This window comes from Cryobacterium sp. Sr8 (assembly GCF_004403225.1).
GTDB classification, from domain to species: domain Bacteria; phylum Actinomycetota; class Actinomycetes; order Actinomycetales; family Microbacteriaceae; genus Cryobacterium; species Cryobacterium psychrotolerans.
The window spans coordinates 56,640-114,310 of sequence record NZ_SOHO01000070.1; the positions used below are offsets into that span (position 1 = coordinate 56,640).

Annotated in this window: 46 protein-coding genes (2 of these 46 cut by a window edge); 20 read left to right on the forward strand and 26 right to left on the reverse strand. The window is 70.4% G+C overall.

Features of this window, described 5'->3' with window-relative positions; translation table 11 throughout:
* From E3T54_RS14760 to E3T54_RS14770, 3 genes are all read left to right on the forward strand, one after another.
* A protein-coding gene (locus E3T54_RS14760; protein WP_241977249.1) for a glycosyltransferase crosses the window boundary here: on the forward strand, positions 1-683 show its 3' portion. 202 nt of this gene lie to the left of the window's left edge; the window shows 683 of its 885 coding nt (coding positions 203-885); the start codon falls outside the window, past its left edge; its stop codon occupies positions 681-683.
* A 148-nt stretch (positions 684-831) separates the two neighbouring features.
* A complete protein-coding gene (locus E3T54_RS14765; RefSeq protein WP_134476345.1) occupies positions 832-3,711 on the forward strand; it encodes a hypothetical protein in 2,880 nt (959 codons plus the stop codon).
* 31 nt (positions 3,712-3,742) lie between these two features.
* Positions 3,743-4,894, forward strand: coding sequence for a glycosyltransferase family 4 protein (locus E3T54_RS14770; RefSeq protein ID WP_166804935.1), 1,152 nt, complete (start codon positions 3,743-3,745; stop codon positions 4,892-4,894).
* Here E3T54_RS14770 and E3T54_RS14775 read toward each other — a convergent pair.
* From E3T54_RS14775 to E3T54_RS14840, 14 genes are all read right to left on the reverse strand, one after another.
* The gene (locus tag E3T54_RS14775) at positions 4,866-5,885 is read right to left on the reverse strand and encodes a hypothetical protein (protein WP_134476347.1); all 1,020 of its coding nucleotides are present in this window, start codon (positions 5,883-5,885) and stop codon (positions 4,866-4,868) included. The two genes, E3T54_RS14770 and E3T54_RS14775, sit on opposite strands and share 29 nt — an antisense overlap.
* A 2-nt stretch (positions 5,886-5,887) precedes the next feature.
* Positions 5,888-7,177, reverse strand: a complete 1,290-nt coding sequence (locus E3T54_RS14780; protein WP_134476348.1) for a nucleotide sugar dehydrogenase — start codon at positions 7,175-7,177, stop codon at positions 5,888-5,890.
* Between the two features lie 34 nt (positions 7,178-7,211).
* Positions 7,212-9,173 (reverse strand): DUF6541 family protein, encoded by a 1,962-nt coding sequence (locus E3T54_RS14785; protein WP_134476349.1) that lies wholly within the window; start codon positions 9,171-9,173, stop codon positions 7,212-7,214.
* 25 nt (positions 9,174-9,198) lie between these two features.
* A complete protein-coding gene (gene glf / locus E3T54_RS14790) occupies positions 9,199-10,392 on the reverse strand; it encodes a UDP-galactopyranose mutase (RefSeq protein ID WP_134476350.1) in 1,194 nt (397 codons plus the stop codon).
* A 66-nt stretch (positions 10,393-10,458) separates the two neighbouring features.
* On the reverse strand, positions 10,459-11,637 hold the full coding sequence (locus E3T54_RS14795; RefSeq protein WP_134476351.1) for a glycosyltransferase family 4 protein: 1,179 nt from the start codon (positions 11,635-11,637) through the stop codon (positions 10,459-10,461).
* A gap of 3 nt (positions 11,638-11,640) precedes the next feature.
* Positions 11,641-12,633: a Gfo/Idh/MocA family protein gene (locus tag E3T54_RS14800; RefSeq protein ID WP_134476352.1), complete on the reverse strand. Its 993-nt coding sequence runs from the start codon at positions 12,631-12,633 to the stop codon at positions 11,641-11,643.
* Positions 12,633-13,721: a DegT/DnrJ/EryC1/StrS aminotransferase family protein gene (locus E3T54_RS14805; RefSeq protein ID WP_134476353.1), complete on the reverse strand. Its 1,089-nt coding sequence runs from the start codon at positions 13,719-13,721 to the stop codon at positions 12,633-12,635. Before E3T54_RS14805 ends, E3T54_RS14800 begins: the two co-directional genes overlap by 1 nt.
* The gene (locus tag E3T54_RS14810) at positions 13,718-14,308 is read right to left on the reverse strand and encodes an acyltransferase (protein WP_134476354.1); all 591 of its coding nucleotides are present in this window, start codon (positions 14,306-14,308) and stop codon (positions 13,718-13,720) included. The genes E3T54_RS14805 and E3T54_RS14810 overlap by 4 nt, the downstream gene beginning before the upstream one ends.
* Positions 14,309-14,372: 64 nt before the next feature.
* Positions 14,373-14,759 carry a DUF2304 domain-containing protein gene (locus E3T54_RS14815; RefSeq protein ID WP_134476355.1) on the reverse strand — a complete coding sequence of 129 codons (387 nt, stop codon included), beginning with the start codon at positions 14,757-14,759 and terminating at the stop codon, positions 14,373-14,375.
* Positions 14,756-15,505, reverse strand: a complete 750-nt coding sequence (locus E3T54_RS14820) for a glycosyltransferase family 2 protein (protein ID WP_134476356.1) — start codon at positions 15,503-15,505, stop codon at positions 14,756-14,758. Before E3T54_RS14820 ends, E3T54_RS14815 begins: the two co-directional genes overlap by 4 nt.
* Positions 15,498-15,962, reverse strand: coding sequence for a hypothetical protein (locus tag E3T54_RS14825; protein ID WP_134476357.1), 465 nt, complete (start codon positions 15,960-15,962; stop codon positions 15,498-15,500). The genes E3T54_RS14820 and E3T54_RS14825 overlap by 8 nt, the downstream gene beginning before the upstream one ends.
* Positions 15,959-17,305, reverse strand: coding sequence for a glycosyl transferase (locus tag E3T54_RS14830; protein ID WP_134476358.1), 1,347 nt, complete (start codon positions 17,303-17,305; stop codon positions 15,959-15,961). The genes E3T54_RS14825 and E3T54_RS14830 overlap by 4 nt, the downstream gene beginning before the upstream one ends.
* 46 nt (positions 17,306-17,351) lie before the next feature.
* A complete protein-coding gene (locus E3T54_RS14835) occupies positions 17,352-18,320 on the reverse strand; it encodes a hypothetical protein (protein WP_134476359.1) in 969 nt (322 codons plus the stop codon).
* Positions 18,317-20,119, reverse strand: a complete 1,803-nt coding sequence (locus E3T54_RS14840) for an ABC transporter ATP-binding protein (RefSeq protein ID WP_134476360.1) — start codon at positions 20,117-20,119, stop codon at positions 18,317-18,319. Before E3T54_RS14840 ends, E3T54_RS14835 begins: the two co-directional genes overlap by 4 nt.
* Before the next feature lie 131 nt (positions 20,120-20,250).
* Here E3T54_RS14840 and E3T54_RS17445 point away from each other — a divergent pair, with 131 nt between their 5' ends.
* Positions 20,251-21,501, forward strand: a complete 1,251-nt coding sequence (locus E3T54_RS17445) for a glycosyltransferase (protein WP_092323106.1) — start codon at positions 20,251-20,253, stop codon at positions 21,499-21,501.
* Between the two features lie 37 nt (positions 21,502-21,538).
* On the forward strand, positions 21,539-22,600 hold the full coding sequence (gene wecB, locus E3T54_RS14850) for a non-hydrolyzing UDP-N-acetylglucosamine 2-epimerase (protein ID WP_134476361.1): 1,062 nt from the start codon (positions 21,539-21,541) through the stop codon (positions 22,598-22,600).
* 326 nt (positions 22,601-22,926) lie between these two features.
* On the opposite strand, the gene E3T54_RS14855 is transcribed toward wecB, so the two are convergent.
* The 4 genes from E3T54_RS14855 to E3T54_RS14870 form a co-directional block, all read right to left on the reverse strand.
* Positions 22,927-24,840 (reverse strand): glycosyltransferase, encoded by a 1,914-nt coding sequence (locus E3T54_RS14855; RefSeq protein WP_134476362.1) that lies wholly within the window; start codon positions 24,838-24,840, stop codon positions 22,927-22,929.
* A gap of 109 nt (positions 24,841-24,949) precedes the next feature.
* Entirely contained in the window at positions 24,950-26,167 is a 1,218-nt protein-coding gene (locus tag E3T54_RS14860) for a lipopolysaccharide biosynthesis protein (RefSeq protein WP_134476363.1), read from the reverse strand.
* A 1-nt stretch (position 26,168) separates the two neighbouring features.
* A complete protein-coding gene (locus tag E3T54_RS14865) occupies positions 26,169-27,470 on the reverse strand; it encodes an O-antigen ligase (RefSeq protein WP_134476364.1) in 1,302 nt (433 codons plus the stop codon).
* A 19-nt stretch (positions 27,471-27,489) separates the two neighbouring features.
* Positions 27,490-28,794 carry an O-antigen ligase gene (locus E3T54_RS14870; RefSeq protein WP_134476365.1) on the reverse strand — a complete coding sequence of 435 codons (1,305 nt, stop codon included), beginning with the start codon at positions 28,792-28,794 and terminating at the stop codon, positions 27,490-27,492.
* A gap of 93 nt (positions 28,795-28,887) precedes the next feature.
* On the opposite strand from E3T54_RS14870, the gene manA reads away from it, so the two are divergent.
* Positions 28,888-30,168: a mannose-6-phosphate isomerase, class I gene (gene manA, locus E3T54_RS14875; protein ID WP_134476366.1), complete on the forward strand. Its 1,281-nt coding sequence runs from the start codon at positions 28,888-28,890 to the stop codon at positions 30,166-30,168.
* Between the two features lie 108 nt (positions 30,169-30,276).
* Here manA and E3T54_RS14880 read toward each other — a convergent pair whose 3' ends face one another.
* Positions 30,277-31,206 carry a GlxA family transcriptional regulator gene (locus tag E3T54_RS14880; protein ID WP_134476367.1) on the reverse strand — a complete coding sequence of 310 codons (930 nt, stop codon included), beginning with the start codon at positions 31,204-31,206 and terminating at the stop codon, positions 30,277-30,279.
* A gap of 80 nt (positions 31,207-31,286) precedes the next feature.
* Here E3T54_RS14880 and galE point away from each other — a divergent pair, with 80 nt between their 5' ends.
* From galE to E3T54_RS14900, 4 genes are all read left to right on the forward strand, one after another.
* The gene (gene galE, locus E3T54_RS14885) at positions 31,287-32,261 is read left to right on the forward strand and encodes a UDP-glucose 4-epimerase GalE (RefSeq protein ID WP_134476368.1); all 975 of its coding nucleotides are present in this window, start codon (positions 31,287-31,289) and stop codon (positions 32,259-32,261) included.
* A gap of 145 nt (positions 32,262-32,406) precedes the next feature.
* On the forward strand, positions 32,407-32,724 hold the full coding sequence (locus E3T54_RS14890) for a WhiB family transcriptional regulator (RefSeq protein WP_134476553.1): 318 nt from the start codon (positions 32,407-32,409) through the stop codon (positions 32,722-32,724).
* A 98-nt stretch (positions 32,725-32,822) separates the two neighbouring features.
* A complete protein-coding gene (locus E3T54_RS14895; protein ID WP_134476369.1) occupies positions 32,823-35,912 on the forward strand; it encodes a glycosyltransferase family 2 protein in 3,090 nt (1,029 codons plus the stop codon).
* Complete coding sequence (locus E3T54_RS14900; RefSeq protein WP_134476370.1) at positions 35,902-37,347, forward strand: DUF5719 family protein; 1,446 nt, start codon at positions 35,902-35,904, stop codon at positions 37,345-37,347. Before E3T54_RS14895 ends, E3T54_RS14900 begins: the two co-directional genes overlap by 11 nt.
* Positions 37,348-37,371: 24 nt before the next feature.
* On the opposite strand, the gene E3T54_RS14905 is transcribed toward E3T54_RS14900, so the two are convergent.
* The gene (locus E3T54_RS14905; protein ID WP_092323087.1) at positions 37,372-37,821 is read right to left on the reverse strand and encodes a metallopeptidase family protein; all 450 of its coding nucleotides are present in this window, start codon (positions 37,819-37,821) and stop codon (positions 37,372-37,374) included.
* Between the two features lie 45 nt (positions 37,822-37,866).
* On the opposite strand from E3T54_RS14905, the gene E3T54_RS14910 reads away from it, so the two are divergent.
* A complete protein-coding gene (locus E3T54_RS14910) occupies positions 37,867-38,082 on the forward strand; it encodes a DUF3499 family protein (RefSeq protein WP_134476371.1) in 216 nt (71 codons plus the stop codon).
* A gap of 15 nt (positions 38,083-38,097) precedes the next feature.
* Positions 38,098-39,534, forward strand: coding sequence for a phosphomannomutase/phosphoglucomutase (locus E3T54_RS14915; protein WP_134476372.1), 1,437 nt, complete (start codon positions 38,098-38,100; stop codon positions 39,532-39,534).
* A 47-nt stretch (positions 39,535-39,581) separates the two neighbouring features.
* Here E3T54_RS14915 and E3T54_RS14920 read toward each other — a convergent pair whose 3' ends face one another.
* From E3T54_RS14920 to E3T54_RS14940, 5 genes are read right to left on the reverse strand one after another with little or no spacing between them, the layout of a single operon-like run.
* Complete coding sequence (locus E3T54_RS14920; protein WP_134476373.1) at positions 39,582-40,889, reverse strand: DUF58 domain-containing protein; 1,308 nt, start codon at positions 40,887-40,889, stop codon at positions 39,582-39,584.
* A gap of 8 nt (positions 40,890-40,897) precedes the next feature.
* The gene (locus E3T54_RS14925; protein WP_134476374.1) at positions 40,898-41,869 is read right to left on the reverse strand and encodes a MoxR family ATPase; all 972 of its coding nucleotides are present in this window, start codon (positions 41,867-41,869) and stop codon (positions 40,898-40,900) included.
* Positions 41,866-43,110 (reverse strand): DUF4350 domain-containing protein, encoded by a 1,245-nt coding sequence (locus tag E3T54_RS14930; RefSeq protein ID WP_134476375.1) that lies wholly within the window; start codon positions 43,108-43,110, stop codon positions 41,866-41,868. Before E3T54_RS14930 ends, E3T54_RS14925 begins: the two co-directional genes overlap by 4 nt.
* A complete protein-coding gene (locus E3T54_RS14935; RefSeq protein WP_134476376.1) occupies positions 43,107-43,742 on the reverse strand; it encodes a DUF4129 domain-containing protein in 636 nt (211 codons plus the stop codon). The genes E3T54_RS14930 and E3T54_RS14935 overlap by 4 nt, the downstream gene beginning before the upstream one ends.
* Positions 43,739-44,866: a hypothetical protein gene (locus E3T54_RS14940; protein ID WP_134476377.1), complete on the reverse strand. Its 1,128-nt coding sequence runs from the start codon at positions 44,864-44,866 to the stop codon at positions 43,739-43,741. Before E3T54_RS14940 ends, E3T54_RS14935 begins: the two co-directional genes overlap by 4 nt.
* Positions 44,867-44,997: 131 nt before the next feature.
* On the opposite strand from E3T54_RS14940, the gene mtrA reads away from it, so the two are divergent.
* The 6 genes from mtrA to secA all read left to right on the forward strand — a co-directional run bounded on the left by mtrA (position 44,998) and on the right by secA (position 53,663).
* Complete coding sequence (gene mtrA / locus E3T54_RS14945) at positions 44,998-45,678, forward strand: MtrAB system response regulator MtrA (protein WP_092323075.1); 681 nt, start codon at positions 44,998-45,000, stop codon at positions 45,676-45,678.
* Positions 45,679-45,685: 7 nt separating this feature from the next.
* Entirely contained in the window at positions 45,686-47,335 is a 1,650-nt protein-coding gene (mtrB, locus tag E3T54_RS14950) for an MtrAB system histidine kinase MtrB (RefSeq protein WP_241977251.1), read from the forward strand.
* The gene (locus E3T54_RS14955) at positions 47,328-49,034 is read left to right on the forward strand and encodes an LpqB family beta-propeller domain-containing protein (protein ID WP_166804936.1); all 1,707 of its coding nucleotides are present in this window, start codon (positions 47,328-47,330) and stop codon (positions 49,032-49,034) included. The genes mtrB and E3T54_RS14955 overlap by 8 nt, the downstream gene beginning before the upstream one ends.
* A 230-nt stretch (positions 49,035-49,264) precedes the next feature.
* Positions 49,265-49,966 carry a ComF family protein gene (locus E3T54_RS14960; protein ID WP_134476379.1) on the forward strand — a complete coding sequence of 234 codons (702 nt, stop codon included), beginning with the start codon at positions 49,265-49,267 and terminating at the stop codon, positions 49,964-49,966.
* Between the two features lie 96 nt (positions 49,967-50,062).
* Positions 50,063-50,746, forward strand: a complete 684-nt coding sequence (gene hpf / locus E3T54_RS14965; RefSeq protein WP_134476380.1) for a ribosome hibernation-promoting factor, HPF/YfiA family — start codon at positions 50,063-50,065, stop codon at positions 50,744-50,746.
* Positions 50,747-50,873: 127 nt separating this feature from the next.
* Positions 50,874-53,663 carry a preprotein translocase subunit SecA gene (secA, locus tag E3T54_RS14970; protein WP_134476381.1) on the forward strand — a complete coding sequence of 930 codons (2,790 nt, stop codon included), beginning with the start codon at positions 50,874-50,876 and terminating at the stop codon, positions 53,661-53,663.
* 73 nt (positions 53,664-53,736) lie between these two features.
* Here the strand turns inward: secA and E3T54_RS14975 are convergent, their stop codons facing one another.
* Entirely contained in the window at positions 53,737-54,885 is a 1,149-nt protein-coding gene (locus E3T54_RS14975) for a helix-turn-helix domain-containing protein (RefSeq protein WP_134476382.1), read from the reverse strand.
* Between the two features lie 152 nt (positions 54,886-55,037).
* On the opposite strand from E3T54_RS14975, the gene E3T54_RS17450 reads away from it, so the two are divergent.
* Together E3T54_RS17450 and E3T54_RS14985 are read left to right on the forward strand one after the other, a co-directional pair.
* Positions 55,038-55,844, forward strand: a complete 807-nt coding sequence (locus E3T54_RS17450; protein WP_166804937.1) for an SDR family oxidoreductase — start codon at positions 55,038-55,040, stop codon at positions 55,842-55,844.
* Positions 55,841-57,671 carry the 5' portion of an SDR family NAD(P)-dependent oxidoreductase gene (locus E3T54_RS14985; RefSeq protein ID WP_134476384.1) on the forward strand. 386 nt of this gene lie beyond the right edge of the window, so the window shows 1,831 of its 2,217 coding nt (coding positions 1-1,831); its start codon is at positions 55,841-55,843; its stop codon lies off the right edge, out of view. Before E3T54_RS17450 ends, E3T54_RS14985 begins: the two co-directional genes overlap by 4 nt.

Below are 57,671 nucleotides of genomic sequence, written 5' to 3' on the forward strand. Positions count from 1 at the left end.
AGGAGATCGACCGCGTCCTGGCGGCAAGCCCGGTGCCGGTCCTGCACCACGTGCTCGAGCGCAACGTCGGCCTGGCGAAGGCGCTCACCGAGGGCCTCGCGCTCTGCGCGCACGACATCGTCGCGCGGATGGACGCCGACGACATCTCCCTGCCCGGACGTTTCGCCGCGCAGGTTCCCCTCATCGACGGCGGGCTCGACCTGGTCGGCACCGGGATGCTGGAGTTCCTCGACGAGGCCGGCCGGATCGTCGGCCGCCGGGTGCCGAGGACCGGACAGGCCGAGATCGAGCGGTACGCGCGGTTCCACGATCCGTTCAGCCACCCCACCGTGGTCTACCGCCGCTCGGCGGTCTCGGCGGCGGGCGGCTACCAGAGCCTCGGCATGATGGAGGACTACTGGCTGTTCGCCCGGATGATCGCGGCCGGCGCCCTCGTCGACAACATCCCGGACCCGCTGGTGATGTACCGCGTGGGCGACGGGGCCTACGCCCGGCGCGGCGGCCGCGCCCAATGGGACAGCGAGCTCATGCTGCAGAAGGCGCTGCGGCGCATCCGTTTCACCACTCGCGGCCAGTATCTGCGCAACGTCGCCGTGCGCGGTCTCTACCGGTATGTGCCGGAGCCGGTACGCCGTTTCGCGTATCGCAGATTCATCGCCCGCGGCGGCGCTCTCAGCGACTAAACAGCGTTCTCCCCGAACTGGGGGTAGACCCTGACCCCCTCTATTTGGCCCCCGGGTGGGGCGATCCAGCCGATCTCTGTGATGCTTCATAGGATCAGTCATTGCGCGCAACCCTGCGGCAATCGACCTTCGGGGGGAATCGTCCATCATGCGAACCACACTGCGACGCGTCGCGGCCAAATCGATCGGCCTCGTTGTCGCGGTGTCATTGCTGGTCTCCATCGGCTTCGTGGCCACTCCCGCGCAGCCCGCTGAAGCGGCCAACGGCGCCGATTTCAACCCCGGCATGATCATCAGCGACGCGATCTTCTACAACGGCCGCACCATGACCGCGGCCCAGGTGCAGACCTTCCTGAACGGGAAGGTTCCCAGCTGCTGGAGCGGCTACACCTGCCTGAAGAGCTACCGCGAGTCAACGACAAGCCAGACGGCCAAGAGCGAAGGCTGCGCGGCGTACGCCGGCCAGCTGAACGAAACCGCAGCCTCCATCATCGCCAAGGTCGGCGTGGCCTGCGGCATCAACCCCAAGGCCCTCCTCGTGCTGCTCGAGAAGGAGCAGGGTCTGGTCACGGGCACACACCCCACCGCCAGCATCTACCGCAAGGCCACCGGTTTCGGCTGCCCCGACACGTCCGTCTGCGACTCGCAGTATTACGGCTTCTTCAACCAAGTGTACCAGGCCGCCTACATGTTCAAGAAGTACCAGGCCCGACCCGCGTCCCGCGGTTACGTCGCCGGCCGGTACAACACCATCCTTTGGCACCCCAACTCCGCCTGCGGCAGCTCCTCCGTGTACATCCAGAACCAGGCCACCGCCGGCCTCTACATCTACACCCCGTACCGCCCCAACGCCGCGGCGCTGGCGAACATGTACGGCACCGGAAACTCCTGCTCCGCCTACGGCAACCGCAACTTCTGGCGCCTGTTCACCGACTGGTTCGGCTCGACCACGGGCGGCTACCCAACCTCGACCTCGCTGGCCAGCCTTGACTCGACCACCATCGGCCTGCTGGGCATGGCCACGGATGAGCCGGTCACATACCCCGACGGCGGCATCGGCCAGGCCTTCCAGTACGGCTGGGCCTACTGGCATTCCACGACCGGGGCGTTCCGCACCACGGCCAACGTGGGCCGTTCCTACATCGCCCTGAAGGGCCCCAACGGCGTCCTGGGCTACCCGATCACCAACCCGAAGACCGAGCCGGGTTCCGGCGCGAGCCAGGCCTTCCAGAAGGGCTGGCTGTATTACTCGCCGACAACGAGCATCCACGTGGTCTCCGGCCCGGTCGGTCGGTCGTACGCCACCCTGGGCGGTCCGGCCGGTGTGCTCGGCTTCCCGATCGCAGCACCGAAGGTCGAGCCGGGCGGCGGCGCGAGCCAGAACTTCCAGAAGGGCGCCCTGTACTGGTCGCCGACCACGAGCATCCACCGGCTCTCGGGGGCCATCGCCACGGCGTACAGCGCCCTCGGCGGTCCGGCCGGCGTGCTCGGGTACCCCCTGGCGGCGGAGGTCGTCGATTCTTCCGGTACCAGCAGCCAGCTGTTCCAGAATGGAACCCTGTACTCCTCGCCGACGCTCGGCGTGAAGTATGTCCTCACTGCGCTGGGCGACGAATACGCCAAGCTGGGCGGTGCGGCCGGAACCTACGGCCCGCCGACCGAGAACACGACCACGTACCCTGATGGCGGACAGGGGCAGCGCTTCCAGAAGGGCTGGCTCTACCTGTCGACGCCGACCGGGCTCGACGCCGTGGTTGGCAAGCTCGGCTACTCCTACGCGGCGCTCGGCGGCCCCGGCGGTCGCCTGGGCTATCCGTTGGCGGCGCAGAAGGCGGAACCCGGTAATGGGCTCAGCCAGGCGTTCGAGAAGGGCACCCTGTACTGGTCGCCCACGCGCGGCATCCACTACGTGCTGAAGCCGATGTCCGACCAGTACCTCACGGTCGGCGGCGTCGGCGGCACGTTCGGTCACCCGATCAGCAGCACGACGGTCTACCCCGACGGCGGGAACGGCCAGCGCTTCGTGGGCGGCTGGCTCTACTATGGGGAGGCGACCGGGCTCGACGCCGTCGTCGGCAAGATCGGCTACTCCTACGCGGCGCTCGGCGGCCCCGGCGGGCGCCTCGGTTACCCGCTGGCGGCGCAGAAGGCGGAACCCGGCAGCGGGCTCAGCCAGGCGTTCGAGAAGGGCACGCTGTACTGGTCGCCCACGCGCGGCATCCACTATGTGCTGAAGCCGATGTCGGACCAGTACCTCACGGTCGGCGGCGTCGGCGGCAGGTGGGGTCACCCGACCAGCAGCACGACGGTCTACCCCGACGGCGGGAACGGCCAGGCCTTCGTGGGGGGCTGGCTCTACTACGGGGCGGCGACCGGGCTCGACGCCGTCGTCGGCAAGATCGGCTACTCCTACGCGGCGCTCGGCGGCCCCGGCGGTCGCCTCGGCTATCCGCTGGCGGCGCAGAAGGCGGAACCCGGAAACGGGCTCAGCCAGGCCTTCCAGAAGGGCACCCTGTACTGGTCGCCCACGCGGGGCATCCACTATGTGCTGAAGCCGATGGCGGACCAGTACCTCACGGTCGGCGGGGTCGGCGGCAAATTCGGTCACCCGATCAGCAGCACGACGGTCTACAACGACGGCGGGAACGGCCAGCGGTTCGTGGGCGGCTGGCTGTACTACGGGGCCGCGAGCGGGCTCGACGCCGTGACCGGCATTGTCGGCGCGTCGTACTCCGCCCTCGGCGGGCCGAGTGGTGTGCTCGGTTACCCAGCCGCGGCCGGCAAGGTCGACGCAAAGGGCGGGACGAGCCAGGAGTTCGGCAACGGCTGGCTGGTCTGGTCGTCCGCGACCAGCATCGACCGGGTCGCCCGCGAAATCGGCGAGTACTACTACTCCAACGGCGGGCCGGCCGGCAAGCTGGGCTATCCGCTCGAGAGCACCAGGGTCGTCTCGCCCGGGGTGCTCGAGCAGGCGTTCCAGGGCGGACGCGTCCGGTGGACGACGGCAGGAGGAGCGGTCACGTTCTGAGTTGATCGGACGGCGGCATAGGATGGGCGGGGTGTCCACTCCACCCCGCATCCTCTGCATTTCGTTCTCGAATTTCCTTGCCGACTCCCGCGTGCTTCGGCAGCTGGAGGTCCTGCGGAAATTCGGTTCGGTGACGACGATCGGGTACGGCGAGGCCCCGCCCGGCGTCGCCGAGCACATCCGGGTCGACTCCGCACTGCCGTCCCTGCCGCAGACCCCGCTGGGGGTGCTCAAGCTCGCCGTCAGGGCCTACCGCTCGGTCGTGCTGGACGCCCCGGCGATGCAGAGCGCTCTGAAGCTCCTGCACGGCCGCGAGTTCGACCTGATTGTCGCCAACGAGGCGCGGGCGCTTCCGCTGGCGCATCGGATCGCCCAGGGCGCACCGGTCTGGGGCGATATGCACGAATGGGCTCCGGAGGAACGCACCCACGTGCTGTCCTGGCGTCTCCTCGTGGCCCCGTTCATGACCTGGGTCTGCGCCCGGTACCTGCCGGGCACGACGGTCGTGTCGACGATCAACGGCTCGATCGCGAAGCTCTACGAGGAGCAATTCGGGGTGCAATCGCGCATCGTGAGGAACGCCATCGGGTTCCAGGACCTGTCGCCGTCCCCGATGCAGGAGGGGCGCATCCGCCTGGTGCACAGCGGCGGCGCCGTTCCAGGGCGGAGCATCGAAACCCTGATCGAGGCCACCAAACGCCTCGACGACCGCTTCACCCTCGACCTCTACCTGGTGAAGGCGCGCGGCAGCGACAGCTACTGGAACTCGCTCGTCGCCCTGGCCTCCGAGTCGGACCGCGTGCACGTGCACGACCCGGTGGCGCCCGCCGACCTGCCGCGCGTGCTCAACGCCTACGACGTGGGCGTCTTCGTGCTGCCGCCGCGCACCACCAACCACAGGCTCATGCTGCCGAACAAGTTCTTCGACTTCGTGCAGGCGCGGCTGGCCCTGGTCTTCAGCCCCGCGGTCGAGACGGATGTCCTGCTCCGCGAACACGACCTCGGCCGCCTGACGGCGGGCTTCAGCGTCGACGACCTCGTCGCCGTGCTGCGTGACCTGACCGAGCAGGACGTCGCCCGGTACAAGGCGAACGCGCACCGTGCGGCCGAAGTGCTCAACTCGCGCGAAGACGAGCGGGCCCAGGAGCAGATCCTTACCGAGCTGCTCGCCCCCGTGCACTGACGACGAGGGTCGGATAGAGCGCGGCCAGCCGCCGGTAGGCGAGCTCGGTCTCGTGGGTGCGGGCAATCCACGCGGGGCCCGCCTTCGTGTCCCGGATGCCCGCGGCGAGGTCCGAGACCAGCGCGGCGGCCACGGCCTCGGCGTGCTCGAACGCGTCGGCGCCTCCGCCGACGGGCGGGGCGTCCGGGTAGAGCCCGGGCCGGAGCGGAACATAGACCGGCACGCCGATGCCGAGGGCCTCGAGCTCGCTCGACCCGATCATGCCGGCGCTCTGGCCGACCACCGCCGCGGACGCGGCCATGAAGTCGAGGTACCGATCGTGCGGCATCCGCGGCACGAGGCTCACGCCGGCCGCGCGGGCCGCATCGGCGCCGGGCCCCCAGTCGAGGCCGGTGACCTCGTACCCCGGCGGGAGGCCGCGAACGAGCTCCCGAGCGACGGCGAGGGCATACTCGAGCCCCTTGACGTCTTCCCAGCGGGAGCAGAAGAAGACCCGGCGCTCGGGGGCCTCGGCCGGTGCGGGCAGCGCCGACAGGGTCACGGGCACCGGGAGGTAGATCGCGTCGGGGCGGTGCGGCAGGATGTGCTCGGCCAGGTCGGGCGTCGAGTAGACCACGGCCCGCGCCTTTCGCACCCCCCAGAGGATGGAATCGCGCCAGGCCGGGTCGTACTGCAGGGTGCGGATGTCGGTTCCGTGCAGGTGCAGCACGAACGGCTTGGGCACGAACCGGGTGTGCTTGAGCATCGCCCCCGAGTGCACGTGCAGCAGGTCCACCCGGGCCGCCGCCAGGGCGAGCCGGGCCACCCAGGCCGCCCCGCGCGCGGCGAAGCGGAGGCGGCCGATCGGGCCCGACCACCCCGGGTCGGCGACCGCCCTGGGGAAGAAACGCCAGGGCTGGCCGTCGCGCGCGGCGCGCTCGAGGATGCGCTGCCCCGTGAACGCGGCATCGTTCACGTAGAGCACGCGCACCTTCGGCTGGGCCGCGCCCACGGTTACGGCCGCCCGATGACCCGGTAGGTCACGCCGGCCCAGGCCTCGGCCGAGCTGACCCGCCGGCCGTCGATGAACGCGGTGATTCCGGGCAGGTCGGCGGCGCCGAGCGTGCGGTACTGGGCGTGGTCCGCCTGCACCACGGCGGCGTCGACGGGCTCGCCGAGGTGGTACGGGGTGAACCCGAGGGACACGAGCTCGGAGTCGTCGTAGAGGGGGTCGTGCACAAGCACCTCGGCGCCGCGGGACTCGAGGGCCTTCACGGTGTCGAACACACCGGAGAAGGCGGTCTCCTTCACGCCGCCGCGGTAGGCGGCTCCGAGCACGACCACGCGAGCGCCGCGCACGTCGCCGTAGGCGCCCTCGAGCAGGCCGATGGTGTACTCGGGCATGGCCAGGTTCGCCTCGCGGGCGGCCCGCACGACCGTGGCATCCGGGTCGTTCCAGAGGTAGAGGCGCGGGTACACGGGGATGCAGTGTCCGCCGACGGCGATGCCGGGCTGGTGGATGTGGCTGAACGGCTGCGAGTTGGAGGCTTCGATCACCTTGTAGATGTCGATCCCGGACTTCTGGGCGAAGCGGGCGAACTGGTTGGCCAGGCCGATGTTCACGTCGCGGTACGTGGTTTCGGCGAGCTTGGCCAGCTCGGATGCCTCGGCGGAGCCGAGGTCCCAGACACCGTTCGGGCGGGGGAGCTCGGGGCGCGGGTCGAAGTCGAGCACCGCTTCGTAGAACTCGATCGCCCTGGCCGTGCCGGCGTCGGACAGGCCGCCGATGAGCTTCGGGTACTTGCGGAGGTCCTCGAAGATCCGGCCGGTCAGCACGCGCTCCGGGGAGAACACGAGGTGGAAGTCGCTGCCCTCGGTGAGGCCGGAGATTTCCTCGAGCATGGGCTTCCAGCGGTTGCGGGTCGTGCCGACGGGGAGGGTGGTTTCGTAGGCGACCAGGGTTCCCGGCGTCAGGTGCTCGCTGAGCGAGCGGGTTGCGGCGTCCATCCAGCCGAAGTCGGGGCGCGCGTCGGCGTCCACGAAGAGGGGAACGACGAGCACGACGGCGTCGGCGCCGGTGACGGCATCCGCATAGTCGGTCGTGGCCCGGAGCTGGCCGGCGGGGACCAGCTCGGAGAGAAGCTCCTGGAGGTGCGCCTCGCCGGGGAACGGCTCCTGGGCGGCGTTGACGAGTTCGACGGTGCGGGGGTTGACGTCGACCCCGACCACCTCGTGGCCCTTGGACGCGAACTGGACGGCGAGGGGCAGGCCGATCTTGCCCAGCGCGATGACGGCGATCTTCACAGGAATTCTCTCTTCTTCTCTCACTGTCCCCGGGTTACGGGGCAGTGCATCCGGTTACTTCGTACAGTTTCAAGCCAGCGTCCTCGGCGACAACCGTGAGCACGCTGGAGTCTTCGACGGCGGTGATGCCACCGTACTGGTCGGCCCGCTCGTCTTCGGCGAAGACGTACCGGTCACCGAAGTCGAGCACGTAGTCGACGCCGAGGGCGGCGGCGGCGGCACAGGCGGCCGGGGTGCCCTGGGCCAGGCCTTCGGCGAGGGCGCGGTACGACTGGGGGTAGCTGCCGCCGACGTGCGGGAAGAGGGCGGCGCGGCCGGTGTACGCGTAGACCAGCGAACTGCCGTTCCACGGGTTGCCGGCGATGACGCCGCCCTCGGGCACGATCCGGCCGACCTCGGCGAGGAAATCCCGTTCCGCGGTGCCGAGCAGGGGACTCGTGTCGCTCATCCGGTAGGTCGCCGCCAGGTTGGAGCGCGCGGCCTGGATGTTGCCGAGCTGGGTGCCGGCCACCGCGATGGCCACCAGGGCGACGGCCACGGCGGCCGAGACGCCGCGGGTGGCGGCCGGGGTCCGGCTTCCGGGCAGTATACGATCCGCCCCGCGCTGCGCGAAGCGGATGATCGCGAGCAGTCCCTGCACGGCCAGGGGCACCGCGACAATGGGCAGGAGCGCGGCGAGGCGGAAGGAGTCGTTGTACCAGAGACCGGTGATCGCGTCGCGGAGAGCGCCCTCGGGGCCGCCGTTCGCGACGGCGAACAGCAGCACGGCGACGGCCCAGGAGGCGCTGAGCCAGAGGAGGCGTCGACGGAACAGGGTGATGACCACGCCGGTGAGCACGACGATGGACGCGGCGAAGCCGAGGGTCAGGTTGCCGGGACCGGCCAGGGCGGCCTCGGCGATCGAGACCAGGAACGGCCGGTCGGGCAGCCAGGCGTTGTCGCTGGTCGCGACCCGGGTCCAGAGGAAGGCTTCGAGGGCGAATGCGGCCGCCAGGGCAACGACGGCAGCCAATATCGGGCCGCCGGAGCGGGGTTCCCGGCGACGGCGACGCACGAAGACGACGCAGGCCTGCACGAGCAGCGGCGCGCTCAGGGCGAAGAGACTGAACAGGGCGTTCGGGTGGGCGATGCTCATCCCCAGCACCACCCAGGCGGTGAGCAGCCACAGCGCCACCGGCTTCAGCGTGGCGGCCGAGTCCTGCCTCAGCGCCATGACCAGGAGCCCGAGAGCGATCGGGACCAGCGCGACCGCGAGCAGGTTGGGGTAGAGCACCCCGAAGCCCAGCAGCACGATCGGGAACGACGCGAAGGCCGCGCTCATGGCCCCGGTCAGCACCAGGGCGAGGTGCCCAGGGCCGAAGAGCGCCCTGGCCAGGAAGATGCAGGCCACAGGCCAGACGAACGCCGCAGTGGCCACGGCGACGGCGTTCGTGGCCACCACGACCCCGGCGCCGGTGAGCTGCACCACGAGGGCGACGATGGCGTGCCACGGCGTCGGGTAGAAGGAACCGCTCGAACCGGGGGTCGACATCGTCATGTTGATCGGTGACGCGTCCCCGGTGTCGAGCACCCACTGCACCGCATTGAGGTGGAAGATCGCGTCGTAGGTTTGCGACGGGGTGTCCGCCTGAACGATGGCGGGCAGCACCGAGAAGGCGACCAGGGTGCCGCCGAGGGCGACGGCTGCCAGGCTCCAGCCGAAGACCGAGCCCCACTCCCGGGGCCCCGGGAGCGGCGGCAGCACGAAGAAGCGGCGCAGCGCGAACCCGATCGCGGCCAGCGGCAGGGAGACCAGGAACGGGGCCAGGAGGTTCCAGGGCAGCCCGACCAGGGGCGCAACGACCGAGGAGAGCGCCACCGCCGACACGGAGCTCGCGACGCTCAGGCCGAGGAATGTGATGCCCCGCGCGCCGACCGCCCACGCGAACGGCGCGCCGATCAGCACGACCGTCAGCACGGCCACGGTCAGCGCGGGGATCGCCTCAAACCAGCTCACGAGTCACGCCTCCGGCCGCGCCGGGTCACTCGTCGTCGCCGGCCGAACCGGACTGCAGCGCCGCCGTTCCCGCGAAATGCGGGCGAAGCTTGTTCTCGAACATCGTCAGGGCCGACCCGATGGCCATGTGCATGTCGAGGTACTTGTAGGTACCCAGGCGGCCGCCGAAGAGCACATCCTTCTCGGCCTTGATCGCGGGGCGGTAGGCCAGGAGCCGCTCGCGGTCCTCGACGGTGTTGATCGGGTAGTACGGCTCGTCGCCGCTCTGGGCGAAACGAGAGAACTCGCGCATGATCACGGTCGCGTCGCGCGGGTAGTCGCGTTCGGGGTGGAAGTGCCGGAACTCGTGGATGCGCGTGTACGGCACATCGAGGTCGGGGTAGTTCATCACGCTGGTGCCCTGGAAGTCTCCGGTCGGCAGCACCTCCTCTTCGAAGTCGAGGGTGCGCCAGGACAGCTCGCCCTCGGAGAAGTCGAAGTAACGGTCGATCGGGCCGGTGTAGACGACGGGAACCTGGCCGGCGACGTTGTTCTTGCTGAACTCCTGCGAGTCGTCGAAGAAGTCCGTGTCGAGCCTCACATCGATCTTCGGGTGGTCGGCCATCCGCTCGAGCCAGGCGGTGTAGCCGTCGACCGGGAGGCCTTCGTGCGTGTCGTTGAAGTAGCGGTTGTCGTAGGTGTAGCGCACCGGCAGCCGGGAGATGATCTCGGCCGGCAGGTCCTTGGGGTCGGTCTGCCACTGCTTCGCCGTGTAGTTTTTGATGAACGCCTCGTAGAGGGGACGCCCGATCAGTGAGATGCCCTTGTCGTTGAGGTTCTCCGGGTTGGTGCCGGCGAACTCGGCCGACTGCTCCCGGATGAGCGCGCGCGCCTCGTCCGGGCCGTAGGACGAGCGGAAGAACTGGTTGATCGTGCCGAGGTTGATCGGCATCGGGTACACCTCGCCCTTGTGGCTCGTGTACACCTTGTGCTGGTAGTTCGTGAAGGCGGTGAACCGGTTCACGTACTCCCACACCCGCTCGTTGGAGGTGTGGAAGAGGTGCGAGCCGTAGCGGTGCACCTCGATGCCGGTCTGGGGCTCGTTCTCGCTGTACGCATTGCCGCCGATGTGGCTGCGCCGGTCGATGACGGTGACGTTCAGGCCGAATTCGCGGGCACAGCGTTCGGCGATGGTGAGGCCGAAGAAGCCGGACCCGACGACGACGAGGTCGGTATTCACAAGACTCTCCATGGATCGGGGGACATTACAGGATACGTGGCGGGCGCGTGGGGAATGCCTGAATGGTCACGACAGCCCGCCCCCGGTGAGCACGGCTTCGGCGGCCAGGTTGCCGACGGCGCGGAGGGAGGCGTTCTGTTCGGTCCAGGCCACGCGGTGCGCGCGCAGGCGGGCGGCTTCCCCGGACTGGTGCGCTTCGAGGGCGCGGATCATCGCGTCGCCGACGGCGTCGACCGTGAACTCGGCGTGTTCGCCCAGCCCGTTGTCGCGCACCAGGGCGGCGCCGCTGCCCACGCCGGCGAAGACGACGGCGGTGCCGCAGGCGGCCGCGGCGTACGTCTTGGTGGGCCGGGCGAAGTCATAACCCAGGCCCGGGGCGATGCTCACCAGGGCCGCGGCGGCCCCGCGGAGCCAGGTGGCCGCCTCGCTCGGCGCAATCACACCGCCGAAGAACACGCTTCCCGGCGCGAGTTCGGCGGCTCGCCGGCGCAGCTCGGCCTCGGATGCGCCCTGGCCGAAGAAGCGCAGCTGAGCGTCCGGGAACCGCGCGAGCACCCGCGGCATCGCGCGCACGAAGATGTCCGCGCCCTGCCATTCCGACATCGTGCCGGTGTAGATCAGGTAGGGGTGTGTGCTCTCGGCGACGGGTCCGTCGGGGGTGAAGACCGTGGTGTCGACGCCATTGCCGACGGTGGCGATCTTCGCGGCGTCGACGCCGAACTCGCGGATCCGCACGGTGACCTCGTCGGAGATCGACAGCACCGTGGAGGCGTGGCGCATCACATGGCCCTCGAAGGCGCGCATGAGCGAAATCACCAGTCGCGGCGACTTGAGCGCGGTCAGGCCATCGGTCCAGATGTCCGCCGCGTAGTACGCGTACGGGCGGCGCTTGAGCCTGCTGATCACGGACACGACCGCTCCCGTTGTCGGGGGCGCCTCCGACACGGCGATGTCGTACCGGGACACGAGCAACCGCAGCACGAGCGGGATGTCGAAGCTCAGGTACTGCAGGTACCCGCGCACGTTGCCGCCGGCGTCGCGCAGCACGGGGAAGCGCGACAGTTCGAGGTCGTCGCGGTCAGCGGCCGCGGTCGGGGCCGTGGCCGGCGGGGTCGTCGTGATGACGCGCACCCGGCAGGAGCGGCGAAGGAATCCCGAGGCAAGTTCGTTCAGGCGGAATGCGCCCGCACTGACCTCCGGCGGGAACAGCCGCGTGGCGATGACCACACGTGTAGGTTTCGCCATGGCTCAGTCCGTCAGCAGACGAGTTTCTCCCGTGATCGCCGACTCGACGACCGCTTCGGCCACGCGCAGCGTCGCAAGACCCTCGCGCATGGTGACGATGTTCTGGGAGATGCCGAGGATCGCGTCGCGGAACGCCTCGTGTTCGGAGCGGAGCGGCTCCCTCTTGGTCAGGGCGAAGCGGGTCATCGACCCCTCCGTGACGCCGCGGAACGCCGCGACGGACTCCCACTCGGTGTTGATGGTGCCGTTCGCGAAGAACGTGAGGTCGGCGCTGAGGGTGTCGGCGACGAACGATCCGCGCTCGCCCGTGACCACGGTGACTCGCTCCTTGAGCGGAGAGAGCCAGTTGACGATGTGGTTGGTGATGATGCCGTTGGCGAGCTGACCGATCGCGGACACCATGTCCTCGTGCGGGCGGCCGCTGCGCGTCGTGGTGTGGGCGGACACACTGCGGTACGGCGACTGCGCGAGCCAGGCGGTCAGGTCGATATCGTGCGTGCCGAGGTCCTTGACCACGCCCACGTCGGCGATGCGGGCCGGAAAGGGGCCCTGCCTGCGGGTGGCGATCTGGTAGATGTCACCGAGCTCGCCGGCGGCCAGGCGGCGGCGCAGGTCCTGCAGGGCGGGGTTGAAGCGCTCGATGTGGCCGACGGCACCGACCAGCCCGCGCTGCTCGAACGCGGCGGCGATGCGTTCCCCGGCGTCGCCGGTGCTCGCGATCGGCTTCTCGACCAGGGTGTGCACCCCGGCGTCCGCCAGTTCGAGCGCGACGGCTTCGTGGTAGCCGGTCGGCACGGCCACGACCGCGGCGTCGATGCCCGCGGCGATGAGTTCGGTGACCGTGGGCAGCACGGCGAGGCTGCCGCCGACGCCGTGCGGGTCACCCTGGGGGTCGGCGATGGCGACCAGGTCGACGCCGTCGAGCTCCCGGATGACGCGGGCGTGGTGGCGGCCCATCATGCCGAGGCCGATGAGTCCGATGCGGAGGTTGGCCATTATGATCCTGCCTTCGCAAGTGAGTTGACGGCGGTGACGATGCGCTCCAGGTCGTCTTCGGACAGCGACGGATGCACCGGCAGGGAGAGCACCTCGCGGGAGGCCCGCTCGGTCTCGGGCAGATCGCAGACGAGGTTGAACGAGGGCAGGCGGTGGTTCGGGATCGGGTAGTACACCCCGGATCCGATGTTGAATTCCTCGCGCAGCGCGGCGGCGAATCCGTCACGGTCGTCGGTGACCCGGATCGTGTACTGGTGGTAGACGTGCGTGATGCCGGGCCCGACGAGGGGAGTCTTCACACCCTCGAGGTTCGCGTCGAGGAACGCGGCGTTCCGCTGCCGGGTCGCGGTCCAGCCGAGCACCTTGCGCAGCTGCACGCGGCCGATGGCGGCGTGGATGTTCGTCATCCGCGCGTTGAAGCCGACGAGTTCGTTCTCGTACTGCTTCTCCATGCCCTGGTTGCGGAGCAGCCGCAGGCGCCGTTCGACCTCGGGGTCGCCGGTCGAGACCATGCCGCCCTCGCCGCTGGTCATGTTCTTCGTCGGGTAGAGGCTGAACATCCCGAACGTCCCGAAGGTGCCGACCTTCCGGCCGTCGACGGCGGCGCCGTGCGCCTGCGCGGCGTCTTCGAACAGGCCGAGGCCGTGTTCGGTGGCGAGGTCGCCGAGGGCGGCGACGTCGGCCGGGTGCCCGTACAGGTGCACCGGCATGATGCCGACGGTGCGCGGGGTGATCTTCCGCGCCACGTCCTTCGGGTCCAGGCAGAAGTGATCGGGTTCGATGTCGGCGAAAACGGGGGTGGCACCGGTCAGGGCGACCGAGTTGGCGGTGGCCGCGAACGTGAAGGAGGGCACGATGACCTCGTCGCCGGGGCCGACGCCGGCGGCGAGGAGGCCGAGGTGCAGTCCGGAGGTGCCGGAGTTCACGGCGACCGCGGCGCGGCCGTCGAGGAGCACGTCAGAGAACTCGCGTTCGAATTCGGCTACCTCGGTGCCCTGGGCGAGCATGCCGGACAGGAGCACGGCGTCGACCGCGGCGCGCTCTTCGTCGCCGATGATCGGGCGTGCGGCCGGGATGAATTCGGTCATGACTGTGCCTCTCGCAATGCGTTGTTCTCTTCGATGTAGCGGGTGCCGGTCTCCGGGCAGACCCACGCGTCGGCGTCCTGGACGAGGGGAACCCCCGCCTTGCCGACCCAGCGGATGCGCCGCGCCGGGACGCCGGCGACCAGCGCGAACGCCGGGACGTCCCTGGTGACGACCGCGCCGGCGGCGACGGTGGCCCAGCGGCCGATGGTGACCGGGGCCACACAGACCGCGCGGGCGCCGATCGAGGCCCCCTCCTCGATGGTGACCCCGACCGGGGTCCAGTCGTGGGCGCTCTTGAGCGACCCGTCGGGGCTGATCGCCCGCGGGTAGGTGTCGTTGGTGAGCACGACGGCCGGGCCGATGAACACGCCGTCGGCCAGGGTCGCGGGCTCGTACACCAGCGCGTAGTTCTGCACCTTGCAGTTGTCGCCCATGGTCACGCCGGTGCCGATGTAGGCGCCGCGTCCGACGATGCAGTTGTCGCCCATCCGAACGTCTTCGCGCACCTGGGCCAGGTGCCAGACCTTGCAGTCCTCGCCGAGGACGGCGTTGTCGGCGACATCAGCGGTTGCGGCAATGGTAGTCACGGAGAGGAATCCTTTCACGGCGCTTTCGCGGCACCGTTCACTGGTTTTTTTGAGGCGCCGGGCGTCACGGCTCGGGGCGAAAATCGCTGGAAGGTCGTTCCTGGAGGCCTTCGAGCCGCTCCAACCTTACCTTTTGCAGCGCGGACTCTTCTGCCAGCACCCGGGTCTTGTCTTCCAGCCCGGTCAGTTCGGAGCTGTGCTGCAGGCTCACCAGGAAGAGAATCACGATGCTCACGAAGAACACCAGGTTGGTCGGCACCTCGACCCCGAGCAGGTCGGCCAGGGCGGTGAGGGTGGCCGGGAAGATGCCGAGGACCAGGGCGAGGAGCGCCGCGACGAACCACCACACCGCGTGGCGCTCGCGCAGGCGCCGCCGGCGGAGCAGCTCCACGACGGTGAACAGGGCGATCAGGGCAGAGACGATCCCCAGGATGTAGGTTGCTGTGCTCACGTGGTGACCTCCGGCGGGACCTTCACATGCGGGCGCATCAACGCGAAGAGGAGCGCGATGCACGCTCGCCCCAGGTAGACGGCCGCCTTGAACGGATGGTGCGAGGGATTGCCGGCCTGGCGCGGGCGCATGGAGACGGGAACCTGGCTGATCCGCAGTTTGGCGCCGGCGGCGATCACCAGGGCCTCGAGCGTGTCACCGAGGTACTCGGCCGGGAAGTGCTCGGCGAACAGCGCGACGGCGCGCGGGCCGTTGGCCTTGAAGCCGCTGGTCACGTCGGTGAGCGGAACCCGGCTGATCCGGCTGATGATCCTGGCCAGCACGATCATCGCCCAGAGCCGGGGGCCGCGGGCGTCGTAGTCCCCGGTGCCCGCGAAACGGGCGCCGATCACGATGTCGTTGGAGTCGAGCTTGTCGATCAGGGAGAGCACATTGCGCGGGTCGTGCTGGCCGTCGGCGTCGATTTGAACGACGTTGCGGTATCCGTGGGCGACAGCGAACTTGAACCCGGCGCGCATCGCGCCTCCGACGCCCAGGTTGAAGGGCAGGTCGAGAACCGTCGCGCCCGCGTCGAGGGCGCGCTGTCGGGTGGCGTCGGTCGAACCGTCGTTGACGACGAGGCAGCGGATGCCGGGAAGCACCTCCGCGATCTCGCGCAGCACCTCCCCGACCGAACCCTCTTCATTGAAAGCGGGCAGCACCAGCAGGGTCTGCTGCGCGTGTGCCGGCACGCCCGGGCTAGCCATGCGGGCGGGAATCCTTGAGCACGGTGCGCGCGGAGGGCAAACCGTACACGGCGGCCGCGTCCCGCGCGAGGGAGGAGTGCACGCTCTTCCAGGCGGTGAGGATCGAGTCGCGTTCGACGGCGACGATCAGCCCGGCCTCCCGCAGCGCCTGGCGGGCCGCGGGGCTCCGTCGCACCGCACGCCACATGCGGCTGCCGCCGTCCCACGGGGTGAGCCGGAAGAGGTTGCGGCCGGCCGCCGACCCGGACAGGGCGCGCTGCACGCTAAGGCGGAGCCGCCCGGAGAGGGTGCCCGAATCGTCATGGCCCACGGCGATGCTGGGCGCCTCGCCGGCTCCCGGCTCCCAGCAGAGCACCGTGAGTTCGGGTCGCGCATCGGCGGGCAGGTCGTCGAGGCCCAGTTCGGCCAGGCTCTTGAAGATCGAACCGGAGGGGCTCACGAGTACGACGCGGTTCATCGCGGGGCCTCACTTTCGGACGCGGTGGTGTCATGCGGGGCGCCGAGGGCCCGGATGCGGGGCAGCAGCTGGTTGGACCGTTCGTACTGCGCGGCCCAGTCCTGCACGGCGTGGCGTTCGCCGCTCGTCTGGTTCACGGCGCGTTCGGCCAGGGCGACGACCGTGGCCGCGATCGCCTCGGCGCTGAGATCCGGTGTCGCGATCCAGGCCGCGGAGTCCTCGAGGATCTGGGTGGCGGCATTGCCCGGGTCGTGGATGGACGCGACCGGAAGGCCGGTGGCGCAGTACTCGAAGACCTTCCCGCTCGTCACGTACTTGCCGGTGCCGAGCACGAGCAGGAGGGCGTCGAAGGAATGGTAGGTGTCCGCGATCTCGGACTTGCCGACCGGGCCCAGGTACCGGATGCCCTGCTCGCGGAACTCGGAGAGGAGGGCGAGGATTCGATCGTTCGGGATCCCGGAGTGGTCGAGGTAGCCGTAGATGTCGATCCGGGAGGAGGCCAGCAGCGGGGACCGGCTCCGGGCCAGGGCCCAGCCGTCGAAGAGCTCCCGCATGGGCACGTGGGCGGAGATCGTGCCGATGTAGCCGAGCACGAGCCCCTGCTCCCGGCCGGGGCGGGGCTGGTCGGAGAACTTCGCCATGTCGGCGTCGTACCCGTTGGCCACGACATGCATCTTTTCGGCGTGCGCCGGGTAGATCTTCGCGTGCCAGGCGCGGATGGGTTCGTTGACGAACCAGACCTCCCTGGCGCTCTCGACCAGTTCGGTCTCCCAGGTGTCCTGCGGGCTCCCGGGAGGGGTCAGTCGCCGGCCGGAGAACACGTCGAGCTGCCAGGCGTCGCGGTAGTCCATGACGTACGGAACACCGAAGTCCTTGTGCAGCCGGAGGCCGGGGGTGAAGTCGACGTGCGGGTTGGCCGTGCCGATGGTGAGGCTGACCGGGTTGGCCCGGTGGATGCGCACGGCCGCCTCCTCGAGGGGAGTGCGCCAGCCTCCGTAGGTCCCCTCGGGGAACGAGCGGATGTCCTTGCGTGCGCGGTACCCGTTCCACAGCTCCGGGGCGTGGGCCCTCCAGAAGGACCAGGTGCGGATGTCGGTCTGGTAGGCGCCGCTGGTGAACGGCACGCGCACGACGGTGATCGACGGGTGGATCTGCGCCTCCAGCGTGCTGTCGATCCCGGTGCCCATCGTGAAGGTCTCGCGGTTGGCCGTCAGCACGGTGACCCGCCAGCCCTTCTCCGCGAAGGCGTTCGCCGTCGCGAGGGCACGGTAGACCCCTCCGCCGCGGCAGGGGGGGTATCCCCAGGCGACGTAGAGAAGGTGAGGCGCGTCCTGCTTGGTCATCTGTCCTGTCCGTTCGCGTGTTGCACCTGGTCGCCCGCCGATCGGGTCACAGCGGCAGGCCGCGGTACATGTCCGCCAGCCGGGCGGCGAGCATCGAAGCGTCGTGGGTGCCCAGCATCCAGGCCGGCCCGCCGAGGGACCGCGAGGCATCCTGGGGCTGCTCGAGCGCGGCCAGGGCCGCGGTAACGAGCTCCTCGGAGGTTTCCGCCGTGATCACGGGGGTGGTGGTGTCGTAGGCCGGGTGCAGCGGCATGACGACGGGCACCCCGATGCCGATGGCCTCGAGTTCGCTGGTTGCCACGACGCCCGCGGCCTGGCCGGCGACCACATGCGCGCCGGCAAGCCAGCGGAGGTACTCGGGCTTGGGCATCCGGGGCATGATTTCCACCCCGGCCTCGCGTGCGGCGCCGGCGGAGTCTCCCCAGTCCAGCCCCTGCACGCGAACCGCGCCGCCCGCCCGCGCGACGAGGCCGCGGGCGATGTCGAGCTGGAAGTCGGCGTTCTTGGAGCCGTCCCAGCGGGAGGCGAACACGATTGTCGGCGTTTCGGCCGGACGCCAGGCGGGCAGCGCCGGGACGTCAACCGGGATCGGGAAGTAGACGGCATCCGCGCGCGCCTGGATGGCGTGTTCCCTGAGGTCCGGCGTCGAGTAGAGCACGGCCTGCGCGGTGGCGGAGGCGCTCAGCATCACGTCGTGCGCGTAGGGCTGGTGGAAATGGTGACGGATGTCGGTGCCGTGGAAGTGCAGCACGTACGGCCGACGAGGCCACAGCTGCAGGTACGAGGTGCGCCTGCCGTAGTGCAGGTGGATCAGGTCGGAGGGGAGCAGGTCGATGATCCGGCCCGCATGCCAGGCCAGGGCGCCGGCGTACTTGCGCACGGGGTTCGAATCGTGGCTCAGGTCGCGCACGTTGCGGTAGCGCCAGTCGAGACCCTGCTCCCGTCCCTTCGCCGCGAGCAGCTTGCCGAGATCGGCCGCATCGAAGAGGTGGGTGACCGTCAGGTCCTTCTTCACGACTGGGCCTCCTGGGAGAGTCCGGCCAGGGCGGCCTGCGCGGCGAAGTCGGGAACGGCGTTGACGACTTCCTGGAAGGTGCCGCTGGCCTCGAGCCGGCCGTCCTTGAAGAAGAAGACGATGTCGGCGTGCCGGATCGTCGCCAGCCGGTGGGCGACGGTGATCACGGTGAGGTGTCCGACGAGGGCCTTGATCGCCTGGGTGACGGCGGCCTCGGTGGCGGTGTCGAGGGCGCTGGTGGCCTCATCCATGACCAGCACGCCGGGGTCGGGGTAGAGGGCCCTGGCGATGCCGAGCCGCTGCCGCTGGCCGCCGGAGAGGGCCATGCCGCGCTCGCCGATGGGGGCTTCGACTCCGCCGTCCCTGGCGTCGACCATGGAACTGAGCTGGGCGCGGTCCAGGGCGGTCACCACGCGCGCGGGCTCGACGTGCGCCGGGTCCCAGCTGAGGGCCACGTTCTGGGCGATCGACGCGTCGAAGAGGGCAACCTCCTGCGGCACGTAGCCGATCGAGGCGCGCCAGGCGTTGAGTACCGAGGTGAGCGGCTGCTGACCGACCGTGATGGTGCCCGACGTCGGGATCAACAGGCCGAGCAGGATGTCGACCAGCGTCGACTTTCCCGCGCCGGAAGCGCCGACGATGGCGACATGGGATCCGGCCGGGATGTTCATGCTCACCCGGTCCAGGGCGGGGGAATCCGCATCGGGGAAGCTGAAGCTCACCTCGTTCAGCGTGATGTCGCGCTCCGACGCCGGGGGGAGGACGGCGGTGTCGTCCGGGGTGATCTCGATCTTGCGCTGTTCCGCCTTGGCGATCTCGTCCAGCACCAGTTCGGCGAACGACGCGTTCGAGTGCATCTGGGACAGGATCGACTGGAACCGGGTGAGCGAGGGGACGATTCGGAAACCGGCAACCGCGAACAGGGCGATCGCGCTGACTGCGCCGGTCTGGCCGCCGGTGATCCAGCCCATGCCGCCGACGAGGATGAAGCCGACGATCAGTGCCGATTCGAGGATGTAACGCGGGACCACGCTCAGGAAGGACAGGGTGGCACGCGACCGCGAGGCCTCCAGCCGGTTGCCGTGGACGGCCTGGCCGATGCCGGCCGTGGCGCCGCGGAGCGTGATCTCCTTGAGCGTTGCGACCGCTTCGGTGATCAGGCGGGAGGTGTAGAACGAGTACTCGCGGTTGCGCCGTCCGTGAAGCACGGCCTTCCGGGTGATCACCCGGGAGAGGAACAGGGCGATCAGGCCGAGGTAGACGATCGTGAGCGCGGCCGTCGACGGCTGGGCGATGGTCAGCACCAGCAGCACCGCGGCCGTGGACACGATCTCGCCGGCCAGGCTGCTCGCCGGGATGAGCACACCGTAGACGGTCGTGTTGACCCCGGCGTCGACCGAACGCACGATGTCGGCCGAGTTCATCCGGAGCCGCTCGACCCACGGCGTGCTCATGTACGCGGCGAACAGCTTGTCGCCGATGGCGACCTCGTGGTTCGCGAAGCGCCGAGTGCCGATCCGCACGACGAGCATGTTCAGCAGGGACTTCAGCACGATGGCGCCGGCGATGATCGCGAGGATGACCGTGTACTGGCCGACCTCCGAGATGGTGACGCCGAGCACCGGGATCGTCGTGGGCTTGTTCGAGATCATCCCGGGGAGCACGACGGCGAGGAGGCCGAGGGAGACGATGTCGAGCACCGAGAGGGCCATCGTCGCGCCGGTGTACCGCACGATGAAGCGTTTCGAACCGGCGGGAAGCGCGTTGAGCAGGTTTCGGACAATTGTGTACAAGGTCATTGCGGGGGCGGTCCTCCCTGGACTTGCGGCAGTGAGCGCTGGACTTGCGGCAGTGAGCGCATCCGACTCATCCTAGTTTGCTCAGCGGGAATGACCGTCTTCCGGTTTGCCGATGCTGCTAGCTTCAAGGTGTGCCGAAACCCCTGACCAACGCCGTGCGCCGGGTGCTGCAGGGCATCTGGCGCTCGCGGCACTCCTGGCCGGACCGGCTCAACGCGGTCGCGGACGGTCTCCTGTCCCGGGCGCCGGATCGGGTGCTCCGGGGGCTCGACCGGGCCGTCCTGGGCGGCGGCGCCCGCATCCCCGGCCCGGCGCAGGCACCCGACACGGACATCCGCTTGTACGTTGCCCCGGCCAATTTCGCCGGCCAGGGCGGCCAGTGGGCCCGCGCGGTCTCCCGGCATGTGCCCGGCGCCGGGGCGGTGAGCATGGGCTTCCAGGGCGCCGGCGCGTTCGGCTTCCGGGCCGACTACCCGGTCGACAAAGACGTGTACCTGTACTCCGGATCCTGGCAGCGGCGCCAGCTCCGGGCGGTCAGCCGGGGCTTCACCCACGTGCTGATCGAGGCCGAGCGCCCGCTCTTCGGCACCTTCCTCGGCTCGGTCGAGCGCGAGGTGGCGGCCCTGGCGCGGAGCGGGGTCCGGGCCGCCTTCGTCTGCCACGGAACCGACATCCGGCTGCCCAGCCGCCACGCCCGGACGAATCCGTTCTCTCCCTACCGCGACGGCCTGCTCGCGCAGACGCCCGAGCTGGAACGGCGCGCCCGGGAGAACCGGCGGGTGCTCGACCGGTGCGGGCTCCCCGTCTTCGTCTCCACTCCCGACCTCCTGCTCGATGTCGCGCAGGGCCTCTGGCTCCCGGTCGTCGTCGACCTCGAGCGGTGGAAGCGCTCCAATCCGGCACTGACGGGCCCGCGCCCGGTTGTCGTCCACATTCCGAGCAAGGCGATCATCAAGGGCACCGACCTCGTCGACCCGATTCTGACGGCGCTGCATGACGACGGCCTGATCGACTACCGCCGGGTCGAGGGCGTCCCCTCGGGAGACATGCCCGAACTGTACGGTTCGGCGGACATCGTGGTCGACCAGTTCCGGATCGGCAGCTATGGGGTGGCGGCGTGCGAGGCGCTGGCATCCGGGCGGCTCGTGGTCTCGGATGTCTCGGAGCAGGTGCGCGCGGAGGTGGAGGCGGCCACGGGCCTGGCCCTGCCGATCGTCCAGGCGACCGCCGCCGAACTGGCCGAGGCCATCCGCCGGGTCGTGGCCGATCCCGGCCACTACCGGCAGGTCGCCGAGGCGGGTCCCCGCTTCGTCGGCGAGGTGCACGACGGCCGCTATTCCGCGCGCATCCTGGCCGCCCACTTCCTCTCGACGGGCGCCTGAAGACGCCGCTCAGGCACGCTCGCCTAGGATTGCCCGTGTGAAGTTACTGAGTGTCGTAGGTGCCAGACCGCAATTCGTCAAGCTTGCCCCGATCGCCCGGGCGGCGGCAGAGGCCGGGGTGGAGCACATCATCGTGCACACCGGTCAGCACTACGACCCGCTGCTCTCCGATGTCTTCTTCGAGGAACTCAGCATCCCCGCGCCGACCGTGCACCTCGGCGTCGGCTCCGGCAGCCACGGCGTGCAGACCGGAGCGATGCTCGGTGCCCTCGACGCCGTGCTCACCGAGCACAACCCCGACTGGGTCCTCGTCTACGGGGACACGAACTCCACCGTCGCCGCCGCGCTGAGCGCCGTGAAGCTGCACTACAAGGTCGCGCACCTGGAGGCCGGGCTGCGTTCCTTCAACCGGCGGATGCCGGAGGAACACAACCGGGTGCTCACCGACCACGCCGCCGACCTGCTGCTCCCGCCCACCGAGGTGGCGCTCGCGCACCTCACCGCGGAGGGGCTCGCCGACCGCTCCATCGTCGTCGGAGACGTCATGGCCGACGTGCTCTACCAGGTTCGCGACGCCGCCGCGGGCCGGCCCTCCCAGCTGCTCGAGTCCCTCTCCCTCGAGCACGGCGGCTTCTACCTCGCGACGCTCCACCGGGCCGACAACACGGATGACCCCGCCCGCCTGGCCGAGATCGTCGACAGCCTGTCCTCCCTCGACCGCCCGGTCGTGCTGCTCGCCCACCCGCGCCTGATCGCCAAGGCGGCGGAGTTCGGCATCGACCTGGCCACGGGCACGCTCATCCCGCATCAGCCGCTCGGCTACTCGGAACTCATTGCGGCCGTCATGGCCAGCGCGGGCGTGGTGACCGACTCGGGCGGCCTGCAGAAGGAAGCGTTCCTGCTGCGCGTGCCGTGCACGACCGTGCGCACGGAGACCGAGTGGGTCGAGACGATCGACCTCGGCTGGAACGTGCTGGCAACCTCGCGCGAGCAGATCGCCGCCGGGGTCACCCGGCCCTGGCCGGCCGCCACGGATGCCGCGCCCTACGGCGACGGCCACGCCGCCACCCGTGTGATCGCCGCTCTCCTCCAGCACTAGCCCCCGCGCGGCGCCAGCCGTGCACCCCAGCGCCGAGACTCGCCGTTTCTGCCCAGTGTCGCCGGTGCGGCGGGGACTCTCGGCACTCTCGGCGACTCTCGCGGCGGGCGACCGCGGCGGCGGCGGCCGGTGGGACCGGCCTGTGCGCCGACGTTGACTGTTCCGGTCGAGTTGGCCTGGTGCGCCGGGCAAACTCGACCGGAGGTGTCAATCTCGGCGAAGGTTGCGCCGAGGCTCGCCGTTTCTGCCCAGTGTCGCCGTTGCAGCGGGGACTCTCGGCACAATCGGCGACTCTCGCGCCGGCTCAGCGGCGGCTCAGCGGCGGCTCAGCGGCCGAGCGTCTTGTCCCACTCCTTGACCGAGGTGATCTCGGGCAGCGCGTCCCGGTACTGGCGGGCGAGTTCGGGCCAGCGGCGACCGATCTCCCGGTGCAGGCGCCAGCTCTCGCGCAGCATCCGCCGGAACTGGCGGCGGTCCCGGGAATACCAGGTCTTCCCGGCGCCGTCGGCGGTCGAGACGAGAGCGCTGTCGAAATACGGCAGCCGGAACCAGACGCCGTCGCGCTTGGACAGCTCCACCTGCGGGCGCTCGACATTGGCCGCGGCCGGTTTGACCAGCCAGTGCCGGGCCACCATCTGCGCGGTGAAGAGGATCAGCGCCAGTCCGCGAGGTCCCCTGGCCTGCTGGGTGCCGGCCGGGATCGGGTACACCCGTTTGCCTTCATTGGTCACGGGGGTTTCGGCATCCGATTTCAGCACGCGCTTCTCGCGGAAGTCCGCGGCCTGGGCCCGGAGCTCCGCGAGCTTGGTCGGCAGCGTCGCGTGCATGTGCGCGGGGCCGCTCAGCACGTCGCGCAGGGCCTGCTGGCGCAGGGCAACCGGGTAGTACTGCATCGACAGCAGGTGCTTGATGTCCCAGATGCGGCTGTCGCGCAGGAGATCCCCGCCGCCCTTGAACGGCGAGTGCAACAGCGCGGCCACGAACCGGTTGCGGGCGTGGAAATACGCCTGCCAGTCGATGGAGTCGTCCTTGTCCAGCCAGGACACATGCCAGAGCGCGGCGCCGGGCAGGCTGACGGTCGCGAATCCGGCCGCGCCGGCGCGGAGGCAGTACTCCGCGTCGTCCCACTTGATGAAGGCGGGGAGGGACAGGCCGACGGATCGGAGCGTCTCGGTCGGGATGAGGCAGAACCACCAGCCGTTGTAGTCCGCGTCCATGCGGGCGTGCATCCAGCGGGTCTGGCGCAGGTTGCTGAACCGGAAGTCGTGGGGAACCTTGTCGTGCGGTTCGGAGTGCCAGACGAACGGCTTGAGGTCGACGGTCTCGGCGAAGGCGTGCAGCACCGGGCGGTCGAGCAGGTCGAACATGTGCCCGCCGACGAGTACGGGGCGCCGGCTGAACCGGCCGAATTGCAGCGCGCGGAAGATGCTTTCGGGCTCGACCTTGACGTCGTCGTCAAGCAGCAGCACGAAGTCGCTCTCTGGTCGGTCGAGTGTTTCCGCCATTGAGCGGGCGAAGCCCCCCGAGCCGCCGAGGTTGGGCTGCTCGATGACCTGGAGCTGGTCGCCGAGCCTGGCCGCGACGGCCGGGTAGGCGCCCTGCGCCTTGACCTTGTCGTTGCCCTGGTCGACGAGAAAGACCCGGTCGATCTCGCCCAGCAGCGCGCCGCTGCCGGCGAGGGCGTCCAGCGTTTCGACGCAGTAGTCGGGCTTGTTGAAGGTGGTGATCCCGAGGCAGACCTTGCCCGTCCGGGCGGGCTCGTCGGGGGTGGCCCAGCTGCCGCCGCGGAGCACGAGCGGTTCGGTCCCGGCGACGATGTCGAACCAGTACCAGCCGCCGTCGCCGAAGGTGACGACGGGGAGGTCGACGCTGGTGCTCATCGTTCCGGCCAGGGCGTGCGACTCGACGCGCTGGGCGATGCCGTGCGCGGTCGAGCGGTAGATCATCAGCGTCCCGGCGCCCTCCGTCTGCAGGTTCAGGCGGATCGAGCGCACCGTGGTCCAGTGCTGCCAGTAGGACGCGGGGAATGCGTTGAAGTAGCTGGCGAAGGAGACGCGCGCGGTTGCGCCGATCCGGATGCTCTCCCTCGAGATCAGGTCATCGATGTGCGCGTTGTCGCTCACCCGGGTCTCGGTGTCGCCGAATCGGGCCCAGGTGCCGGCGTCAAGATACAGCGACAGCACATCCGGGTCGTTCTCCAGCGGGAAAACCACGTTCTGAATCGTTGTCCAGTCAGTCAATCGTTCGTACTCCGTTCAGCTGCGCCGGACGTCACGTCCACCTACGACCCTACCGTCCGGCGCCGGGATGCCTCCTGCGGGCGTCGCCCGCGCCTGCCCCGCCGCCCGATCAGGCGCGGGGGACACGCAGGAACGGACGCAGCACGACGAGTTGCACGGCCAGGACGCTCACTTCCGCGGCGGCGAGCCCGAACGCGAGCCCGGAGACCCCGAACCAGAGCGTCAACGGAATCATCAGCGCGCTTCCCACGACCGCGCCGACAATCGTGCTGACGGCCAGCGCCTTGGTCAGCCCGAAGGCGTTCATGCAGGCGAATCCGGTCAGCTGGGAGGCCAGAAGGGCGCCGAGGTTGATCCCCATCGCCAGCGCCAGGCTGAACGGGATGGTCAGGGTCCCGCCCGAGAGGATGGAGCCGGCCCAGGGGCCGAGCAGCGTGTAGCCCAGCGCGCCGACCCCGCCCAGCAGCAGCGCGATCCAGAGCACCCTCCGGGCCCGGAAGACCTGGACGTCCAGGCTGCGGGACGGGACGTAACCCTGCGCCACCTGCACGATCGGCCGCGTCGAGTACAGCGCGAGCCGCACGATCCGCTCGGCGAGGGCGTAGGCGGCGGTCGCCTGTGGGATGAAAATGCCGACCAGGATGACCGGAACGTTCACGTACAGCGACGACGTGACGGACATCGTGACGGATGCCGAGTGCCCGCGCAGGTTACCCACGGCGGGCCGGGGCGAGAGGAAGAGCGTCCAGCCGGGGTACCGACGCAGGATGTCCCGGGTGGTGACCACCGTCGCGACGACGACGCCGAGACCCTGCAAGGCGACGAACCACAGCGGGTTCCCGGTCGCCATCAGGATCAGCGCGCCGAGAACCGTCCCCACGTTGCGGGGGAGCGTGTCGAGCAGGAGGAAACGGATGGGGCTGGACTCCCCGACGTAGAACCAGCCGCCGCCGAGGGCGGCCAGCACGCCGGTGGCGACCGTGACGGCCGCGAGCATCCCGTCGCCGCGCGAGAGCGGAATCGCAATCACGATCGCCACCGGCAGGATCGGCACGCAGAGCCAGAGGCGGCTCATCAGCGAATCGAGGTAGAAGCGCCCGCGCTCCCCGTCGTCCAGCGTGGCCACCGTCGTCGGACCGGTGACACCCCAGCCGAACACGGCGATGACGAACGCGAACCCCGCCACGGCCTGCGCGACGGCGATCGTGGCCCAGGCGTCCTTGCCGGCGAAGATGATCACGGCCGGGATGACGGCGATGCTGATCACACCGCTCAGCAGGACCGAGATGCCGTAGCCGCCGGTGAACCTCAGCAGACGACGATTCACGCTAGTCCTCGAACCGCCGCGGATGCCGCGCCAGGGCGCTCCGCCAGCTCATGCCCTGCGATGCCTTCATCGCGCAGACGACGAGGAGCAGCCAGCCGAACTCGACCAGGATGGTGCTCTCCGCGGCCGACGCGACCAGCAGGGCGACGAGGGTCAGCGCGGGCCAGACGTGCACGAAGGTGCGCTTGTTCGAGGCGAGCAGCCAGGAACGCACGAAGGCGAGCCCGACCAGGGCGACGAAGGCGAGGAAGCCGACCAGGCCGGCCTGGAAATAGACGTCGAGGAACGCGTTGAGACCGGATGACTGGTCGCGGCCGGTGACGAAGTCGAGCCAGCCGTACGGGGTGACGTTGTTCGGCCAGTACCCGGCCCAGCCCCAGCCTTCGAGGGGATGCAGGGCGATCAGGCGCCACATTTCGCGCCACAGCGTGTAGCGCACCTCGAATTCGCTGCCGGCGTTGAGCAGTTCGATGAGCCGGCCGCGGGCAATCCACGCGCCGATCAGGGCGATCACGGTCGCGCCCAGGAGGCCGAGCTGCAGCATCCATCGTCCTTCGGCAGGCGTGCGCCGCAGCCAGTACAGGGCGAGGGCGGCGACGCCGACGAACAGGGCGACGAGCATGATCACCGGGGAACCGGCGAGAAGGATGCACAGCCCGGCCAGCACGAGCGACCCGATCGCCGGGCCCCGGCGCAGTGACCGCGACCGAAGTTCGACGGCGAAGGTGATGAACGCGAGGAGCGCGACCAGCCCGAGCACGTTCCGCGAACCGAAGATGCCCTGGATCGGCCCCAACCGGGCCAGGTTCCCCTGGATTCCGAGGAAGGCGATCGGCAGGTCGAGCAGCAGGCCGGAGACCACCTCGAGTGCGAGGGAGACCCCCAGCAGAACGCGGAGCACGTCGCCGGTGGCGCGCACAATCTGAATGGTGTCCCGGGCCAGGGCGATGTACACGGCCAGGAACGCGAAGGTCAGTTGGTAGCCGACCCCGGTGAGGGTGGCCACGGTGTAGCCGCTCCAGACCAGGGTGAGGGTGGACCAGCCCAGGAAGACGAGGATCGAGATCGGCAGCAGCCCGTGCCATTCGATGCTCGCGCGGCGGGCGTAGAGCGAGAACGCGGCCAGGGCCACGAGGCCGACCAGCACGGCGGCGAGCCCCGCCCAGCCCATCACGCTCTTCAGAAGCGAGATCGAAAAGGCCACGCCCAGGGCCACGTGGGTGAGCGAGGTCGCGAACCGGGGCGAAGCGAGGATGCGTGCCAGAGCCGACGGGACGGCGGAATTGTGCGCACGGGGGATCATGACGATTCCACGCTACCGTCTACGGCATCGGTGCGGCGGAGGCCTGCTGACGTTTCGTCATCAGGGCAAGCACGCAGAGGATGACCCAGCCGAATTCGACGAGCATCCGGCTCTCGGCCACGCTCTGGGCCAGCAGTGCGGCCAGCAGCAGCAGCGGCAGCAGCGCGGACGCCGTGTAGGGGGACTTGTCGGCCAGGCCATGGCGCGGGCGGTCGACCGCGAGGAACCAGGACCGCCAGAGCGTGGACAGCACGAGCGCGGAGAACACGATGAGACCGATGATGCCCAGCTGCAGCCAGACGTCGAGCCACGCGTTGTGCGCCTGCAGGTAGACGACTCCCTTCCGCACGGCGAGCCCGTCGAAGGGCTCCACCCACGGCGCCCAGTAGCTCACCCAGCCCCAGCCCTGCACCGGGCGCTGGGCGGCCAGCCCGGTCACGCTCGCCCAGATGTCGAATCGGCCGGTCAGGTCGGGGCTCTTGCCGAACAGGCCGAGAAGCTGCGGGGTGAACGCGATCAGGGCCCCTGCGGCGGCGAGAACGGATGCCCCGGCCGTCAGGTAGACCGGCCGGCGTCCGTCGGCACCCGCCCGGCGCGCCCACAGGGCGAACACCAGGGTCAGACCCACCGCGGCGGCGGCCAGGGTGACGGTCGCCGAACGGGTGAGTACGAGCATCAGCACGGCGAGGGACAGCCAGGCGATCCCCCAGCCGCGCCGCACCGTGCCGGCGGCCAGCTGCACCGCGAAGACGATGACGGCGAGGAGGGCGAGGAAGCCGAGCAGGTTGCGGCTGGCCACGATGCCTTCGATCGGTCCGCCCTGAAGCAGCAGGCCGCGGGACCAGTAGAACGCCTGCGGCACCGTGTCGGTGCCGTAGTCGACCCAGAACGGCAGCACCGCGTGGCGCACGAATATTCCGACCCAGAGCTCGAAAAGCAGGGAGAGGCCCAGCACCCAGCGCAGGGCGACCGAGAACGCGCGCAGGAGTTCGGCCCAGGTCAGCGCCAGCGCCAGGAAGACCGCGGGCAGCGTGGTCGCCCACTGCAGGGCGATGCCGATCGCGCTCGCCCCGGGATAGAAGGACCAGGCCAGCGAGAGGGTCGCGAGCCCGAGGAAGGCGACCAGGGATTTCGGGAAGGCGCGCCACATCCAGTCGGGCCTCAGCCTGACCAGGCCGACGATGCTGCCGACGAGGAGCACCAGCGCGATCGCGCCCCACCCCCACCAGTCGAGCAGGTTGCGCCAGAACTGTCCGGCGACAAGCGTGAACAGCACGAACGTCGCAAAGGTGCGGACGACGAAACGGCTGCGGACGGGGGGCATGTGACTAAGGGTAGTGGCGCCGGCTCAGGCGGATGCGGCCTCGCCGCGGCATGCTTGGTAGTTTGGGTCGACGGAGCCAGGCAGGAGCCAGCCATGTTTGTGGGAATTTCCAACACACCGCGGGATTACGCATGGGGTTCCACGACCGCCATTGCGACCCTGCTCGGGCGTGAGCGCTCCGGCAAGCCGGAGGCCGAGTTGTGGCTCGGCGCGCACGCCGGCTCGCCGTCGACCATTGTCGACCCGGGCGTCGCGGGCGGGGCAACGAACCTGGCCGAGTGGATAGCCGCGTCACCGGAGCGGGCGCTCGGCGTCCGGCTGGCGGGTTCCTCCACACCGCCCCGGCTGCCGTTCCTGATGAAGATCCTGGCGGCCGGCAGCCCCCTGTCCCTGCAGGCGCACCCCTCGCCGGAGCAAGCCCGCGCCGGGTTCGCCCTGGAGAACGAGGCCGGCATCCCGGTCGACGCGGCCGGACGGAACTACCGCGACCCGTTCCACAAGCCCGAACTCATCTACACGCTCAGCGAGACCTTCGACGCGCTCTGCGGATTCCGCGACCTGGGCGAAATCCGGCGGATCCTGGCGGAGCTCCGAGCCCTGGACGCCGCGAGCGACGAGCCGCAGGCCGGAGCGCTCGACGCGTTCGAGAGCCGGCTCCTCGGGCCGGACGCGCTCCACGACGTCGTCGACTGGTTGCTGCGCGACGGGCGCGGCGGCGACACCGGCGAGGTCGCCTGGCTCGTCGAGCGCGTGGTCGCACTGGCCCGGCAGGCCGCGTACCTGGCCGAGGGCGGGGCCGTGATCGGCTTCGCGGCGGAACTGGCCTGCGTGCGGGACCTGGCCGAGGCCTACCCGGGCGACCCGGGCATTGTGCTCTCCCTGCTGCTCAACCACGTGACCCTGCGCCGAGGCGAGGTGCTCTACCTGCCGGCCGGCAACATCCACGCCTATCTCTCCGGGCTCGGGGTCGAGGTGATGGCAGCCTCGGACAACGTGCTCCGCGGGGGGCTGACTCCCAAGCACATCGACATCGACGAGCTGCTCGACGTGCTCGACTTCACCCCGCTCCCGGTGCCGTATCTGCCCCCGTCCGCCGATGGCCCCGGGGTGTCCGTGTACCGTCCCGACGTGCCGGACTTCCGGCTCGTGCGGGTTGACGCGGATGCCGCCGGCCCGGGGGATGTGCCCATGCGGCAGGTCACCCTGGCCGGGCCGGCGATCGCCATCTGCACGGCGGGCGGGTTCCTCGTGGCCGGCGCCGCGTCATCCGCACGCGTCAAGCGTGGCGACGCGGTCTTTGTCACCCCCGACGAGGGCACCATCACCTTCGCCGGCGCCGGCGAGGTCTTCCTCGCCACCACCAACACGCCCTAGTCCCTCGTCACGCGCCGCGCCCTCGCCAGGCGCCACTGCCTGGCCGGACGTCGCTGAGATGCGGACAAAGTACCTTCCCTGGCCGAACGAAGGTGCGTTGTCCGCAACTCAGTTCCCGGCACGGGCGCTGCGGCTGCCGAAGGTGCGGCGGTAGGCCGTCGGGGTGGTCTGCAGCACCTTGAGGAAGTGGTGGCGTATGACGGCCGCCGCGCCGAAGCCGGTGTCGCCGGCGATGGCCTCCAGGCTCCACTCGGTCTCCTCGAGCAGTTGCTGGGCCCGGAGCAGCCGCTGGCGGTTGAGCCAGGCGGTCGGCGTCGTGCCGAGGTCCGCGCGGAAGCGGCGCGCAAAGGTGCGGGGCGACATCAACGACTTCCGTGCGAGCTGCTCCACCGTGAGTTCCCGGTCGAGGTTCTGCATCATCCACTCGGTGACGACGGCGAAGGAATCGCTCCGGCTCTCCACCACGGGCGACGTGATGAATTGCGACTGCCCGCCGTCGCGCTGGGGAGCGACGACCATGCGGCGCGCGATGATGTTCGCCGCGGCCGCGCCGAGTTCCTTGCGCACTATGTGCAGCGCGGCGTCGATCCCGGCGGCGGTGCCTGCCCCGGTCACGACCCGGCAGTCCTCGACGAACAGCACATCGGGGTCCACGTCGGTCTCCGGGTAGGCCCGGGCGAGGTCCGCCGCGTACATCCAGTGCGTTGTGCTGCGTCGCCCGTTCAGGATGCCCGCCTCGGCGAGCACGAACGCCCCGCTGCAGACGCTGAGCACCCAGGCGCCGCGTGCCTCCGCATCCCGCACGACCCGCAGGATCTCCGGGTGGATCGGGGCGCCGGCCTCGTAGGCGGGGATCGCGATCAGGTCGGCGTCGGCGGCCGCGGAGAGATCCTCGTGCACCAGGATGTCGAAGCCGAGCTTCGTGCGGATCGGGCCCGGCTCCGCGGCGGTGACGTGGAAATCGAAGACCGGGCCGCCGTGCTCGCTCCGGTCGATTCCGAAGACCTCGCAGATGACCCCGAACTCGAACGGGGACATCCCCGGGGCAGTCCATACCCTCCGGTTAGGCTGTTCCCGGTGGCAGCACGCGGTTGCCGCCGGAGCAGTGAGGGGCCCACATGGCTTGGTTAGTCACCGGGGGAGCCGGTTACATCGGCGCCCATGTTGTTCGCGCGTTCCTCGCCGAGGGCATCGAGGTCGTCGTGATCGACGACCTCTCCAGCGGCCACGCCGAGTTCGTCCCGGAGGGCGTGCCGTTCGTTCGCGGCAGCATCCTGGACGCCGAGCTCCTGCGCCGCACCTTCGCCGAACACGACCTGAGCGGCGTCGTGCACGTCGCCGGCTACAAGTACGCCGGTGTGTCCGTGCAGCGCCCCCTGCACACCTACGAGCAGAACGTCACCGCAACGGTGACCCTGCTGGCCGCCATGCAGGAGGCCGGGGTCGACCGGATCGTCTTCTCCTCCAGCGCCGCCGTCTACGGCACCCCGCGCACCGACCTCGTCACCGAGGACACTCCCAAGAACCCCGAATCGCCCTACGGGGAGTCCAAGCTCGTCGGCGAATGGCTGCTGCGCGACCAGGCGGTGGCGACCGGCCTCCGCCACACGTCCCTGCGCTACTTCAACGTTGTCGGTTCCGGCGCGACCGACTTGCGCGACACCAGCCCGCACAATCTCTTCCCCCTCGTCTTCGAGGCGCTCGCCGCCGGACGCACCCCGCGGATCTTCGGCGACGACTATGCGACGCCGGACGGAACCTGCGTGCGCGACTACATCCACGTGTCCGACCTGGCGATCTCCCACGTTGCCGCGGCCGGTCGACTGGATGCCGGTGAGCCGATCGAGCCCGTGTACAACCTCGGCAGTGGGGAGGGCGTCTCGGTCGGGGAAATCATGGCGACGGTGGCCGCCGTCACCGGAATCGACTTCGCGCCGGCGCATGAGCCGCGTCGTCCGGGCGACCCCGATCGCATCGTCGCGTCCGGCGAACTCGCGGCGCGGGACCTCTCCTGGAGCATGCGCCACAGCCTGGACGACATGGTGCGGAGCGCCTGGGAATCCCACCGGGCCGTTTCCGCCCCGAACGGGTGACATGTTTCCGATCCTTGGGCGAGTCGAAACCCTGGAGCCAATATCGAGGGTTTAGTCTTTGCGACTTGACGCAGGGGGAACTACACCGATGTAATTAGTTCAAGACACGCAATGAATGCGCGTCGCACAAGGGGTGGGAGACGATATGTCAATATCTGGGTATCGTGCCGGGGTTCCTGAGGACTGGTTTGTCGATCCAGTCCGCTTGGGAGTGCCCGGAGTGCGCAAGGAAACGAGAGATGACAATCCCCTGGCGTGGCAGACGGATTCGCTCTGCGCCCAGACCGATCCGGAGGCGTTCTTCCCTGAAAAGGGCGGCTCGACCCGCGATGCGAAGAAGATCTGCGGATCCTGCGAGGTCCGGACGCAGTGCCTGCAGTACGCGCTCGCCAACGACGAGCGATTCGGGATTTGGGGCGGACTGTCGGAGCGCGAGCGCCGCAAACTGCGCAAGCGCGCCTGAACACAGCGCGACTGAAGGTCGCGGCGGCCGGTCGGATTTAGGGCGCGCCCCCCACGCTCCGGGGCGCGGGGCGCTCCCCGATCTAGGCTGTTCCCGATATGCAACCGCGAGTCACCGCCATCCTTGTCGCCCGTAACGGCGCGAATCACCTTGAGCGAACTCTCGAGGCCCTCGCCTCGCAGACCCGCCGGCCCGACGTCGTGGTCACGGTCGACTGCGGGTCGACGGATGCCACGGCGTCGCTTCTGGCCGCATTCGGCCCCACCCACTTCATCTCCGCCGAACACGACCTCACGTTCGGGCAGGCGATCGCCGCCGGTGTGAAGGTCACGGCCCCGCCGGAGTCCAGCCACGAAATGCTCTGGCTGCTCGCCCAGGACAGCGCCCCGGCGCCGGGCGCCCTCGAGGCGCTCCTCGGCGGGCTGGAGATCGCGCCATCCGTCGCCGTGGCCGGACCGAAGGTGATGGAATGGGACGCCGGAGACTACATCCACGATTTCGGTGAGTCGATGACGTCCTTCGGCGCGACCGTGACCCTGGTCGAGAGCGAACTCGACCAGGGACAGCGCGACGGCATGAGCGATGTGCTCGCCGTCGGCGCCGGCGGGATGCTCGTGCGGCACACCGTGTGGAACGAGCTCGGCGGCTTCGACCCGGCCCTCCCCGCCGTCGACGACTCCCTCGACTTCTGCGTGCGGGTGCGGATGGCCGGCTACCGCGTCTCCGTCGTCGCCGCGGCCCGCGTCGCCTCCGCCGGTGACGGCGTCGCCGGCCCGGACGGATCCTCGCGGGGGCGCCCCCGCCGCAAACGCCTGCGGATGGAGCGTGCCGCCGGGCTGCACCGCCGCCTGGTCTACGCACCGGCCTGGGCCCTGCCGTTCCACTGGCTGTCGCTCGTTCCCCTCGCCTTCCTGCGCTCCATCTTCCAGCTGCTGCGGAAGGAGCCGGGGGCGATCCTGGGCGAGTTCTCGGCCGCGTTCGGTGCGGCCGTCCACGGGATGCGCGTGTTGCGCGCCCGCCGCCGGTTCGCCGCGACACGCAAGCTCGGCTGGGCCTCGATCGCCGGCCTGCGCGTGCCCACCGTCGAGGTGCGCCGCCGCCGGGCGCTCCGACGCGAGGCCAGCCTGACCGGCGTGCGCGGCGACCGGCCGGAGATCCGCTTCCTGGTGTCGGGCGGCGGCTGGACGGTGCTCGCGGCGGCGGTGGTGGGCATCACGGCCCTCGCTCCGCTGCTGGGCGCGCGCACGCTCACCGGCGGCGGCCTCCTGCCCCTGTCGAACACCCCTGCCGAACTCTGGGGTGCCACAGGCTACGGATGGCGCGACATCGGCCTCGGGTTCGTCGGCGCCGCCGACCCGTTCGCCGCCGTCCTCGCCGTGCTCGGGTCGATCTTCTTCTGGGCGCCGTCCTTCGCCCTCGTCGCCCTGTACTTCCTGGCGCTTCCGCTCGCCGCCTTCGGCGCCTGGATGGCCGCATCGCGCCTGACCGAACGCGGATCGCTGCGCGCGGTCACGGCCGCACTCTGGGTTTTGTCACCCCCCTTCCTGACCGCACTGGCGGCCGGACGCCCCGCTGCCATCCTCGTGCACCTGCTCCTGCCGTGGCTCTTCTTCGCCGGTTACGCCGCGGCCCGGTCATGGTCGGCCTCGGCGTCGGCCGCGCTCCTCTTCGCTGCCGTCGTCACCTGCGCTCCCTCCCTCGCTCCGGCACTGCTGATCGGCTGGATCGTGTCGGTCGCGGTGAGCGGACGCAGCTTCACGCGCTTCATCGGCATCCCGCTCCCCGCCCTCGCCCTGGCCGCGCCCCTGATCTGGGACCAGGGGCTCCGCGGCGCCTGGCTGTCGCTGCTCGCCGACCCCGGGGTCCCGCTCCCGAGCCACCCGGTATCCGGATGGCAGCTGGTCCTGGGCTTCCCCTCCGGCGAATTCGGCGGCTGGACGCCCCTCCTCGACACCCTCGGGATCCCCGGCGTCGACGCCGAGCTGCTCGTGCCGATCCTGCTTGCGCCGCTGGCCGTCCTGGCCGCGGTCTCGCTGTTCCTGCACGGGGCCAGGGCGGCCGGCTTCTCCGTGCTCACCGCCGTCCTCGGACTGGCGACCGCCATCTGGGCGGGCCACCTCTTCTTCGCTTCGCTCGGGGCGCAGCCGGTGGGCGTGTGGGCAGGGCCCGGGCTCAGCCTCTATTGGCTGGGCCTTGCCGGCGCCGTCCTCTGCGCCCTTCGCGGCCTGCGGATGTATGCCATCGCGCCGGCGGTGACGGCAGGCATCGCCCTGCTCATCGTGGTCGCACCGCTGGTGGGGTCGCTCTACCTCGGCTCGTCCGTCGTTTCCGCGGGCGGCGACCGCACCCAGCCCGCAATCGTCACCGCAGAGGCGCAGACGAACGCGCGTCAGGGCACGCTGCAGATCACCCCGCAGCCCGACGGCGGCATCCGGGCCACGGTGGTTCGCGGTGCCGGCGTCACCCTCGACAAGCAATCCACACTGTCGAGCACCGACCGGAGCCTGGACGCGCACGAGCGCGAACTGGCCGCGCTGGCCGGCAACCTCGTCTCCCGCAGCGGCCTGGACGCTTCGGCGGGCCTGAACGAATTCGGGATCCGCTTCGTGCTGCTGCGCCCGGCCGCGGTCACTCCGATCGGCACGGCGCGCGTCGCCCCGGTCACCCCGGTGGCCGCGGAGACGCTCACTCGAACGACGACGGCGCTCGACGGCAACGCCGCCCTGGCGCCGGTGGGCGACACGACCTTCGGCCGCCTGTGGCGGCACGACGCCCCGGCGGATGCCCTGGGCGACGTGGCAATTCCGGCGAACGCCGGGGGAGCGCTGGGCCTGATCGCCTTCCTCGTCGCGGCGGTGGTCATCGGAGCGACCGTGCTGCTGTCCATCCCCACCGGAGCGGGACCCGAGGCCGTCCGCCAGGCCAACCGCGACGCGATCCGGCGCACGGCGAGGGAGAAAACCAAGCAGAAGCGCCTCGCCAGGGCCAGGGCCAGGCCGGAGCGGGCGCCGAGGGCTGCGCGCGCCGGCAGATCCGTCCGCGGGGCAAAACCGGGCGCCCAAAGGGCTCGGGGCGGCGCCCCCACGCCGGTCGACACCCCCACGCCGGTCGAAACCCCGGATCCGGCTGTCACACCCACGCCGGACGACGCCCCGACCCAGCAGCAGGAGGACGACCGTGACCGGTAATCGCGCAGTCCAAACGGGCTCCCGAATCGCCGCCGGCCTCCTCGGCCTCACCCTGGCCGTCAGCGCCGCGGGTGCAGCGGCGATCATCCCCTGGCCGACCGCGACCCGCACCCCGCCCTCCGCCCTGGTCGCGCCCATCCCGGCCGAGCAGCTGAGGGTGTGCCCCGGCCCGCTGCTGACCCTCGCCGAGGACTCGGGCCAGGCGCAGGCGGCGACATCCGTCGGCCGGGCGTCCGCCGTCTACGGGAGCACCTACGGGGCGAATGCGCCCACGGACATCGACGATGTCACCGAGCTCGCCGCCGCCGACAACCCGCGCAGCGAACGCGACGGCGGCCCCCTGCTCCTGCGCGTTCCCGCGCCCGAGGGCGCCACGGTGCCCTCGCTCGTGGCCGGAAGCCAGTCGCAGACCGCTCGGGGCGAATCCGTCGGCGGGTTTGCGGCCGCCGCCTGCGGCGAGGCCGGCGCCGACGCGTGGCTCGTGGGCGGATCGACCGACGTCGGGCGCACCAGCCTCGTGCTGCTGAGCAACCCGACCACCGTGGTCGCGAGCGTGGACCTGACCGTCATCGGCGAGACCGGCATCGTGGATGCGCCCGGCGCAAACGGAATCCTGGTGCAGCCCGGCGCGCAACGGATCGTCTCGCTGGCCGGCCTTGCCCCGAACCTCCAGTCGCCCGTCGTGCACGTCGAGGCACATGGCGGGCAGGTCGTCGCATCCCTCGAGCAGAGTCTCATCCAGGGAATCGAGCCGTCCGGCGTCGAACTGATCGCACCGTCGGCCGCCCCGTCCCTCACCCAGGTCATCTCCGGGCTGGTCGTCACGACGCAAGCGCCGCCGGCCGCGGAGACCGACGCCGACCACGTGTCCGACGAGATCCCCTCCGTGCGCATTCTCGCGCCCGGCGAGGAGTCGGCGCAGGTGGAGGTCGTCGTCATCGGCTCCGACGGGCCGGGCGCCCCGATCAAGGTCGACGTGCAGCCGGGCATCGTCGCCGAGATCCCGCTGCCGGGCCTGGCCGCCGGCAACTACGCCGTACGACTCGTTTCCGACCGGCCCGTCGTGATCGCCGCGCGCGCCTCGGCGGACGGCACCGACGGCAAAGACTTCGCCTGGTTCGCGGCCTCGGCCCCGTTCCCCGGCGACTTCATGGTCAGCGTCGCGCGCGGCCCGGCACCCACCCTGCACCTGGTGAACACCGGCCAGGGCGAGGCCGAGGCGACGCTCACGGACGACACCGGCAAATCAACCACCCTTATGGTCGGCCCCGGCGCTACGGCGGCCCGGCGGCTGGCCGGCGGTGAGCGCTACGTGGTCTCCGGAGGCACATCGCTGGTGGCCTCGGTGAGCTATGCGGGAGCCGGGATGCTGTCCGGTTTCCCGCTCAACCCCTCCGGGCCGCTGGCGACACCGATCCGGGTCTACCCGCGCTGAGTCGCCGGCGCCGCAGCATCCGGGTCAGAGGTGGCGGAACCGGTCGGGCGCGAGGTCCCAGGGGTCCTTGCCGAGAAGCTCGGCGATGGCGCGGAACACGCAACTCTCGATCACCATCCGCTGGTGGAATTCGTCATTGCGGTGCAGCCGGGTAAGTCGCTGGATCGGCAGGCGGTAGAAGACGATGCGGCGCTCCGCGGCGTTCACCCACCAGCGCTCGACGCCGACCCCCGGGATGACGGAGCGCGGACCGGCGGCGACCTCGAAGACCACGTCGGCCAACTCGGGCCAGACGCCGCGCAGGTAGTCCACGGAGGAGGCGATGGTCATATCGAACAGGTCGATGCGCGTGCGCAGCGGGGGCAGGTACGGCCCGGTCGCGGAGCTGCGGATTCCGCGTCCGTGCCGGTCCCGGCCGCGCCCGCGAGCGGTGGGCGCCGGTGCCGGTTCTGCGGAACGGCGTGATCGGGGCATGTTGCCATCCTACTTCCGGCTCCGCCGGCGGTAGCCTGAAGCACTATGTCAAACCGGCCGTGTTCCCGAATCACCTGCGGCGATCCGGCCGTGGCCACGTTGACCTTCGTCTACGCCGACTCCATGGCCGTGCTCGGTCCCCTCTCGGCCGCGCACGAACCGCACGCCTATGACCTCTGCGAGCGGCACGCCGCCCGCACCTCCGCGCCCCAGGGCTGGCAGGTCGTGCGCCACCGCGTGATGGGAGACACTGCGGGGTGAGGTAGATTTTGGGGCATGAGTTCCGCCCTGAACGACGATGCCATTGCCCACCTCAACACCATCGTCAAGGCGTATGACGTTCGCGGACTGGTCGGCAGCACGCTGACCGCCGACATCGTCGCCGCCCTGGCGGCCGGGTTCGTCGACGAGGTCGGCGCGGCCGGGACCGAGGTCGTCGTCGGGCACGATATGCGCGATTCCTCCCCTGGGTTCGCGGCCGCCTTCGCCCGCGGCGCCCGGGCCCGCGGAGCCACGGTCGTCTCGATCGGCCTCTGCTCCACCGATGAAAGCTACTTCGCCTCCGGCAGCCTGAATGCGCCCGCAGCCATGTTCACCGCCAGTCACAACCCGGCCGAGTACAACGGCATCAAGTTCTCCCGTGCCGGCGCGCAGGGCATCAGCATGGACACCGGGCTCGGCGCCATCCGCGACCGGGCGGCGGTCTACCTGGCCGAGGGCATCCCGGAGGTGGCCGTCCCCGGCGGCAGCCGCGACCTCGACGTGCTCGCCGACTACGCGACGTACCTGCGCCGGCTCGTCGACCTGACCGGCATCCGGCCGATCAAGATCGTGGTCGACGCCGGCAACGGGATGGGCGGGCTGACCGTCCCGGCCGTGCTCGGCGAGGCCGTCGGCCTGGCGAAACTGCCGATCGAGATCATTCCCCTCTTCTTCGAGCTCGACGGCACGTTCCCCAACCACGAGGCCAACCCCCTCGACCCGGCGAACATCGTCGACCTGCAGAAGGCCGTCGTCCTGCACGGGGCCGACCTCGGCCTCGCATTCGACGGCGACGCCGACCGCTGCTTCGTCGTCGACGAGACCGGCCAGGCGGTCAACCCCTCCGCCGTCGCCGCGATTGTGGCCCTGCGCGAGATCACCCGCGTCCGCGCAGCCCAGCCGGACGGGGAGATCTTCGTCATCCACAACCTGATCACCTCCCGCGTCGTCGAGGAGACGATCGCGGCGGCCGGTGCCATCCCGGTGCGCACGCGGGTCGGCCACTCGCTGATCAAGGACGAAATGCGTGAGACCGGGGCGATCTTCGGCGGCGAGCACTCCGCCCACTACTACTTCCGGGACTTCTGGGGCGCCGACAACGGCATGCTCGCCGCGATGCACGTGCTCGCCGAGTACGGTCACCAGGACCGCCCGTTGTCGGAGCTGTCGGCCCGCTTCACGCCGTATGCGTTGTCCGGCGAAATCAACTCCACCGTCGAGGATGTGCCGGCCGCGTACTCGCGCATCGTCGAGGCCTACACCGGCAAGGCCGATTTCGACGAGTTCGACGGGCTCACCGTCACCGGCATGACCAGCACGGATGAACCGTTCTGGTGGTTCAGCGTCCGCCCGTCGAACACCGAGCCGCTGCTGCGCCTGAACGTCGAGGCGGCGACCCCCGCCGTGATGGCCCGGGTGCGCGACGAGGTCCTCGAGCTCATCCGCGGGTAGGCCGGGTCCGAACGCGACCGGGCGGAACAGGCCCGCAATTCCGCGGGCTAGAGCCGGCCGGCCGCCTTGAGGGCGATGTAGCGGTCGGCCAGGGCGGGGGGCAGCGCCGCGGGGGAGCCCGTGACGACGTCGGCGCCCAGCTGGCGGATCGCCGCGGAGACGCGTCCGGTGTCCAGGAGCGCCCGTTCGGCCGCCGCAGCGCGGTACACCGCTTCGCGGTTGCCGCGTTCCCCCACGGCTTCGGCGACGGCCGGGTCGGTGACGGAGGCGACCAGCACGGTGTGCCGCCGGGTCAGCTCGGGCAGCACCGACAGCAGGCCCGACGTCGCCCCGGCGGCATCGATCGAGGTGAGCAGCACGACGAGGACACGCTGGCTGGTCAGCGCACGAACCTGCCCGGGCACCGCCGCCCAGTCCACCTCGATCAGCTCCGGCTCGATCAGCGCCATGGCGTCGACCATCCGGGAGAGCAACTCCGCGCCCTGGGCCCCGTGCACCCGGCCGCGAACGCGCCGGTCCCACGCGACGACGTCGACGCGGTCGCCGGCCCGCGAGGCCAGCGCGGCCAGCAGCAGTGCGGCTTCGAAGGCGGTGTCGAGGCGCGGCTCGGTGTCGACGCGCGCCGCCGATGTGCGCCCGGTGTCGATGACAATGACCACCCGGCGGTCACGCTCCGGCCGCCAGGTGCGCACCATCACATCGTTCCGCCGGGCCGTCGCACGCCAGTCGATGGATCGCACATCGTCGCCCCGGACGTACTCGCGCAGGGAATCGAATTCCGTGCCCTGCCCGCGCACGAGCAGGCTGGTCCGCCCGTCGAGTTCCTTCAACCGGGTCAGCCGGGATGGCAGGTGTCTGGCGGAGGCGAACGGCGGCAGCACCCGGATGCGCCCGGGCGCGTCCAGGGTCGCCTGGCGCGCCCACAGGCCGAGCGGCCCGAACGACCGCACGGTCACGTGCAGGGCCCGGCGCTCGCCGCGGCGGAACGGCGTCAGCGCGAGGGAGACCAGGCGGCGCTCCCCGGGCGGGATGGTGACCGGAGTGCGGTTGTTGCCGGCTCCCGCGGACGGCTGCCAGGCATCCCGCACGACGCCGTGCAGCGTGCGCCGGCCGGTGTTGGTCAGGGCCAGGCGGCTGATCGCCGACTCGCCCAGCCGCACCCGGCCGGGGAGGTCGCGCTCGAGCGAGACGCTCCGGGGGGAGGCCGCCAGGGCCAGGTCGAGCAGGCCGAGCGCGAGCACCGCCCCGAGCCACCACCCGAGCACGCCGAGGGCCTCCGGCACGGTCCGGCCGAACAGCACGATCGGCACGGCGCCGAGGGCGACGAGTGCGACGAACCGTCCGGTGAGGGCCATCGACGGGGTTAGATCGGTACCTGGATCTGCTGCACGATTCCGCGCAGGATGGCGTCGACGGAGACGCCCTCGAGTTCTGCCTCCGGCCGCAGTTGGATCCGGTGCCGCCAGACGGGCAGCACCATCGCCTGCACGTGGTCCGGGGTGATCGAGTCGTACCCGCCCAGCCACGCCCACGCCTTCGCGGAGGCGAGGAGGGCCGTCGTCCCGCGCGGGCTCACGCCCAGCCGCACGGACGGGCTGCTCCGCGTGGCACGGGCCAGGTCGACGATGTAGGCGAGGACATCCGGGCTGGAACTGACGGAGGCCACGGACGCCTGCGCCGCGGCCAGCCCGGCCGACCCGAGCACGGCGGTGACCCCGGCCCCGGCCAGGTCGCGCGGGTTGAAGCCGGTGGCGTGCCGGCGCAGCACCTCGAATTCGGCGTCTCGTTCGGGGATGTCGAGCACGAGTTTGAGCAGGAAGCGGTCCAGCTGCGCCTCCGGCAGCGTGTACGTGCCCTCGTATTCGATCGGGTTCATCGTCGCGGCCACGATGAACGGCTCCGGGAGCGGCAGGGAGACGCCGTCGACGCTCACCTGTCGCTCCTCCATCGCCTCGAGCAGGGCCGACTGGGTCTTCGGCGGGGTGCGGTTGATCTCGTCGGCGAGCAGGATGTTCGTGAACACCGGGCCCCGGCGGAACTCGAACTCCCCCTCGGCGGTGTCGTATACGAGTGACCCGGTGACGTCGCCGGGCATCAGGTCGGGTGTGAACTGCACGCGCTTCGTGTCCAGGCTCAGGGCATGACTCAGCGCGCGCACGAGCAGCGTCTTGGCGACGCCGGGCACCCCCTCGAGCAGCACGTGGCCCCGGGCGAGCAACGCGATGATCAGTCCGGTCACGGCGCCGTCCTGGCCGACGACGGCCTTGCCGACTTCGGTTCGCACCTGGGCGAGGGACTGGCGCAGCGTGTCGATGGCCGGGGCGGGAGTCGTCATGGGCTCATTCTTCCGTGTGACGGGGGCGTGGCCTGGCGGATCGCCCGGCGTTCGAGATCTTCGATCTGGTCCGACAGCGCGACGAGCTCGCGGTCGCTGGCCGGAATCGCCCCGATCAGGACCGTTCCGACCTGGTCCGTCGGCCGGCCGGTGATCGCCGCGACGGCGAGCACGATCTCGTCGGCCCCGGCGGTCCGGGGCAGGCCGAGGCGGGTGGCCAGTCGCTGGAGCGCGCCCATTCGCAGGGCGTCGATGGCGTGCAGGCGGGCGTCACCGCGCGCGTACAGCCGTGCCCTGCCCTCCATGGTTTCCCTGGCCCGCACCGTCACGGGCAGGTTCTCGGCGACCAGGGGGCCGAACCGGCGGCCACGCCAGACGAAGGCGGCCAGGGCGGTGAGCGCACCGAGGACGAGTGTCGGCGTGACCCAGCCCGGGGTCAGCTCGCCGAGCGAGGGCGGTCCGGTTTCGGCGACGTCGGCGAGCGTGGGCAGGTACCAGACGACCGTGTCGCCCTGGCCGAGCAGGTTCAGCGCGAGCGCCGCGTTGCCGAAGGTGCCGATCGATCCATTGCTCAGCTTCGAGCCGTCGGCGAGCAGGGTCAGCGTATGGTCGCCCACAGTGCGCTCGATCAGCGAATACCGGTCCCCGTCGCTGGGGAAGCAGCCGGTGAGCGTCGCCCGGCCCGGCCCGTCCTGCCCGATGAGCGTGAGGGTGGTGCCGCCGGGGGAGAGTTCGCCCGCCTTCACCGCGGCCGCCAGGTCGCATTCGGCCGGGAGGGAGTCCGCCCCGGAGACGCCGCCGAACCCGACGCCTGGCGCCAGCGCCTGCAGGGCGGCGAAGTGCGGATCGGCCAGGACGGTACGCGGCGCGAGCGCCGCCATCTCCGCGAGCCCGGCGGCGTCCAGGTAGCCCGCGGCATCCGAGAAGAACACGGTCGGGTCGGTCGCCGACCGGGTCGCGCGGCGGGCCTGGCCGAGGGTGTCGGCCAGGGTCACGCTCACGCCCCGGTCGCGCAGCACCTCGACCAGGGCGCGGCCGCCCGCCTCGCCCGCGTTGTCGGCGGCGAGCGGTGTCCCGCCGGCCTTGCTGCCGCCGGCCAGCAGCGCGGCAGCGACCGAGACGAGGATGGCGCCGGCCCCGGCCAGGATCCAGAACAGCCACCGCCGAGCCGAAACCCGGAGGGTCGGGGTCAGCGCGGGCGCGTTCGTGCCGTCCGGCCGCTCCCGCAGCGTGGCCGTCACGGCGCTGCCGACTCGAACAGAACGTCCAGGCAGCGCGGACGCGCGGCGCGCAGGGCCAGTTCCAGGGCCCGGACCTGCAGGTAGTCGGGCTCCGTTCCCTGGTCGCCGAGATAGCGCAGGCGGTCGAAGCGCCGGGCGGCCTCGGCCAGGCCCGCGGCGTGCTCCGGGAAGGCTCCTGCCGCGCGGTCGGCGAAGGCGTGCGCGGTCGTGCCGGGCGTCACCAGCAGCACGGAGCGCTCGATGAGCCCCCGGGCCAGGGCCCGGAACGTTTCCTGGGCCGCGAGGGTCCAGTCCCCGCCGGCGGCCGCGGCGGCGGCCGCACGGCGGAGGTCTTCGGAGCTGCGCCGGTCGTCCGCGCCGAACAGTTCCGCGGCGGTGGTGCTGCGCCGAGCCCGCCGCGGCGGGCCGAAAATGAGGTACGCGGCCACCAGGGCCGCCCCGAGCAGCACCGTCAGGACGAGCGGGACCCAGGGTGCCAACAGGCTGTCGGAGGGGGCGGTGAGCGAGCCGAACCAGTCGAGGACGGCCTTCGACAGCCGGTCGAACCAGGTCGGCCTGGCGGCCTGGTAGGCGGCCTTCGCCAGCTCTTCGCGCAGCCACTGCCGGGCTTCCGGCGCGTCGGGATCGATCATGCCCGGGGGGCGCCCGTGTCCCGGCCGGGTGCCACGAGGTACGGGTCATCCGCCCCGGCCGATTCGACGAAGCGCTGAAGGTCCAGATCCAGGCCCTCTTTGCGCATCCGGAGGTCGATGTAGAGCAGGGCGGTTGTGGCGGATTGGATGACCGCGGTCACGGCGCCGAGCACCAGCGCGGTGAAAATGATCAGCACGTACAAGACGATGGACGGAATCCAGGCCTCGAACGCGTCGTTCGGATCGACCAGGGAAACGGCGACTCCGAACAGGATGCCCAGGGGGGTGGTCACGATCTGGGCGACGACGTTGACCATCGTGGCGACCAGGAACTGCACCCCGAGGGTGCGCCAGAAGTAGCCGTCGGTCAACGACCAGGACCTGCGCGCCGCCGCCCGGATTCCGAGCCGTTCGAGCACGATCAGGCTCGGCACGAGCGAGGTCTTCGTGAACAGCCAGGTGCCCAGCGCCAGCAGGGCCAGGCCGCCCAGGACGCCGAGGGCCACCCCCAGCCCCACCCACGCCCCGCCCAGCGTGACGAGGAGCGCAACGCCGGCGACCATGACGCCCCCGGCCAGGAGCACCGCGGTGCTGAGCAGGACGGCCCAGAGGACGAGCGGCCACAGGCGGCCGCCGGCCGCACGCCAGAGCCGGCCGAGGCGGAGTTTCTCACCGAGTGTCCCCCTCGCCACCTCGACCACGATGATGCCCTGCAGCAGGGCGGATGCGATCACCGACAGCGCGATGGGCACGATGGCCGACAGCACGATCGCCACGGCGGAGCCCGCCTCGACCGCATCGCGCTCGGCCAGGGACGCGCTCTCAATCCGGCCGAGGGCGAGGAACGTGACGACGCCGACGACCACCAGGGTGACCAGGGTGATGACGGCCTGCACGATCAGGGCGCTGCCGAAGGTGGCCCGGGGGTTCCGGCGCAGCACCTGGAACGGCGCCCAGAGCAGTGTGCCGAAGCCGAGCGGGCGCAGCGGGATGAGACCGGGCTTCGGTGGGGGACTCCAGCCGGGCGGCGGTCCGCCGCCGGGCTGGGGTGGTCCGTACGCACCGAAGGGCGGCGCCGGACGGTCGGCGTTCGTCGGGGGGAGCCAGTTCTGGGGGTCCGTCACCCCATTATGCTGGCATACCCGGCCGCCGAAATCACGAGGATCAGGCTACTTGCGGCACCCTCCGCTACTCTTGTGCCAGAGATTGTACGACTCGGCGTGGAATCCACGGGCGAGCTGAGCGGAACGGACGTATGAACGCACGCATTTTGGTCGTCGATGACGACATTGCGCTGGCCGAGATGATTGGCATCGTGCTGCACGGCGAGGGTTTCGAGCCTTCGTTCTGTGCCGACGGCGCCCTGGCGCTCGACGCGTTCCATGACGGCAAGCCCGACCTTGTTCTGCTTGACCTGATGCTGCCGGGTCTCGACGGAATCGAGGTGTGCCGTCTCATCCGCGCCGAATCCGGCACTCCCATCATCATGCTGACGGCCAAGTCCGACACGACCGACGTCGTCAAGGGCCTCGAGTCGGGCGCCGACGACTACATGGTCAAGCCCTTCAATCCGAAAGAGCTGGTGGCCCGGATCAAGACGCGCCTCCGCCCGACCCCGGCGGGCGCCTCGGGCAGCCTGCAGATCGGCGACCTCGTCGTGGATGCGGCCGGCCACGAGGTCAGGCGCGGCGAACAACGGATCAACCTCACGCCGCTCGAATTCGACCTGCTCCTCGCGCTCGCGTCGAAACCGCAGCAGGTGTTCACCCGGGAGATGCTCCTGGAGCAGGTGTGGGGCTACCACTACAAGGCCGACACGCGTCTCGTCAACGTGCACGTGCAGCGACTGCGCGCCAAGGTGGAAGACGACCCGGACAACCCTCGCATCGTGATGACGGTGCGCGGCGTGGGCTACCGGGCCGGCGCGGCGGGGTAGGTCCCTCGTGGCTGCTCGGTCGGGCGTGACCGGCTTCGGCTGGCGGTCCTGGCGGTCCTGGCCCCGCCAGATCGTCTCCACGTGGCGCTCATCCCTGCAATTCCGCACGGTGGGCATCACGGTGCTGCTCTCCGGTGTGGCCATCGCCCTGGTCGGCGTGTACATGTCCGTCAGTATCGGCAATGACCTGTTCCAGTCCAGGCTGAACCAGGTGCTGCTCGAGTCGAACCGGGCGACCACCGCGGCCCAGGGCATCCTGAATTCCTCCGACGCCGCCGACCGGGTGCAGGTGCAGACCCTGCTCGGCTCCGCGCGCACGCAGGTGACCGCAGCCTCGTCGAGCCGCCTGATTGCCGTGTTCCGCGTGCCGGGGCAGGAGGCGTCGACGGTGGCTCCGCAGGACTTCTCGACCTTCGGTGCCTCGACCGGTGTCATCTCCAGCGACCTGCGCGGGGCGGTGCGAGGCAACTCCGGCGAACAGTTCTGGCAGTCCGTGACGCTGTCGACGGATGAGGGCACGCAGTTCCCCGGCGTCGTCGTCGGCTCCCAGCTCACCGTGCCCGTCGCCGGCCAGTACGAGCTCTACATCGGCTACAGCCTCCAGGACGCCGAGGCCACCCTGCTGTTCGTGCAGCAGACCCTCGGCGTGGCGGGAATTGCGCTGATGCTGTTGATCGGCGCCGTCACCTGGATCGTCGTGCGTTTTGTCGTCACCCCGCTCCGGGTCGCCGCGGAAACGAGCCAGAAGCTGGCTTCCGGCGACCTCGCCGTTCGGATCCCGGAGAAGGGCGAGGATGTCATCGCCACCCTGGCCCGGTCGTTCAACGGAATGGCGGACAGCCTGCAGAGCCAGATCAAGGAGCTCGCCGACCTCTCGGAGATGCAGCAGCGGTTCGTCTCCGACGTGTCGCATGAGCTCCGCACCCCCTTGACGACGATCAGGCTGGCCGGCGACGTGCTCTACGACCAGCGTGCGAGCTTCCCCCCGGCGACCGAGCGCACCGCGGAGCTGCTGCACACCCAGGTCGAGCGGTTCGAACTCCTGCTCAGCGACCTGCTGGAGATCAGCCGTTACGACGCCGGATCCGTCCAACTCGAGTCGGAGCCGACGAACCTCGTGCACCTCGTTCAGGACACGATCGAGGGGATGCGCTCCCTCGGCGAGTCCAAGGGCACCGACCTGCGGCTCGTCGCGCCGGGCGGCCACCTGGACGCCGACGTCGACCCGCGCCGGATCCGTCGCATCCTGAACAACCTGATCGGCAACGCGATCGAGCATGGCGAGGGGAAACCCGTCGTCGTGTCGGTCGACAGCAACGCCGGCGCGGTCGCCCTGTCGGTGCGGGACTACGGCCTGGGGATGACGGAGGCGGAGGTCGCGCATGTGTTCGACCGGTTCTGGCGGGCCGACCCGTCGCGCCGGCGCACGATCGGCGGGACCGGCCTCGGGCTGGCGATCTCGCTCGAGGATGCGAACGCGCACCGCGGTCTGCTGCAGGTCTGGTCCTCGCCGGGGCAGGGGTCCTGCTTCCGGCTGACGCTTCCGCGGGGCACGAGCGGCGAACTCGTGAGTTCTCCGCTGCCGCTGCCGCCCGCGGATGCCCACCCCGTCGTCGCCGGCTTCGCCCCCGGCACAACGAAGGGCCACTATGCGTAACCGGAGATGCCGCAACCGGATCGGCTCCGGCGCCCTGGCGGTGCTCGCGGCCGCCGCCGTCCTGCTCACGGGCTGCTCGGGAATTCCACGGGACGGGGCAGTGGAGGCCGGTCAGTCCGCCCTGCCGGACGACAACCCGGCACCCGTGTTCCTGCCGTCCAAGCCGCTCAAGGACGGCAGCACGGATGCCATCCTGCGTGGTTTCATCGAGGCGGCGTCAAGTCCGGAGGGCAACTACGCCATCGCCCGGGAGTTCCTGACCCCGGACTACAGCAGTACCTGGGAGCCCGACGCGGGCGTCACGGTCGACGACGGGTCCGGGCGCAGCACGACGGTCGTCGACGAGACCACCATGCAGTTCTCGGTCACGCCGGTCGCCGAGGTCGATGCCAGGGGGCAGTACAGCACCGTTGATTCCTCCTCCCCGGTGCCCCTGCGCTACGAATTCGCACGGGTCGGCGGGCAGTGGCGGATCAGCGAGGCACCCGACGGCACGGTGATCGACCGCAACACGTTCCGCGAGGTGTTCAGTGCGCAGGCGCTGTACTTCTTCGATCCGAGCTTCCGATACCTGGTGCCGGACCTGAGGTGGTTCCCGCGCGGGGCTTCGGCCCCCACGAAGATCGTCAAGGGAGTGCTCGCCGGTCCCAGCCCCTGGCTCTCCGGTGCGGTTGCGACGGCGTTTCCCGAGGGAACGAAACTCACCGCGGACGCGGTGCGGGTGGTGGCCCGCGACGCCAAGGTCGACCTCAACAGCGAGGCCCTGAACGCCGATCGGGTCTCCCTGCAACGCATGGAGGCGCAGCTTTCCCGCAGCCTCCCGCCCGGTCTGACCGCAACGATCACCATCAACCAGAACTCACAGGACATCGGCGAGATGGGCGCGAACGCCCCGATCGCGAATCCGCGCGTCGACGCCCGGACCCTGCTGCTGCGGGACGGGAAGTTCGGATTCCTAGCGGCCAGCGGGGCAGCCCTCACGCCGATTGCCGGCATCTCGGAGCCGGTCGCCGCCCTGAAGCCGAGGGCCGTCACGCTCTCTCCCGGCCAGGCCATGGCCGCCGTGCTGACGGATGCCGGCGTGTACGGCGTCCGGGTCGGCGACGACCCGGTGCGCCTCGATCCCCGCTCGGGCCTGATCGCTCCCTCCATCGACTCCGACGGCTACGTCTGGTCGGTGCCGTCGGCGCGGCCCGGCGAGCTGTTCGTGTACACTCTCGCCGGCAAGGCGATCGCCGTTCCGGCGCCCTGGCAGGAGGCCTCGTCGATCGTGTCGTTGGACGTCTCCCGCGACGGCACCCGGCTGCTGGCCCTGTTGCGATCGGGCACCGACTCCCTGTTCGTCGTCGCGGCGATCAAGCGCGACAACAACGCGGTTCCGGTCGGCCTCGGCGAGCCCGTCGTGCTGTCCTCGGGCGCGGGCCTCCCGCTCGACGCGACCTGGATCGACGAGCTGACCGTGGGGTCGCTCATCCGGTTGCCCAGCGGGGAGGAACGCATCGTCGCCCAGCAGATCGGCGGCGGGACCACCGTGCTCGAGTCGGCGCCCGGCAGCGTCTCCATCGCCGGAAGCCACACCCTGCGGGAGCTGCGCGCCCTGTCGGCGAGCGGAGCCCTCCAGGTGCAGCGGGGGGTCGGCTGGCAGGAGCGCATCGACGAGGTCGTGCTCATCGCCACGCAGCAGGGTATTGCCGGCTAGGGCCTCCCTCCCGAGATTCCTCCCCGCACCCTGGAACGCGCTCACCCAGGCTGAGATGCGGACAAAGTACCCTCAGCTTCACGAGGAAGGTTCGTTGTCCGCGACTCAACCGGACGACGCCGGGGATGCGCGCGCTGCGGCCAATCCTGAACAGCACGATCTGGCGAAGGGACCGCACCGACCGGGGCTTCGCCTGTGGCCGGGGGGCCGGCCGAGCGCAGGATGGCCGCATGGGCCACCTCGACGCCGTCCGCCGCGCCGGACTCGACGCCTGGGGCGTGGTGCTCCCCACCGAGTGCAGCGGCTGCGGAGCGCCCGACCGGTCGCTCTGCGAGGACTGCCGCATGGCGCTCCGCCCCGCGGTGCACCCGTGCAGCCGGGACGACGTGCCGGTCTGGTCGGGCCTGGACTACTCCGGGGTGGCCAGGCGAGTCCTGGGCGCATTCAAGGACGGCGGCCGCACCGACGCGGCGGCCACGCTCGCGGTGCCCCTCCGGCTGGCCGTCGCAGCCGCGCTCGCGGCATCCGCCGCGGGCGGCCGTGTCCCGGACGACCGCGGCGTGCACTTGGTGACCATCCCGGCGTCCCGGAAGGCCTGGCGCGCCCGGGGCTTCCATCCCGTCGAACTGCTGCTGGCCAGGGCCGGCCTCGCCGGGACGCCCGTGCTCCGGCAGGTCGGCGGCACCACGGACCAGGTCGGTCTCGGACGCGAGGCCCGCGCCCGGAACAGGCACGGCTCGTTGCTCGCGCGGAGGCCGCTGGGGGGCTTCCGCTGCGTCGTCGTCGACGACATCCTGACCACCGGCGCGACGATCCTGGAGGCCCGGCGCGCCGTGCTCGAGGCGGGCGGCGAGGTGCTCGGACTGGCCACCCTCGCGGAAACGCGGCGGCTTTTCCCGGCCGCTGGACACTCCCCGGGAACTGGCAGGTGAAACGGGTGACTTATCCCGCACACCGGGCTACGGTGTTGTTAACGGCGCGCAACGATCGCCCAGAATCAGGGCGGTCCGCCGGATCTGGAGGTCGTCATGGAAACTAATATCGTTGGACGTAACCTGGGCATCACAGATCGGTTCCGGCAATACGCCCTCGACAAGTCCGAGAAGATCGCGGCCCTCGCCGACAAGGCCCTCGCCCTCGAGATCAGGGTGAGCCGCCATCGCGAGAAGAACGAGCGCACCGGTGCCGCCGGCAAGGACCGCGTCGAACTGACCCTGATCGGCAAGGGGCCCATCGTGCGTGCCGAGGCCGACGGCTCCGACAAGTACGCGGCGTTCGACGTCGCCCTCGGCCGGCTCCTGGAGCGCGTCCGCCGGGCGAAGGACCGTAAGAAGGTGCACCGCGGCGGCGCCCACCGCCCCACCTCGCTGCAGGAGGCCACCGCCGGGGGCTTCAGCGTCGTCGACATCACCCCGGCGGATGTGGAAACCCTCGAACGCGTGCGCACGGGAGCGATCCCGATCGTCACCGAGGAACACCCGGCCGAGCCGGACGAAGAGGAGTACTGCCCGGTCGTGATCAGGCGCAAGGTCTTCGCCGCGGCGCCGATGACCGTGGACGACGCCCTCTACTTCATGGAGCTCGTCGGCCACGACTTCTACCTCTTCCAGGACGCGGAAACCAAGCGTCCGAGCGTCGTCTACCGGCGCAAGGGCTGGGACTACGGCGTCATCGAACTTGACGACAAAGCGGAAGAATTGCGCGAGGCGTAGGCCGCTGCCAGCCGACCCAGCCTGTGACCAACTAGCATTGCTATAGTTGCCGGCTGGGTCGGCGCTACGTGCGTCCGACCGGACGACAGGCGCGTCCGCGCGCCGTGACGACTAGTGGAGTGCATTCGTGGCCTCAATTCTGGAAAAGGTTCTTCGTGTAGGCGAGGGGCGCGTTCTGCGCCGCCTCGAGAACTATGCGAAGGCGATCAACGCGCTGGAAGAAGACTTCCGACACCTCACCGACGAGGAGCTGAAGAACGAGACCGTGCAGCTGCGCGAGCGGTACTCGAACGGCGAATCGCTGGACGACCTGCTGCCCGAGGCGTTCGCCGCCGTGCGCGAGGCATCCACCCGCACCCTGGGTATGCGCCACTTCGACGTGCAGCTGATGGGCGGGGCGGCCCTGCACCTCGGCAACATCGCGGAGATGAAGACCGGTGAGGGCAAGACCCTCGTCGCGACGACGGCCGCGTACCTCAACGCGATCACCAGCCGCGGCGTTCACGTCATCACCGTGAACGACTACCTCGCCAGCTACCAGAGCGAGCTCATGGGACGCGTCTTCCGTGCGCTCGGGATGACCACCGGCTGCATCCTCTCCGGCCAGACGCCCGAGCAGCGCCGCGACCAGTACCAGGCGGACATCACCTACGGCACGAACAACGAGTTCGGCTTCGACTACCTGCGCGACAACATGGCCTGGCAGGCCTCCGACATGGTCCAGCGCGGCCACTACTACGCGATCGTCGACGAGGTCGACTCGATCCTCATCGACGAGGCCCGCACCCCGCTGATCATCTCCGGCCCCGCCTCCGGCGAGGCCAACCGGTGGTTCACCGAGTTCGCCAGCCTCGCCAAGCGACTCGTTCCGAACGTCGACTTCGAGGTCGACGAGAAGAAGCGCACGGTCGGCGTGCTCGAACCCGGGATCGAAAAGGTCGAGGACTACCTCGGCATCGACAACCTGTACGAGTCGGCGAACACCCCGCTCATCTCCTTCCTGAACAATTCGATCAAGGCGAACGCCCTGTTCAAGAAGGACAAGGACTACGTCGTCATGAACGGCGAAGTGCTCATCGTCGACGAGCACACCGGGCGCATCCTGATGGGACGCCGGTACAACGAGGGCATCCACCAGGCGATCGAGGCCAAGGAGGGCGTCGCGGTCAAGGCCGAGAACCAGACCCTCGCGACCGTCACCCTGCAGAACTACTTCCGCCTTTACTCGAAGCTGTCCGGGATGACCGGTACGGCCGAGACCGAGGCCGCCGAGTTCATGAGCACGTACAAGCTCGGTGTCGTGCTCATCCCGACCAACAAGCCGATGACGCGGATCGACCAGGCCGACCTCGTCTACAAGAACGAAGAGGCCAAGTTCAGCCAGGTTGTCGAAGACATCCTCGAACGCCACGAGAAGGGCCAGCCGGTCCTGGTCGGTACGACGAGCGTCGAGAAGAGCGAGTACCTCTCCCGCCTGCTCGCCAGGAAGGGCGTGCGCCACGAGGTGCTCAACGCGAAGAACCACGCCCGTGAGGCCGCGATTGTCGCGCAGGCCGGCCGGCTCGGCTCGGTCACCGTCGCCACCAACATGGCCGGTCGAGGCACCGACGTGATGCTCGGCGGCAACGCCGAATTCCTCGCCGTCGCCGAGATGAACGCCAAGGGCCTCAGCCCGGTGGAAACCCCCGACGACTACGAAGCCGCGTGGGATGACGTGTTCGAGAACGTCAAGGTGAACGTGACCGAAGAAGCCGAGAAGGTCATCGCCGTCGGCGGTCTCTACGTGCTCGGCACCGAACGCCACGAATCGCGCCGGATCGACAACCAGCTGCGCGGTCGCAGCGGCCGCCAGGGCGACCCGGGCGAAAGCCGGTTCTACCTCTCGCTCACCGACGACCTGATGCGCCTGTTCAACGCCGGCGCCGCGGAGAGCCTGATGGGCCGGCAGGGTGTGCCGGACGACATGGCCATCGAGTCGAAGATCGTCAGCCGCGCCATCCGCAGCGCCCAGGCGCAGGTCGAGGGACGCAACGCCGAGATCCGCAAGAACGTGCTCAAGTACGACGACGTGCTGAACCGCCAGCGCGAGGCGATCTACAGCGACCGCCGCCACATCCTCGAGGGCGACGACCTGCACGAGCGCACCCAGAAGTTCCTCGAAGATGTCATCGACGAGGTGCTCGAGGTGCACACCGGCGAGGGCAACGGCGACGACTGGGACTTCGATGCCCTGTGGACCGAGCTGAAGACGCTCTACCCGGTCGGCCTGACGATCGACGAGGTCGTCGCCGAGGCCGGCAACAAGGGCAAGATCAACCGCGAGTTCATGCGCCGCGAAATCATCTCGGACGCGAAGCTCGCCTACCAGCGCCGCGAGGAATCCCTCGGCGCCCCGGCCATGCGTGAGCTCGAACGCCGCGTCGTGCTCTCGGTCATCGACCGTCGCTGGCGCGACCACCTCTACGAGATGGACTACCTCAAGGACGGCATCGGCCTGCGCGCCATGGCGCAGCGCGACCCGCTGGTGGAATACCAGCGCGAGGGCTTCGCCATGTTCCAGCAGATGATGGGCCAGATCCGCGAGGAAACCGTCGGCTTCCTGTTCAACCTCGAAGTCGAAGTCAGCCAGGCTCCGGGCTCCGTCGCCGGCCCCATCGTCGAAGCCAAGGGCCTGACGCCCAGCTCCACCGGCGAGGAAAAGCTCAGCTACACCGCCCCGAGCGATTCGGGCGGAGTCGAGGTGCGCAACCAGCGCGGCCAGATCCAGCAGGCGGCAACGGACCGCGCCCGCAAGGCCGCGGTAACCGACGAGGCGCCGGACGCCCCGGAAGAACCCGCCCAGCGCGGAGCCTTCGGCCAGCCGGCCACCCCGGTGAATCGCGCCGAGCGTCGCTCCCAGGGCGGAAAGAAGAAGTAGCCCGCCGACCCGGCCGCGGTCGTCGACGTCCCGGTGCAGATCGTGTCCGGGGTGCCGGCATCCGCGTGTCGGGTCAGAGCGCCAGCCACGTCGTGCACAGCCACCACGCGTCGGGGGCGCCGAACGCCGACGCGGGGTCGATTCCGGTGGCCTCCGCGAATCGCTGCAGGCGATTGCGCACCGTGTTGGGGTGCACGAACAGGTGTGCGGCCGCCGTCGTGACGTCTTGGCCGGCGTCGAGCCAGGCGACGACCGCCCGGGCGACGGGTCCCGCGCTGGTGCCGAGCTCCCGCCACGCGGGGGCGTAGTGGTCGGCGAGCATCGCGGCGATGTCGTGCCGGTCGCTCATGGCGGCCTGTGTGGCCACCTCGGCGACGTGCACGAGGCCCGGGCGCCCCATCGACTGGGCGGCGCCCAGCGCGGCGGACGCCAGGCGTCGCGCTGCCGCCAGCCCCTCGGGGTCGGTGGGTCCCGCGCATCCGCCCGCGGGTCCGAGCCTGTCGGCCCGGCCCGCGAAGCCGCCGCTCGGCTCTCCGCTGGTGACGGCCCAGAACCACCCGTCGACCCGGGCGGAAACGACCCGACCGGAAGCGCCCGGCCCGGAAACCGCCAGCTCACGTTGCCATTCCGCGGCGTCCTCGGCGTGGCCGACCACCACCCACAGCCCCCGGTCGACCGGCAGCCCGGCCTCGCTCGCCGCCAGCGCCGCGACGCCGCCGCCCTCGAACAGCCGACGCAGCATCGACGCGTCCAGGTCCTGGGCGGAGGGCGACGGCCCGGCCGACGCGGCGCGGTGCGCCACGATCAGCCGCGCCCGCACCGTCTCGGCCCAGTCGTCGTAGAGCTCCCTGACGTCGAACAAGAGCTCCGCGCTGACCCCGGACGGCCCGGCCAGTTCCCGCGCGCGGGCCCAGATGGTGCGCTCCGACACGTGCACCGCCCCGAGCACCGATTCGAGCGGCACCCCCTGCCGGGCCCGGGTGGCGGCGAAGTCCTCGACGAACGACAGTTCGGTTTCGCTGGGCCCGCGCCGGTCGGCGAGGGCCCGCGTCGCTGCGAAGATGAGCGCTCGGGTGTGGCCGACGATGTCGGCCGTCGTCAGGGCGGCGGACTCGCGCACCAGGGTGCGCACCGAAGCCACGACGCCGCGCAGCAGGTGCTCGTCGGCGGCGATCTGGTCGATCAGGGAGACGACGGGGGCCCACTCTGCGCTGGATCTCACCGGCACAGTCTTCCCGTGATTGTGTGCCAGCACAACCCGCGGCAGAAATTCGGTGAATCCGGCCACCGCGAGCCGGGCATCCGTCGTCTAGGTTGGATTCTGGCACAACGTTGTGCCCGGCTCGACGAGGTGCCGCGATGAGGGGGAGTCACATGCAGGGGGTCACCGTCATCACCGGCGCAGCCGGGGGGATCGGCCGCGCGATGATGCTGCGTTTCTCCGAGGCAGGCCACACGGTCGTCGGCCTCGACCTGCCGGGAGCCTGCCCGCCGGACGACCCCTCCTACCGGGTCTGCGACATCACCGATGAGGCCCAGGTGAACGCCGTCTTCGAGGGGATTGTCGCCCGGTACGGCCGCATCGACGTGCTCGTCAACAACGCCGGACTCTCCGCCGTCGGCGCCCTCCTCGACCATGACGTATCCGTCTACCGCCGCGTCATGGAGGTCAACTACATCGGGGCGCTGATCTGCACCAGGGCGGCACTGCCCGCCCTCACCCGCACCCGGGGCCGCATCGTCGTCACCAGCTCCGTCACCGGATTCGCCCCCACCGTCGGGCGCCCCGCCTACGTCGCCGCGAAGCACGCCGTCACCGGCCTGTTCACCGCACTGCGGTACGAGCTTGCCGCATCCGGGGTCACCGTCACCATGGTTCACCCCACCTTCGTGACCGGCGGAATGGGGCAGGCGTCCGGCATCGATCTGAGCGTGCGCACCACCACCGGGTCCGAGATCAGCCAGGACGACGTCGCCAGGGCCGCCGTGCGCGCCGTGCGCCGCCGCCGCGACCTCGTGCTGGTCGGCAGGACCGCGAAGCTCGCCTGGTGGGGCCACCGCATCTCGCCCCGCGGATTCGGGTATCTGATGAATCGGGCCCTGATGAATCGCGCGCCGAAGAACCGCACGCCGAAGAACCGCGCCGTGACGGACCGCACGCTGCACGGAGAGACATCATGACCGGTCCCACCCGCGTCGCCGTGATCGGAGCCGGCGCCGCCGGACTCGCCGCTACCAAGGCGCTGATCGATGCCGGGGTCGACGTCGTCACCTACGAGAAGGGCGACCGACCCGGCGGGCTCTGGGCCCGCGACAACAGCAGCGGGCTGTCACCCGCCTACGGCTCGCTCCACCTCAACACGAGCAAGGGCCGCACCGAATTCGCCGACTACCCCATGCCCGCGGACTGGCCCGACTACCCGTCCGCCGACCATGTCGCAGGCTACCTGGCCGACTACGCCACCGCGTTCGCTCTGACGCCGCACATCCGCTTCTCCACGGGGGTCACCTCCGTCGAACGTGAAGGCGACGGCGACGGCGAGCGCGGAGCCGAGCCCGCCGGAGCGGGCTGGATCGTCGGCGCTGACGACGGCAGCAGCGAACGCTACGACGCGGTCGTCGTGGCCAACGGGCACAACTGGGACCCGCGCTGGCCCAGCCCCGCCTACCTCGGCACGTTCACCGGCACCACGATGCACGCCCACGACTACCGCACCGCCGAGGTGTTCCGCGACAAACGGGTACTGGTGGTGGGCATGGGCAACTCCGCCATGGACATCACCGTCGACGCCTCCTACGTGTCGCGCGGCCCGGTGCTGCTGTCGTCCCGGCACGGCGTGCACATCGTGCCCAAATACATTTTCGGGCGACCCTCCGACAAGATGAACGGCATCCTCTCGGTGCTGCCCTGGCGTGCCAGGCAGACGATCGCCCAAACCCTGCTGCGGCTCGCCGTCGGCAGCCCGGAAGACTATGGCCTGCCGGCGCCGGCCGGCGGGTTGTTCCAGAACCACCCCACCATCAGCGACACCATCATGCACCGGCTCACCCACGGTGAGGTGGTGGCCAGGCCCGGCATCGCGCGCTTCGACGGCGACCGCGTTGAATTCACCGACGGCAGCACCGAGACGGTCGACGTGATCGTCTGGGCGACCGGGTACCGGGTGAACATCCCGTTCCTCACGTCGGCCTGGCTGGGGGAGGACGCCGAAGAACTTCCCCTCTACCAGCGCGTGTTCCACCTGCAGGACCCCAGCCTGAGCTTCATCGGACTCATCCAGTCCACCGGTGCGGCGCTGCCCGTTCTCGAGGTGCAGGCGAAACTCGTGGCCGCCCACCTGTCCGGCGGGTACGCCCTGCCCGGCGCAGAAGACCAGCAGAAAGCCGTGGCGAGACATCTCGCCTACTCCGCCGCCCGGTGGGGTGGCGACCGTCGGACCCGCATGCGCATCGACTTCGATGGCTACGTCGCCGCGCTGCCCAAAGAGATCGCCGCCGGGCGGGAACGCCTGCGCCGGGGCGCGAAACCATTCAGCATCGCACGAGGGAGTCACCGCATGAGCCTGCGAAACGCACACGGCCTCAGGGTCATCATCACCGGGGCATCCGGAACCTTCGGGCGGGCCTTCACCGCCCGGCTGCAGGCGCAGGGCGCCGTCGTCGTGGGGCTCGACATGAACGCCGACCCGGGCGCCGACATCCTGGCGTGTGACATCACCAGCGACGAGCAGGTGACAGATGCGGTGGCCCAGGCCATCCGGATGCTCGGCGGCCTCGACATCCTCATCAACAACGCGGGCATCGGCGGGCCGGCCCCGGCCGAGTTCGCCCCCGGCGCAGAGGTGCGCCGACAGCTCGAGGTGAACCTGCTGGGGACGTGGCGGGTGACGGCGGCCTGCGTGGACGCCCTCGTCGCCTCCCGCGGCCGCATCGTCATGCTCGCCTCCCGCATGGCGCTCCTGCAGCTGCCGCTCGCCGCCGCCTACGGGGCGTCGAAGCGGGCCCTCG

Excerpts from the sequence above, each read along its gene's own strand:
- E3T54_RS14870 (WP_134476365.1), bottom strand. The coding sequence starts at position 28,794 with ATGCCCCCCGTCCGCAGCCGTTTCGTCGTCCGCACCTTTGCGACGTTC.
- E3T54_RS14920 (WP_134476373.1), bottom strand. The coding sequence starts at position 40,889 with ATGGCCCTCACCGGACGGTTCGTCGCACTCGTCGCCCTCGGCGCCGTG.
- E3T54_RS14915 (WP_134476372.1), top strand. The coding sequence starts at position 38,098 with ATGAGTTCCGCCCTGAACGACGATGCCATTGCCCACCTCAACACCATC.
- E3T54_RS17450 (WP_166804937.1), top strand. The coding sequence starts at position 55,038 with ATGCAGGGGGTCACCGTCATCACCGGCGCAGCCGGGGGGATCGGCCGC.
- mtrA (WP_092323075.1), top strand. The coding sequence starts at position 44,998 with ATGAACGCACGCATTTTGGTCGTCGATGACGACATTGCGCTGGCCGAG.
- E3T54_RS14805 (WP_134476353.1), bottom strand. The coding sequence starts at position 13,721 with ATGACCGAATTCATCCCGGCCGCACGCCCGATCATCGGCGACGAAGAG.
- E3T54_RS14925 (WP_134476374.1), bottom strand. The coding sequence starts at position 41,869 with ATGACGACTCCCGCCCCGGCCATCGACACGCTGCGCCAGTCCCTCGCC.
- E3T54_RS14820 (WP_134476356.1), bottom strand. The coding sequence starts at position 15,505 with ATGGCTAGCCCGGGCGTGCCGGCACACGCGCAGCAGACCCTGCTGGTG.
- E3T54_RS14800 (WP_134476352.1), bottom strand. The coding sequence starts at position 12,633 with ATGGCCAACCTCCGCATCGGACTCATCGGCCTCGGCATGATGGGCCGC.
- hpf (WP_134476380.1), top strand. The coding sequence starts at position 50,063 with ATGGAAACTAATATCGTTGGACGTAACCTGGGCATCACAGATCGGTTC.
- E3T54_RS14890 (WP_134476553.1), top strand. The coding sequence starts at position 32,407 with ATGTCAATATCTGGGTATCGTGCCGGGGTTCCTGAGGACTGGTTTGTC.
- E3T54_RS14830 (WP_134476358.1), bottom strand. The coding sequence starts at position 17,305 with ATGACCAAGCAGGACGCGCCTCACCTTCTCTACGTCGCCTGGGGATAC.
- E3T54_RS14865 (WP_134476364.1), bottom strand. The coding sequence starts at position 27,470 with ATGATCCCCCGTGCGCACAATTCCGCCGTCCCGTCGGCTCTGGCACGC.
- E3T54_RS14935 (WP_134476376.1), bottom strand. The coding sequence starts at position 43,742 with ATGATCGATCCCGACGCGCCGGAAGCCCGGCAGTGGCTGCGCGAAGAG.
- E3T54_RS14895 (WP_134476369.1), top strand. The coding sequence starts at position 32,823 with ATGCAACCGCGAGTCACCGCCATCCTTGTCGCCCGTAACGGCGCGAAT.
- E3T54_RS14955 (WP_166804936.1), top strand. The coding sequence starts at position 47,328 with ATGCGTAACCGGAGATGCCGCAACCGGATCGGCTCCGGCGCCCTGGCG.
- E3T54_RS14840 (WP_134476360.1), bottom strand. The coding sequence starts at position 20,119 with ATGACCTTGTACACAATTGTCCGAAACCTGCTCAACGCGCTTCCCGCC.
- E3T54_RS14795 (WP_134476351.1), bottom strand. The coding sequence starts at position 11,637 with ATGGCGAAACCTACACGTGTGGTCATCGCCACGCGGCTGTTCCCGCCG.
- galE (WP_134476368.1), top strand. The coding sequence starts at position 31,287 with ATGGCTTGGTTAGTCACCGGGGGAGCCGGTTACATCGGCGCCCATGTT.
- E3T54_RS14960 (WP_134476379.1), top strand. The coding sequence starts at position 49,265 with ATGGGCCACCTCGACGCCGTCCGCCGCGCCGGACTCGACGCCTGGGGC.
- E3T54_RS14905 (WP_092323087.1), bottom strand. The coding sequence starts at position 37,821 with ATGCCCCGATCACGCCGTTCCGCAGAACCGGCACCGGCGCCCACCGCT.
- E3T54_RS14825 (WP_134476357.1), bottom strand. The coding sequence starts at position 15,962 with ATGAACCGCGTCGTACTCGTGAGCCCCTCCGGTTCGATCTTCAAGAGC.
- manA (WP_134476366.1), top strand. The coding sequence starts at position 28,888 with ATGTTTGTGGGAATTTCCAACACACCGCGGGATTACGCATGGGGTTCC.
- E3T54_RS14880 (WP_134476367.1), bottom strand. The coding sequence starts at position 31,206 with ATGTCCCCGTTCGAGTTCGGGGTCATCTGCGAGGTCTTCGGAATCGAC.
- E3T54_RS14910 (WP_134476371.1), top strand. The coding sequence starts at position 37,867 with ATGTCAAACCGGCCGTGTTCCCGAATCACCTGCGGCGATCCGGCCGTG.
- E3T54_RS14765 (WP_134476345.1), top strand. The coding sequence starts at position 832 with ATGCGAACCACACTGCGACGCGTCGCGGCCAAATCGATCGGCCTCGTT.